Genomic DNA, 56,446 nt, shown 5'->3' with positions numbered 1-56,446 from the left:
TGCTCCTGCGGGGTCTCCCTTGATCCGCACTCCCGCAGGACTTTGAATAAGCTTCCTTGAGTAAACACCGCACGAAGAAAATGCGAATGCATTTTCGAGGAGCTCGTGCCTTCCGCTCCAATCAACAGGGTGCTAAAAAACAACATTAAGCTATAACAGAGCCTTTTCATTAAATAAGACGGAAGAAGGCCGGATATCATCCGGCACTCCATCACTAAGTATTACTTTGTATTCTTTTCAACAAAGCTATGCATACGCTCAACTGCTTTTTCAAGCAAATCAAGAGACGTTGCATAGGATAAACGGATATTTTCCGGAGATCCAAAGCCCGAGCCCGGAATAACAGCAACCATTGCTTCTTCCAGTAAAGCTTTTGCAAAGTCATCAACGTTATCAAAGCCTGTCAGTTTAGCCGCCTTTTGTACATTTGGAAATAAATAAAATGCTCCTTGAGGTTTAACACAATTAAATCCTGGAATCTTAATTAATTTATCATAAATGATATTTAAACGATGTTCAAAAGCTTCTCGCATCTCTGCAAGCATATCCTGTGGTCCGGCATATGCCGCAATGGATCCGTATTGTGCTGTTGTTGTAGGGTTGGATGTACTATGGCTGGCAAGATTGGTCATCGCTTTAATAATTTCTCTATTTCCTGCAGCATAGCCAATTCTCCAGCCCGTCATGGAATGCGACTTCGATACCCCATTAATAATAATGGTTTGCTCTTTCAATTCAGCTGAAAGCTCAGCAATGGAAGTATGCTTATGGCTGCCATAAACCAATTTCTCATATATTTCATCTGAAATAATTAAAACATTATGTTTTAGGCAAACATCTCCCAATACCTTTAATTCCTCTGCAGAATATAGCATTCCTGTTGGGTTGCTCGGCGAATTAATAATCACAGCTTTTGTTCGGTCTGTGATGCTTTCAGCCAGCTGTTCCGGTGTAATTTTATATTCATTCTCCTCTTTTCCCACTGCATAAACCGGTACTCCTCCAGCAAGTTTAACTTGCTCAGGGTAACTAACCCAGTATGGAATTGGGATAATTACTTCATCCCCTTCGTTAAGCAATACCTGAAAAAGAGTATATAAACCATGCTTTGCCCCGCTTGTAACGATAATCTCTGAAGCATCATAATCAAGTCCCTGGTCCCTTTTAAACTTGGCTGCAATTTCTTTTTTTAAAGCCGGAAGCCCTGCAGAAGGGGTATATTTTGTATGTCCTTCGTTCATGGATTGGACTGCAGCTTCAATGATATGCTGAGGTGTATTAAAATCAGGCTCCCCAGCTCCCAATCCGATAACATCATGTCCCTGGGATTTTAATTCCTTTGCTTTTGCAGTAATTGCCAAGGTTGTTGATGGTGTTAATGCTTTAACTCGTTGTGCCAGTTGAATCTCCATTGTGCTTCCTCCCATTTTTCCTGACGCCGCTCATGGCTTTTTTTAGCTTCGGCTTACAGGTTTTCGATTTTTTTCAGCCATTCTCCAGTTTTAAAATCTATATAATAATAATTTATTAAATCACCTTTGGAACGATAATGAATTTCCCATAATGGTATATTTTTCTCCATACCGAGGCGCACTGACATAATTTCAGCGGGTTTTTTTTCCTGCTTAAGCCTGTTAATGGCTTCCTGGCGGGATATTCCGTCAGATTGTTTTCGTGTAACTATTTTTCCTTTTTTCTCGGGAACCCACACAAAAATGTTAGTCCCTTCAGGATCTTTGCCTTCGACTACATAGTAGGTTTCAGTGCCATGATATAAATGGAAATCTTCAACCTCAGTAAGATCTGTTTCCTTTTTTGCAAGCTCCACAGCTTTTGATTCAGCCGCTCTTACGGGCTTCATGCTGCTGAAGTAAATCCAACTGCCTGCGCCAATGCCAATAACAAACAAAATAAGTATGGCTATTAAAGCTTTTTTCATTTTATAATCACTCTTTTTATGTACGATAAATGGTAAAAATCGCTTTATTTTGGTCTTCCTGATCAAGCGCCAAGCCGAACATCAGGTCTTTTTCCTTCAAGGTTCTATTTAATGCATCAACAATTTTATACAGATCCGGGCTTTGCTGGATCTTAACTGTAGATAATACCTCAATTTTGCTTTCCATTCTGGAATTCCTCCTCAGCCTCAACAATATTTGTAACTTATATACCTTATCCTTTAGGTTAAAATATACTTACAAAGAAATACACTCTATATCAGTATAACAGCAGAATATGTTTCCTTGTATCAAACAAACATAAATTTTCTTCTAGTCCACCACGTAATGCTGCGCCATAGGCGCAGCTTTTTTCAATACGGATTTTACCTTTTACAAAGAATCTCCAGGAAGAGCATTTCCTGGAGTCATATAAAACACGATCTGCACTATTTAAATTCCTCTTCCTGGAAAATTGTAATGACTTCATAGTTAATGTCGGTAAATTTGATCGTGACAGTTCCATGCTTCCTTGTATAATATACATCAACCCAAGCATCGTTTAATAGTGCGAACAAATCGGAATCCGGTTTTATTGATGATTTATGAAACAGGATGGCAATCTGCGGATCCATATGTTTAACCATATCTTCCGAAATAGATCCTTCCTTGCCAAACACCGGAAGTTTTACGATATTGACATTAGATAAGTCTTTCTTCATAAATACATCCTTGGCTTGGTCACTTGTTGAATTCATGAAAAGAATCCGATGTCTGGAGAAAATAAAGGAAACATCCATTCCATCGCCTGCTTCAATCCCTTCATAAAGAACTTCAGTTTGAAGCCCCGGAAGAAGCTGCTGTTTAGTATCTTGGCGCCAGACATGAATATTAATATCGCTTAACTCAGCATTTCCATCTTTTAATTGAGCAGCAACGGTTTCACCCGTTATAACCTGCTTAACATCATATTCTTTTATTAACCAGACAAGGCTCGATTCATTGTACAAATCCTCATCTGTCAGAATGATTGTCGAAATCTGATTTGTCCTATAAAGCTGCAAAAGCCTTTTTAATTCGTGCTCTGTCCCGGCCCCGCCAGTATTGATCAGGATATTTTGATCATTTCCATGGTGAATCAATGATGCTTCACCATCGGATAAAGAAAAAAAAGTAATAGCCAATTCATCGCTTTTAAGTTTAAGATCAATGCTTTCCACTTTAACTGGAACAGCAGGCGAGTCTTTCGGTATGTAGTACCAATTTGTAAACATCAGTAAAAAGGCGAACAACACTTTCATCTACTCATTCCTCCTACCCAATGAACAAAAGCGGAAGCGGGCATATACACCATAAGCATGAACCCTTCTGCAAAGTCAGTTCCACCATACTTATACTAAATACCCAACAAATATAGAATGTGTTATTCATGCGAATTTATCCTGCTCGGAAAAGTCTTTCCAAATGTTCATAAAAAGGATTTTAAATTTTCGATGTGTCGGGATTCCAGGACTACATCAACCCCCGCAGGCTATCTTCAATGAAGATTTTCCGATGCTTTCCCACAAGAGTTCAAGCCGCATCAGAATATATTTTATAGCCAAGTATAAATTAATTCTACAATTTCATCAATATTGCTTTTTTGAACTGGAATAGGCGGGATGGAATCCAAAAATGCCTTTCCGTATTTTGTGGTGACAATTCTGCGATCAAAAACAACGATAAATCCTCTATCAGAGCTTGTTCTAATCAGCCTTCCAACACCTTGTTTAAAGCGGATAACGGCTTCAGGCAATGAATAGGCGGAAAATGGGTTTCCTCCCTCACTTTTGATTTGTTCATTTTTGGCCTGTGCCATTGGTTCATCCGGCGGTGAAAAAGGCAGTCTGACAATAACAAGGCAGGAAAGATCCTCACCCGGGATATCCACTCCTTCCCAAAAGCTGCTTGTTCCCAAAAGGATGGCTTTATCAAATCTCTGGAAATTCCTAGTAAGTCTTGAACGGCTGCCGCTCGTAATACCCTGGGCAATAACAGCATAATCCTCCAGAAATCCTGATTCCTTTACAAGCTCATATGTTCTCCTAAGCATCTCATGAGAAGTAAACAGAATCAGCATCCGGCCTTTTGTTGCTTCAGCAATCGATATAATATGCTCCGATATGGAGGCAACATATTCCTCCAGCGGAACAGCATTTACTTCCGGCAAATCACCAGGGATAAGCAGCTTCACCTGTTCCTGATAATTAAATGGTGATGGAATTTGTTCCAATGTGCACTCTTTCTCTTCAAGTCCAAGTTCATTAAGGATAAAATGAAAGGAATTTTTTACAGACAAAGTAGCCGATGTAATGACAGCACTTTCCTTCTCACTGAAAAATTGTTCCTTAAGGTACTCTGAAACCGATACGGGCTGAGAATAAACTGTAGTGGCATTTTGGGCTGAGCGTGTATCTATTTCAATCCAAACAACAAATTCGGATTCATTCATCTGAAAAATATGCTTTATGTTTTCATTCAAATCTTCTAAGTCACCAAATATGGAGGCTACCTCCTCCATGAATGCTTTCTCCTCCAGTGTTAAGGAAGCCTTTATCTGAGCGACAATCATAACCCGTTTATCAATCGCTTCCATTAAGTCTCTCAGGAGAAATCCAAATCGCTCTGCGCAGGCTAGAACGGCCTTTGACTCCTTGTCACTGCCTTCGTTAATAAATCGGACAGTTAATCGGTTCATGCTTTTCTTTGCTTTTGAAAACTTTTTCGCATAAATCCCAATAACTTTAAACAGTTCATCCATTTCGTGAAGGAGATCAACTATAAGCTGATTCATTTCAAAGGAATGAACCAAATCCTCCGGGCTCCCTGCTTTCTCTTCAACCAATTTTTCAAGTTTATAAAAGAGCTGCTTTTGTTCAAACAATCCTATTTGGCTAAGCATCAACCGTACCGTTAAATAATCAAGCTTATGGCCAAAATGTTTACCGGATGCTTTCACAAAATGATGGCCCTCATCTATAACCACGTGGCTGAATTTAGGCAAAATCGCACTTTGGGCTACCAGATCGGTTAGAAGCAAGGAATGGTTGGTAATAATAATATCCGCATTTTGTGCTTCTTTTCTCGCTCTCAGATAGAAGTCCCTGGATAGCCACGATTTATCCTGTAAAAAAGCTGTCTCATCATTCTTGATTTTGCTCCAGTAAATCATGCCGCCACTCGAGAGGTTCAATTCGTCAATATCACCTGTATCTGTCTCCATCAGCCATACAAGAATCTGCATTTTACTCAGAATCGAATCATAATTATCTTCTTCATCATCCGTTAAGGTCTGAACAAATTTGGCCAGGCTGATATAATGGCTTCTTCCCTTCAGCAAAACAGCTTTAACAGGGAATGGAAGCATTTTTTGCAGCAGCGGGATGTCCTTAGTTAACAGTTGTTCCTGCAGCTGTGTTGTATATGTACTAATAATGACTGTTTTGCTGTTTTCCTTTCCGTAAATTGCTGATGGAACCAGGTAAGCCAACGATTTTCCAACGCCTGTACCAGCTTCAATTAATGCATGCTTTTTATCACGGAATGCTCCATAGACGGAGTCCATCATCTTAAACTGGCCTTCTCTTATTTCATAGGTAGGGAAAGCTTTCATGAAAATCTCATGCTTTTCTTCAATACCAAAGGGATACCTTGTACCTTCAAAATGATCAGGGTTTCGGAGGACTATCGCTTTTTTCATGGCGATTCCTCTATGTATTTCAAGAAAATCAGGCAAATACTCAATCTTGCTTTCCTTAATTAAAATGAGTTCGTCAAGCAAAATATCAAGGTCGCTTTTCAATCCGCCCGAAAGCTTATGGAGCTGTTCAATTGTTTTAAGCGGAAGGTTTTCAAGCTTTTTTAATAGGATCAATAGGAGCTCTGCAGTTACATAGGCATCGCTGTCTGCCTGATGCGGCCGTTCATGGTTCAGCCCTTCACGGTGTGCAAGATCGGATAACTTGAAGCTATCCGCGGTTGGAAAAAGAATCCTTGACATTTCTACTGTATCAAGAACAGGCCCGTAAAACCCGTTATATCCAGCCTCCAACAATTCTTCCTGCAAGAACGACAAATCAAAAAGTACATTGTGGGCAACAAAAAATGCGCCCTCCAGTAAAGTCAGAACTTTTGGGGCGATTTCAGAGAAAAGGGGTGCTTTCTCCACCATATCATCCGACAGTCCTGTCAATTCTTCAATAAAAGGGGGAATCGGCTGCTCAGGGTTTACATATGATGAATATTCCTCCGTAATTTTTCCGTTTTCGATCACCACAGCAGCAAATTGTATCATTTTATCACCCTTTTTCGGGGTGTTTCCGGTAGTTTCCAAGTCAACTACAACATATTTATTACCCATGACATACACCTCTACATTCAGTCATTCAAACGGTATCACAAAAACGGAAAAAGAAAAAGGCAAATAGCCTTCTGTTCATTACTTTTCTTCCACCCGAACCTCACCCTTATTCATTCATGACCTTAGCAAGTTAAATAAAAAGCACTGAACCGGCATTTCCGGGTCAGCACTTTTTTAAAAGATTTTTATAGAACTGTACTTTCCGGCTCGGCATGAATCAAATCGGCAATTCGATTATTACTGTCCATAATAGCCACTTTAGGTTCATGATAAGGCACTTGTTCATCAGGAACAAGGGCATAAGAGATGATAATCACAATATCCCCTTCCTGAACAAGACGGGCTGCTGCACCATTTACACAGATAACGCCGCTCCCTTTTTCACCAGGGATGATATAAGTTTCAAAGCGTGCTCCGTTATTATTATTGACGATTTGGACCTTTTCGTTAGGTGCCATTCCTACCGCCTCGATAATATCTGTATCAATGGTGATGCTTCCTACATAATTTAAATTCGCTTCCGTTACGGTTGCACGATGGATTTTTCCATTCATCATGGTGCGAAACATTCTGGTTCCCCCTTAACTCTCTTTATTTATCGTAATAATAGCGTTATCGATCAACCGAACTTTGGTGAATTTAACAGCGATGGCAATAATGATCTTTCCTTCTAGACGGTCAAGTACCTTAAGGTCCGGGTAGGAAAGAATTTCGACGTAATCAATATTGCCTGTTATATTTTTCTCAATATGTTCCCTGATTTGGGCAATTATCTTCCGAGGATCTTTTTCTCCCTCTATAATCTTGGATTCAGCGATTTTAAGGCTTTGATTAAGTGCAGTAGCCTCCAGTCGTTCTGGAGGAAGTAGATTGATGTTCCTGGAGCTCTTTGCCAATCCATCCTCTTCTCTAACTGTTTCTACAGGCACTATTTCAACGGGAATGTTAAAATCACTTACGAGCCCATCGACAACCGCAACCTGCTGGGCGTCCTTCATCCCAAAATATACTTTATCGGGCTGTACGATATTAAAAAGTTTTGTAAGAACTGTTGCGACGCCATCAAAATGTCCTGGGCGGGATTTGCCGCATAATACATCAGTCCGATCCTGCACTCTTGCAGTTACTGACATAGAACCGGGATACATTTCTTCAGGAGAAGGATAAAAAATAAAGTCATTCCCTTCCTGCTCCGCCAATTTGCTGTCTCGGCTAAAGTCTCTTGGATATGTGGCCAGATCTTCTTTAGGCCCGAATTGAAGCGGGTTCACAAAAATGCTTAGCACGGTCACGTCATTTTCTTTTCTGGCTGTTTTTAATAAAGACAGGTGACCTTCATGCAAATACCCCATTGTGGGGACGAATCCAATAGATTTCCCTTCACGTTTAAGCTGCAATGCTAACATTTGCATGTCTCTAACTGTTGTAATCGTTCTCATACTTTTCCTCCATACAAGCCAAGCAGTTCTTCTTCTTTCATCGTGAAAGAATGGCTATCATCAGGGAAAGATCCGTTCTTTACCTCAGCAGAATAAGCGGATAGACTGTTTTGAATAAAATGATTTAAGTTCTGATATTGTTTTACAAATTTAGGAACTCGATCTACACCGTATCCCAATACATCATGATAAACAAGAACCTGGCCATCAGTATCCGGGCCAGCGCCTATCCCAATTGTTGGTATTGTCAATTCTTGAGAAATCTGCTTTGCCAGCTGTTTTGGAACACACTCCAAAACAACAGCGAACGCACCGGCTCTTTCACATTCCTTAGCATCCTCCATTAACTTTCTGGCAGCTTCAGCATTTTTCCCCTGAACCTTATATCCGCCTAAAACCCCAACGGATTGCGGAGTTAAGCCCAGATGTGCAACTACAGGAATGCCCGCCTTTATTAATGACCTAATTTGTTCAATAACTTCATCTCCGCCTTCAAGCTTGACAGCATGTGCACCTGTTTCCTGAATGAGCCTTGCTCCATTTGAAAGTGTATCTTTAATGGACAAATGATAGCTCATGAATGGCATATCTATAACAATAAAGGTATCTTTTGCTCCCCTTTTGACAGCCTTGCCGTGATGGATCATGTCTTCCATTGTGACAGGAACCGTGGATTCATAGCCTAAAACGACCATTCCAAGCGAATCCCCCACAAGAATCATATCTACCTCAGCACTTTCTGCGTGTTTGGCAGCAGGATAGTCATAAGCTGTGAGCATTACAATTTTTTCTTCAAAATGTTTCATCCTTAAAAAATCAGTTGTTTGCTTCATCTTTCATCCTCCTTATTCAGGAAGAGGAGATAAAACTTTCCCAATGAGTCCGCAGCAAGATGCCGCTCCAACCACAAAAAAATCCTTCTGTGCGCAGAAGGATCCGTAATAGCTCATTATAGTCGTTCATCCCTCTGTCCCGGTCCATTTTGGATCTAGGCAGATATCTATTCGTTTAAGTTAGTACCTAAAAGGTGCAGTTCTTTAAAGGATACTGCCCATAAAAAAAGTATAGCAAAAAAAAGAAAGTATTGGCTATAAAAATTTTAATAATTAAAATCTATTAACTTGCTCCGAGGAGGGCCCACTAGCCTCTGAAGCGCTCTGCGCCCGCTGGATCACCCATTGACTCGCATCTTCCGCTCCAATCAAAAGGTATAATATCAACAATGAGATTCAACAAAGCCTTATAGTTAGGAATCCAGCTCAATGTCTGCAGAATATACATGATGGACTTTCCCAGTGCTATCTTCAATCATCAACACTCCATCATCGGTAATTCCGAGGGCCTTCCCATAAATGCTGCCCGTAATCGTCCTGGCAGTGAGGTTCTTTCCAATGCTGACAGCGTAGCTCTCCCATAATAGCTTGATTGGATAGAAGCCTTTATCTAAGTATAGTGTATAAAGGTTTTCCAATTTACCAAGAAAAATTTTGATCAGCTCAGCTCTTGAAAGCTTTTCTCCTTTTTCAATTGATAAGGAGGTTGCAATGTGCTTAATCTCTTCTGGATAATCATCCGATTGCTGGTTAACATTGATTCCAATTCCAATTATAATTGAAATAATCCTGTCCGCATCCGCCTGAAGCTCTGTCAGGATTCCCGTTACCTTCTTGCCGCTCATTAAAATATCATTAGGCCATTTAATTTGCGGTGTCAATCCAGTAAGCTCTTCTATAGCCTGCACGACAGCTACGGCCGCGATCAGTGTAAGCTGGGGAGCTTTTGGAGGCGGAATATTTGGCCTTAGTATGAGACTCATCCATACTCCTGTAGATTTTGGGGAATGCCATCTGCGATCCATTCTTCCTCTGCCTGAAAGCTGTTCTTCTGCAATGACCACCGTTCCTTCGGGAGCACCTTCATATGCCAGGCGATGGGCAATTTTCTGGGTGGAATCGACACTCTCTTCATGATGAATATTGCGGCCGAGTTTTTTTGTTTTTAACCCCAGCCTGATTTCATCCGCAGTCACCTTTTCAGGCGTTTTTGTAATACGATAGCCCTTTCTTCGTACAGCTTCCAGCTCAAAGCCTTCCTTTCTCAGTTCCTCTATATGCTTCCACACCGCAGTTCGTGAACAACCGACTAAATCTGCCAAATGCTGTCCTGATAGATATTCTTCTTTGCTGTTTGTAAAAGCATCAATCAATTTTTTCCTAAGTTCTGATTGCACTTCATGAGCCACTCCCTTATGGATTCATTGCTATTTTTTAATTCACCCTTTAACACGGCAGTTTCAGCTTTTTCCAGCTCCGCTCTAATCCATGCCCCAGGAGGTTTGCCAAACCAGTCCATCAGATCATACCCTGTAAGCTGCAGCTCGCTGCTTTGCTTGATCGGCAACGAATTATACAGTTCTATGAGGCTTTCTGTATTTCTTTTTAAATCCGTTTGCTGCAGTACATTGCGGATCCTCTCGGCGCTTAGAAAAGATTCCTTCCCAGCCTGATAAAGAGAATAGCCATCCCATTCATTTCCGGATCTAAACCGGATCCATTTTAAAATGGATCGTATCTTTCTTATCTTCTTTACTGGCAGTTTCCAGCCTTTTAAAAAGGACTCGGCGGCAGAATGATTAATACCAAAAAGACAAACAAGGAAGCCCCACATTTCTTCTACTGTCAGCATGTCTGCATGATAATCTGCTGAGCTGAAAAGCTGCCTCTGGAAAGCTGACATTTGAGGAAGATATCTATATAACCCGGTTTCTCCAATAATTTTAAGAGCCTTCATACGATTCTTGCCCGCCAAAAGCTTTTCGAATTCAGCCAGCTTGCGTTCCACTGCAATTTTTTGAAGCAAATGAGCCAGTGATGATAAAGCCTCATAGGTTGATTTTTCAATATCGAATGAAAGCTGGCTAAAAAAGCGGACTGCTCTCATCATTCTAAGGGCATCTTCCGTAAACCTTTCTTCAGGGTTTCCAACAGTTCTAATTACCCTGTCCTCAATAGCCTTCTTCCCCGCGAAGGGGTCTATCAGCTGCCCATTCCTATCCATCGCAATGGCATTCATGGTGAAATCCCTTCTTTTTAAATCCTCCTCCAGAGACCTGATAAATTGGACTTCAGACGGCCTTCTGAAGTCCAGGTACTCAGCTTCAGTCCTAAAGGTTGTAACTTCATATGGAATGCCATTAAATAGGACAACAACCGTTCCATGCTCGATACCTACATCAAGGGTCTTTGAAAATATCGATTTCATTTCCTCAGGAGTAGCCGAGGTGGCGATATCGACATCGGCAATTTCCTTGTCCAGCAAAAAATCCCTGACCGAACCGCCGACAAAATAGGCCTCATAACCGGCAGACTCAATTTTATTTAATACAGGAATTGCCTGGAGGAATGCTTCTTTCATAAACCATCACCATTCTTTAGCAGTTCGTAATAGAACTCTTCATATTGGGAAACTATTCGTCCAGCACTAAACACTTCTTTTGCAAGGGAAATAGATTGTGAAGAAAACTTGCGGTGAAGGTTTTCGTCCAGAAGGAGCATTGTAGCTTTTTGGGAGATTTCATCAATATCCCCGAGCGTACATACATACCCGGTTTCTCCATCATCAATTACTTCAGGAATGCCGCCAACATTTGTGCCAATACACGGAACTCCGCAAGCCATTGCTTCCAAGGCTACAAGTCCAAAGCTCTCTTTTTCGGACAGCAGCAGCATTAAATCGCTGATGCTATAAAGCTCCTCCAGATTATCCTGTTTGCCCAGAAACAAGACTTTGCCTTTAAGCTTTAATTCATTGACAAGCTGGCATATTACCGTCATCTCCGGACCGTCTCCGACAAGAAGCAGCTTTGCAGGGACTTCTTTTGTTATTTTTTCAAAAGCTTTAACGACATCAGGCACTCTTTTAACACTGCGGAAATTAGAAACATGGATGATAATTTTCTCTTCCGGCCTAATGCCATACTCATCTTTCAGATAAGCTGAATCCGTTTTCCGGTAAACTCTTTCATCTATGAAGTTATAAACCGTTTTAATTGGTTTATCAGGTTTAATTAAATCGTAAGTTTGAGATATTAAGGCATTGGAAACGGCAGTAACCCCATCAGACTTTTCAATGCCAAAACGGATGGCATCAGTGAGGGACGGGTCGTATCCAAGTACAGTAATATCTGTCCCATGTAGTGTGGTCACAATTTTAATATCCTTCCCGCTCATCTGCTTTGCTAATATGGCACAAACAGCATGCGGGATCGCATAATGGACGTGAACTAAATCAAGATCCTCTCTTTTTATTACTTCTGCCATTTTACTGGCAAGAGCAATATCGTAAGGAGCATATTGAAAAACGGAGTATTGGTTTACATCTACTTGATGATAAAAGATATTATGGTACATTCTTTTTAACCGAAAAGGGAGGCTCGATGAAATAAAGTGAATCTCATGCCCCTTTTCAGCAAGCATTTTACCCAATTCGGTTGCCACAACACCTGAACCGCCTACTGTCGGATAGCAGGTAATTCCTATTTTCAGTTTCTTTTTCATAAATCTTCACCCAATAAATCCTTATTTAAAAGCAGAGGCTTATTCACTTTAAAGCCTTCTGCAAATTGAACTCCAGCCATTTTTCCAAAAAGGCTTTCCCTGGCCTGGACGGTTTCAATATAACCGTTGACCAAAGGTGTTTCGTATGATCCAGGGCTTTTAACAAACTGGCTTTTATAAGCCTCAAGGCTGGCTGTTTTTTTATCCATGAAAGATGAAATGTCAACCAGGAAGTCTGGAGTATGGAAGCCATTAATCATGTAAAAATACAGACTTTTCACCTTATGAGGAGGGTAGGTGCCTTCTGTCACAAATTTTTTGATTCCCGCCGAAAAGATAGCTTCCTCAACCAGGCGGGCACAATGGCCATGATCCGGGTGCCTGTCTTCCATAAAGGGTGCAAAAACGAGAGATGGCCGATATTTACGGATCACTTCCGCAATTTTAGTTATGTATTCCTGATTATAATATAAGCCCCTGTCAGGCAGATTAAGAGTCTCTCTAATCTCAACTCCCAAAAAATCCGCTGCTTTCCTGGCTTCTTTTTTACGGATGTCGACCGTTCCGTTTGAGGATAGTTCAGCCCTTGTCAGATCGCATATCCCTATCTTTTTTCCGTTGGATACATACTTGGCAATCATGCCGCCCATGCCGATTTCAACATCATCAGCATGGGCGCCAAATGCCAGAATATCCAGATTAGCGTGGTCCATTCATGTCACCTTTTTCTTCGCTTACAATTTTCCGCCAGGATAAATCTCCCCGTTCAAGGCCTTTTATTAATATCTCTGCAGTACCCATATTGGTTGCCAATGGAACAGCGTATACATCGCACAGGCGGACAAGTGCGGAAACATCTGGCTCATGGGGCTGAACAGTAAGCGGGTCTCTAAAGAAAAACACAACATCCATTTTTTTATTGGCAATGAGCGCTCCGATCTCCTGGTCACCGCCAAGTGGTCCCGACTGGAAACGGTGGATGTCCAAGCCAGTTTCCTTCATGATCCGTGCACCGGTAGTTCCGGTTGCATAAAGGATATGCCCTGCAAGTATGGACTTATAGGCAATAGCAAAACGCACAATATCATCCTTTTTCTTATCATGGGCAATTAAGGCAATATTCATGTTGGCCCCCCTCACTATTCCATAATATTTTCAAGTCCGTATACGAGAGTATCTATTTTTAATACAGTGTCCACTGCCAGCTTAACTCCAGACATAAAAGAAGCACGGTTATAAGAATCGTGGCGAATGGTTAACGTTTGACCTTCCGATCCGAACATAACCTGCTGATGTGCAATCAGCCCAGGCAAACGAACGGAGTGGATGTGCATTCCATCAAAGCTGGCACCTCTGGCACCAGGGATGGTTTCTTTTTCGTTTGGATGGCCTTGCTGCTTTTGCTCTCTGACATCCGCAATCATTTCTGCCGTTTTAACAGCTGTGCCGGAAGGAGCATCCAATTTTTGGTCATGGTGCAATTCTATAATATCCACGTCGTTAAAATATCTGCCTGCCATTTGTGAGAATTTCATCATTAACACAGCCCCAAGAGCAAAATTAGGGGCAATAATGCAGCCAATCCCCTTGTCGTGGCAAAGCGCCTCAAGCTCTTGCAGGTTTTCTTTAGAAAAGCCTGTTGTTCCAACTACTGGTCTTACCCCATGCTCAAGTGCTGTTTTCGTATGATGCATTCCCACTTCTGGAGTTGTCAGGTCAATCAAAACATTTGGTTCGATCTCTTGAAAGCAGTCTGCTACATCTGAATATACAGGAATTTGGCCAAACTCTGAGAACCCATCAAAGTCGCCAAGATAGCCTCCTCCATTTTTATGATCAACTACCGCGGCCAATTCATAGTAATCTGTTCTTTTAACAAGCTGAACAGCTTCCCTTCCCATTCTTCCGCGCGGTCCGGCTATTACAACTTTGACTTTATCCATTTAAATCTCTCCCTCTATTCTTCGATTCTTGTCCAGCGGTCTTTATCACGTGTATTAAACTTCTTCATAACCCGGTCGTGTGCTTCTTCCAGATCAATGTTCAGCGAATTGGCAAAACATATTAGAACAAAAAGCATATCTCCAAGCTCTTCTTCGATTGCCTTTTCTTCTTCAGTGGTTTTTTTCGGTTTTTCACCGTAATGATGGTTCACTTCCCTAGATAGCTCACCAAGCTCTTCGGTCATCCTTGCCAGCATTGCCAGCGGACTAAAGTATCCTTCTTTGAACTGGCTTATGTATGTATCTACCTCTGTTTGAAGCTCTTTCATCGTTTTTCTTGTTTGCATTTATTTCACCTCAGCTTTATCTTGCACTTATAAACGGAGATTTCCACTTTTCATGTTAGCTAAAGCTTAGCCCTATTACAAATATTTTTAATTAAAAATATTCCCACTGCCTATAACTGAGTGCAGCTTCCAGCCTTATTGCTCTTATAATCAATATCTTATATAATTAGATACGCTTTGGATTTGAGATATTTAGGTAGTGGAGGGATAAAATGCTTTATGGATTAAAGTTTAAAAATATCTTTTTTATTTTGCTGGGAGCAGCCATTTTTTCATTTGGCCTCGTTCATTTTAATATGCAAAACAATTTGGCTGAAGGCGGGTTCACCGGTATTACCCTGCTGCTTTATTTTCTTTTCAAATGGGACCCTTCCTACACAAACCTGTTATTAAATATACCTCTCTTTTTTATCGGATGGAAGCTCCTTGGAAGGAATGTATTTCTATACACGATTATAGGAACAGTTGCTGTCTCTGTGTTTTTGTGGATTTTCCAGCGTTACCAAATTGTAATGCCATTAAAAGAGGACTTGACACTCGCTGCTCTATTTGCAGGTGTTTTTATTGGGATTGGGCTGGGTACTATTTTCAGGTACGGCGGTACAACAGGCGGAGTAGACATCATTGCCAGGCTCACCCATAAATACGCGGGAGTAAGCATGGGTAAAACGATGTTCATTTTTGACTTCTTTGTTATTGCCCTTTCGTTAATAACTTATTTAGACTATCGCGAAGCCATGTACACCCTAGTAGCTGTTTTTGTCGGTGCTAAAGTGATTGACTTTATGCAGGAGGGTGCTTATGCTGCAAGAGGTGCCATGATTATTTCCGAACTGAATGATGCGATTGCTGATAAAATAATGAAAGAAATGGACAGGGGTGTCACTGTTTTAAAAGGCCACGGCTCTTTTACAAAAAAAGATCGGGAAGTACTATATTGTGTTGTCGGGAGAAATGAAATTGTCAGGCTTAAAAATGTCATAACATCCGTTGATCCACATGCGTTTGTATCAGTCACAGCTGTTCATGATGTACTTGGCGAAGGCTTCACATTAGATGAAAATAAAAAGCCCGTTGAACGTTAAATTTTTACTAAATATGAGATGTCCATATAGGGCATCTTTTTTAAATGAAAAGGCTTTGTTATACCCGGCTGTTTATTTCCGCTCCGCAGCCGCTTTCCGCGGGCAGTCTGGGAGCCTGCCCGGCGCATGAAGCGCCAGTTTGGTCACCCTATGACTCACACTTCCCGCAGGACATTGGGTAAGCATCCTCGAATTAATACCCCACGAAGGAAATACGAATGCATTTTCGAGAATCTCATGCCTTCCGCTCCAATCAACAGGGTGCTAAAAACAACAATAAGCTTTTTATCAGAGCCAAAAATAAAAAGCCGGCTTACTGAAAGCCAGCTCCCTACTCAGATCTTGTCATTCCTGTGTATATAAGGATTAAACGAAGCAATTCAAGTACAGCTACCGCCGCTGCCGCAACATAAGTCAATGCAGCCGCGTTTAAAACCTTTTTAGTTTCCCTTTCTTCATCATTTTTGATAATTCCCAATGAAACAACCTGGTCCATCGCCCGATTTGAAGCATTATATTCCACCGGCAGCGTAATAACCTGGAAAACTACAGCTGCTGCCATGAAAATAATCCCCAATAAAACCATGCCGCTCATCCCTGCAAAAAATCCTATCATAATTAAAATCCAGGAAAAGTTTGACCCGAGATTTGCTACAGGCACCAATGCATGGCGAAAACGCAGAAACGCGTACTCCTGTTGATCCTGGATCGCATGCCCTACTTCATGTGCAGCTATGGCAGCTGCAGCCACAGAATGTCCATGATAATTTGTGGCTGAGAGCCTAACCGTCTTCGATCGCGGATCATAGTGATCTGTTAAGTGTCCGCGGGTTTCTTCAACTCCTACCTGATATAACTCATTAGAGTCCAATATCTTTCTTGCTACCTCAGCACCTCTCATTTGGGTGGATGATGGGACCTTCGAATACTTGCTATATGCTCCCTTTACTTTCATTTGCGCCCAGAGAGGGACAATAATGATAATCGCAAAATAAATGAGATATCCTCCCATTCTCTACCCTCCTATCAAGCTGATCATGGTGTCCGGCATCAGCACATTTTAAAACAGAAACAGGAAACAACAGAAATCTTTTCTAATCATTTCCCTTATTCCCTGTTTACAAAACTGCCACATTCCTAAAAACTTGGCTGAAGCTGTTAGAGTAAAAATATTGTATTTTGCGCGGTACTTCACAGTCAATCCTTCAGCTCTCTGGCCCCCGATTCTTCTGTCTTGCTTTATCTCCCTTGTATTTTCTCCAACCAACGTAAGATAATGTAAGGATGATTATACTTCCTGTCGAAATAATCACCCACCAAAGGGAAGGATCTGCTTCATCTTCTGTCATTTCATCAAAGATTGTCTGCAGATCACTCTCTAATGCCTCAAGCTCCTGCTGGCTGGCCTGCTGTGTTAGAACTTGCGGGCGATAATGATCAATAAAATTAATGCGTGCGTTTAATTTTTGAACCCGCTCTGCATCTACATCTATTTTCATGCTTGGATAAATTACCTCATATAATGATAAAAAGGAATTCAAATTCAAATGAAAGTTTTCATTATTTCCCCTATATGCTGCTTCCTTAACATCCGCAAAAACTGTCATAATGGGCTTTTCCATTTCAGTCCATAAAGGCTGATAATTAGATGAAATCGCGTCCATCACCAGCCTGAACTTTGTCACGTTATTCAACCTTTCATCATGACTCATGGATGCATTTACGGTAGCTTGTACAGCATCATTATGTGAAACCGTAACGATACGCAGTTCATCCATCGTAAAAGGCCTTTCTTTCCCGTTAACAGCCACGAATTTCTCGGAGAAATATTCAAGTAGCTTCTTTGCGTCCTCATACCGGTGAAGCTTAACCATTTGCAGTGCTTCATCGGATAATTGATCCAACTTATCTATGTGTGAGGTCTTATCTGCAAACCCTTGTCCAGGCAATAACATTAAAATAAAAACTAAGACTGCGATTAATTTCCGCCTCATTTACTTGTCCCCCCTCAAATTACTACTAGATATGTATGAAAAGGAGGACAAGGTTAGACCAGAATTATACATACAGTCCATCATAATTAATTATTAAATATAATTAGGCTAATTCGCTATTTCGAGGTTAAATCGATTTTTTCTTAATACTAAATAATAAGCTACACCTAAAGAAAAAATACTCAGCCAAAACGTAAAGTAGCCAATTTGGGGTGTGTACAAGTTCAAAATTGGATAACGTGGAAGCATAAAAAAGACATAATCGATTACATCATTATGAAGTGTCCAGACTCCTGTTAAAACAAGGTGCCATGTTTTAAACCTGTAGAAAGGAGCATATAATACGCCTTGAATGGCCATAGCCCCGTGTGAAAAGATTAGCATAAGCGCAGCTGGATCCATATCACCTGTCACCTGATAAACAAGCAAATTCATGACCACAGCCCATATTCCATACTTAACTAAAGTCACAATCGCCAATGCTTCAAGCAAAGGCCAATTCTTGCCTATCAAAAAAGCAATCAGGACAAACACAAAAAATAAGCTGGCAGTCGGGCTATCCGGAACAAACAGCAGAAAAATAGGAGGTGTATCAACAAGCTGCCACTTGTACCAAATATATCCGTAAATCGTACCCGCCGTATTTACAATCAACAGCAGCATTAACATTGCTCTACTGCCCAATAAAGGATAAATCCACTTCATTTTTGCTCTCCTTCTCTAACTATCATTTTATTTCATTATTTTACCATAGCACATTATATATAACTATCAACATAAAAAAGAAGCTGACATTTGCCAGCTTCTTTTTATTATTTACTTTCAAGGCCAGAAATGAATTCTGCCATTTTTTGAAGTTCTTCATCAGTGCCTTTGAACATACCGGCAGGCATTGCACCTTTACCGTTTTTAGCAATATCTGAAATTTCTTCAGGTGTTAACCCAGTGTCAACAAGGGCAGGTGAACCTGCACCACCCTGAAGGTCTCCACCATGGCAAGAAATACAGCCATTTGCTTCAAAAATCTTGTAGCCTTCGTCTTCTTTATCGAATTCCACTTCAGCTACAATTTTACCTTGTTCTGCTGCAGCTTCCCAGTCATGGTGAGCAACAGACTCCCAAGTCAAATAAGTAATACCCGCTAATGCCAACAGCATAAATCCAGTAGCTAATGGACGCTTAGATGGACGGCGTTCAGGTCCGCGGTCAATAAATGGAGCAAGCATTAAAGCTCCAAATGCCAGTCCGGGAATAATGAACGCACCAATAGCATTATAAGGTCCTGATGCATAGCTATACTTCAGCAGCTGGTATAGGAACAAGAAATACCAGTCAGGCAGCGGAATATAAGCTGTATCACTTGGATCAGCGATTTTTTCTAATGGCGGCTCATGCGCAATCGTCAAACTGAGGAAACCGATAAGGAAGACAGCTCCAACCATCCATTCCTTTAGCAGGAAGTTTGGCCAGAATGCTTCCGTTTTACCTGGATATTCCGAATAGTCTTTCGGGATATTCGGTTTGCGTTCAGCAGGAACACGAGAGTCACCTACGAATTTCATACCTTTACCACGATGCATTGGGCGATTTCCCCTCCTTTTTTATAAATAGGAAGTATTTCATTTTTGAACTTTTACGGCTGTCCAGCTGCGAGCCCTATTGGCTCGGGGGACTTGCCGCCGATAAGCGGGGTCTCTCCGCTCTTCGTTTATCTTATAACGGTCCAGAAATACCTTGTTTACGGATCATTATAAAGTGGGCAGCCATTAACCCGAATAATGCAGCCGGAAGGAAGAATACATGGATTGCAAAGAAACGGGTAATAGTTTGTGCGCCGACAATGTCAGAATGACCGGCAATAAGTATTTTCAGATATTCCCCAATTAACGGAGTAGATTCTACGATCTGGATTGTTACTTTTGTTGCAAAAAGGGCTTTCATATCCCAAGGCAATAAGTAACCAGTTAGTCCAAGTGCAAGCATAATAAAGAAAATTAGCACTCCGACGATCCAGTTCAATTCACGGGGCTTTTTGTAAGCTCCCTGGAAGAAAACACGTAACGTATGTAAGAACATCATTACGATTACCAAACTTGCTCCCCAGTGATGCATTCCGCGGACAATTTGTCCAAATGCAACATGGTTTTGAAGGTAATACACAGATTCCCATGCATTTTTAATATCCGGAACATAATACATTGTCAGGAACATACCGGATAAAATTTGAATTACTGTAACGAAGAACGTCAGACCGCCAAAACAGTATACAAACGCAGAGAAGTGATGCGCAGGGTTAACATGTTCAGGCACTTCATGGTCAGCAATATCCCGCCAGATCGGCGTAATATCTAAACGCTCATCTACCCAATCATAAATTTTGTTTAACAATTATTACGCCTCCTTTCGCGGTTCAGCCTTGCCTAAATACAAAAAGCCGTCTTTTTCTGTGTAAGGAAATACATCAAGTGCTGCAATCGGCGGTGTACCTGGAACGTTTGTCCCATCCTTTGTATAAAGGCCGCCATGGCAAGGGCAATAGAAATGATCAGGGTTTGATTTGTCAGTATTCCAGTCGACTACGCACCCTAAATGCTTACAAACTGGAGACAATGCAACAACTTCACCCTTTTCATCCTTATAAACCCACGCAGTGCCTGTAACTTCGGATGTGTACCAGGCATCCTGCTGTTCAAAAGTGTAATCAACCCTTGTTGGCGTTTCGGTAATTTCCGACACTTTTTGCTTTGTTGGAATATAATCACTTTCTCCAGCTGCCTGCAATACAGGATCGACCGCAAAACGGACCATCGGCATTAACATGCCAGCTGCCATGAAACCGCCTACACCAGTAAGTGTATAGTTTAGGAATTGACGTCTAGAAACTCGATTTTTGCTCATACTTTTCCCCCCTCTATTATGAAGTTAAGTCCAACGGACAAAATTCAACACAATATAAAACTAGGACATAACAATGATATATCAATCTTTATGTAAGGTCAATATAATCCTTTGGCGAAACATGTAAATGGGGTGACTTAAAATTCACACTATTCACCATTTTGCCATTTTTGCACAAACAAGTTAAGAAGCTGCTTCACTTGATCCTCCAAAATTGAATTTTTATAGTTTTCATCCATGTGCTCAAGAGGCAGAGATGGCAGCCATATTACCCCGCCCTCTAAACGATCTTCAAGCGCCTTCCACATGCTGTCCGAGGTTAAATGGAAAATATGCTTAAATCCTTGGGATTTCAACTCTGCTTCCCATTCACTTAAGCCGCTTACAAGCTTGTCCTCTGAAGCTGATTTTAAATAAGCATACCCAGGGAGCATAATGAGGCGGCCTCTAAATTGCCGTTCAAGCTGCACACTGAGGAGAGATATGAATTCAGTCATGGCGACTGACTGTTTTATATCATCGCCGAATGAAACCGGAAGCAGGGGCAGTACAGCAGTATCTACATATTGTTTTTCTTTCAGGAACATATCGATGTCCTGTGAAATCCACTTCATTTTATTCACTCCATTACAGTATTTTACCTATTTACTATATCATTATCCGCAGCTATGCAACAAACCAGAAACTCCGAGTGGGGATGGGGGATTACTATTCGATTTTATCAGGTAAAAAAGCTCTGTTGAACTTTTCTTTTAATTTCCTCTAAGAATCTGGTATTCCGCGGGAGATTCAGAACCCTCTCCGAGGTAATGACAGGTCTCCCTCTGTCCCGCGGTTCGCTGAACATCCTGGAGCTGAAATCAACCACTCCTCACTACTTGTTTAAAAAGCAACAAAGTTTACGAAATAACCATCAAAAAAGAGCAAAATAAGAGCCCTGCTTTTGAAAAAGCAAGGCTTAGGTTGTTTCCAATTTATTTAACTGCTGGGTTAAGATACTGAAAGCTTTTTTATCCTGTTTATCCAGCGCCTCATCAATTAACTCAAGAAGCTTTTCCCTTCTAAATTTCTCCAGGCTTTCAGTCAGGAATCTTTCAGCAATCAGCCGATCCTTTTCACTGATTTGCAGGCTTTTTGGCATAAAAGGATTTTCTTCCATAACTGCAGCATACTGATGAGCCTTATTGGAAGCGTGGAAATTAAGCTGGATGTAAATTTCCTCATCTCGATTTAACCTGATATCATGGAACGATTTTTCAGCATCTGTTGTCATTACATTCTCTTTGTAAAAACGGAAAGGGACTTCATCCACACAATGGGTGGACATGATCAATCCGCGCGGGCAGTACTGTGCCTGCTCCACAAAGTGCACTTTTTCCATCAGCTGGTCATGGCTCATCAAATAATTGAGGATCCAGACACATTCCCTTCTTTTCAGCTGATAATGATTTAAAAACCAGCGTATAAAGTCTTTCTTCTCGTTGACAGATACAGGGGTCGCCATTTTTGATTCCCTCCTCTGCTTACAAACAAATTTGGCAAAACTGAGTTTTCAATAAGTCAGCCCTCCAACGAGGAAAAACACTTCTTGTTGCCAAGCTTCCTTATTTAAGCAAGAAAATCATCCGTAAGTCTTTGCAGAACATCCTGATATTCTTCATTGCCCGGTTCCAGTTTGATTAATGTATTAAAAATTTCGGCAGCATCTTCCCTTTTTCCTTCCTCAATTAAAAAATATCCGTAATCGGAGAGAAAATCCGGCTGCTGTTTAAAGAAAGTATATGCAAGCTGGTATTTGTTTAATGCCTCTGAATATTCTTCAATATTTTGATAGGCAATAGCAGCATCCCACAAAAGCTGCGGTTCTTCTTCATTATGGTCATTCATCATATTTACAATTTCGATCACATCTTCAAATCTTTCCTGCTGAAGCAGGATTTTATTTAATGTAATGGCAGCCTGAATGTATTCAGGATCAAGCGCGAGAGCCTGCCTGAACATATCTTCAGCCTCTTTTTCATCACTATTCTTCAGAGACAATTTGCCTCCATAATAGAATAGCTCCTTATTGAATTCATCCTGCTTAATGCCTTCCTTAACAGCTTCCAGACCCTTAGCAGCCTCTTCTTCCCGCTCATGAGCCTGGGCAAGATATAAATACAGAGAATGATATTCAGGATCAAGCTCTTTTAGTTCAGTGAATTTTTCGATAGCTGTCCGGTTAAAGCCAGCCTGAAGTGCTGTGAAAGCATAACTGAACAGAGTATTGATTTCGAGTTTGTCCTCCAGCGCTTTTTCGTAGTACGGGAGTGCCTCTTCAAATGCTCCTCCAGCGCTAAGAACATCCCCCATTCTTTGGTTAACATTAATGCCAGCAATGTTTTCCTCTTTTTCCAGGACCTTTTCATAAACCCGGATGGCTTCAAGAAATTTTCCTTGTTCAGCATAAAGCTCTCCCAAGGCAAAATCTACAATAACCTCTTCCGGCAGGATATTTTTGGCTTTTAGCAGTTTTTGTTCACTAACCTCGAATAAGCCGTCCATTTGATAAAGATCGGCTAGCAAAAGCAGTGACTGCGGATAACTGGGATCTTGCTCATTTATTCTTTCTAGGACGAGGATTGCTTCCTCCTCATTTCCAAGATCTATATGTGTCTCCGCTAATAATACAAGCAGTTCCCCCTCTTCGGGATAAGCTTCAAGGAGCCGTTCATATAGTGCTTTTGCTTCTTCAAGGAAACCATACTGAAAGAGTTCTTCAGCCAGCAGGAACCTTTCCTCATGCGAACCGCCAAGCAGGATTTGCTGGTAGCTCTCCAATGCTTCTTCATGTTGACCGTTTTCTAATAGAGTAATGATTTTATTTACTTTATCCATACTAAATTCCTTTCGAATGCTAATCGTCTATTTTAAAGTAAGCGGGTGTATTAATTTTAATATGATCGCCAAATCCGGAACGAAAAACAACTTCTTGTCCCGCCCGGACCACTTTTCCTCTTTGGACAGTAACAGCAAGTGTATCTCTATGATAATGAAACAGCTCCGATTCTTCAATGGTAAGGCCTTCGCTGGGCTTCAAGTATAAATTATAGGTTGCCTCACCGCCCTGCTGAATATTGCCCTTTAACGGATAAATTCCAGCCTTAGAAAGGATCGTGCGGGAAAGAGGTTCATGCTCTTTCAGCTCGTCCGGCATGGAAGGAATTTTCTGTTCCTTCATCAATCTGTCCCATACTCTTTTAATTCTGCTTTTCTCCTTTTCATTCCTTCCTAAAAAAACAGGGGCAAGCGGGCAATTATAAGGAAACATGGACTCACGTATCCACCCCCAGGGAACTTGTTCCAGCTCCTGGGTATCCCTGACCTCAACGAACACAACAGGCACCCTCTCCCTCTTGCACTTTCTCATAAAAGAAGGAGTCAATAAACGAACTGGAATCCTTACTCCAATAATATAATCAATCGGACTGCTTAACAAACGTGCCCTAAGGCCTTTAATATCACTCTTCATCGAGTATTCATGTTTAACAGCAGCAGCAGTAAGGAAAGCCGTACATCCTTTAAGTATGAACTCCTTGATATAATAGTCCTTCAACTCTAAAAAAGGCTTTTCCAGAGGAATTTCTGTATCCAGGACAATAAAACCTGAAGTCATGATAAATGGGGCTGCATCCATTCTGGTAAATTGAAACCTTTTCAGTTCAGGCTGCATCAAAGAAAATTCATTAGTCTTGACTAGCAATGATACCTTCTTGAGCTTGTCTTCCTTTAAAATATTCGCATTCTCAATTATATAAGTCATAAAACCACCCTCTAAACGGTCTTATGACAAGCTATGTATTTTTCCAGAAAATATGACTATTCAATAGAAAAAGAGCTGCGGATGAACAGCCCTTTTTCTATGTTTTATAGTGCCATTTTTACTTTGGTTTGTTAAAGCCTATTTTTGAAAATGTTCTGTTGATTAGATCGGAAATCAACAGGCAAATAAGAAGGTCTTTTATTTTAAAAGGCTTTCGAAGTGCTCAAAAAAAGAAGGATAAGAAACGGATATAGCTTCTTTCTGATGCAAGTGGACTTCACCGCTGGAAATAGCTGCTGCTACTGCAAGCATCATCCCTATTCTATGGTCACCGTGGCTGGATACTGTCCCGCCTGATAACGGGGATTTCCCTTTGATGATCATTCCATCCTCAGTGGCAACAATATTGGCCCCAAGCTTTAACAGTTCATTTACAACCGTATCAATCCGATTGGTTTCCTTTACTTTGAGTTCCTCTGCATCTTTAATTACCGTATCTCCTTCTGCTTGTGTAGCCAGCAGCGCAATAACGGGAATTTCATCAATCAGGCGGGGTACAAGGTCTCCCTCAATAACTGTTCCGGTAAGGGAAGATGTTCTAATCGTTATGTCTCCGGCAGGCTCTGATGAACCATTTTCATATGGTTTTATACTGATGTCGGCGCCCATTTTTTGCATTACGTCAATAATGCCTGTCCTTGTTGGGTTTAAGCCGACGTTTTTCAATCTGATTTCACTTTCCGGTACGATAGCTCCTGCGACCAGGAAGAACGCAGCAGAAGATATGTCTCCTGGAACATGAATCTCTGTTCCTGTTAACGTTTGGCCGCCCTGAATTCGGATTGTGTGTCCGTCTGTCTCAATTTCCCCGCCAAACTGTCTAATCATTCTTTCTGTATGATCGCGGGTCTTTACGGGCTCGATTATAACCGTTTCTCCGCTTGCCTGCAAGCCTGCGAAGAGCAGCGATGATTTAACCTGTGCACTTGCAACAGGCAACTCGTAGGATACACCTGCTAATTGTCCGCCATTAACCGAAAGAGGCGTATACTCGCCATTCTTTCTGCCGTTAATTTCGGCACCGAATAAGCTTAACGGTTTGGTCACTCTTGTCATAGGCCTTTTCGCAATAGACTCGTCACCAACAAGCACAGAATGGAAAGGGCGGCCGGCAAGGATCCCCATCAGCAGCCGGATTGTCGTACCGGAATTGCCTACATCCAAAATATCTGCAGGTTCCTGCAGCCCTTCTAGCCCCCTGCCGCTAACTGTGACCTGATCGTCTTCCTGTTCGATATAGACGCCAAGCTTACGGAAGCAGGAAATGGTGCTTAAGCAATCCTCGCCCAATAAAAAATTGGTTATATTGGTCTTTCCTTTTGCTATCGCTCCAAACATAATGGAGCGATGGGATATCGATTTATCCCCGGGTACTGCTATTTCTCCTCTTAATCCTTGTAAATTTGTATTCAGCTTCGCTGGATTCATATTATCACCCTTTAAACTGGTTTAAAGAAGGCCATCCCCTGATCCTCTTTATAGTCCGATAGTTGTTTCATAGCTAGTATATTGCTCTATACATCCAATTGCACGTTCACGGTCCTCATCTGTTTGAAAACTGATTACCAGGACTCCATAAATCTCTTCCCTTGTCTCCAGGATTCTTATATTAGTAATGCTTATTTCTTCTTTCGCCAAGTATCCCGTAATCTCGGAAATGACACCAGGATAATCGGGGACATCTACAAAAAGATCATAAAATGCCGGAATTGCCCCTTTTTCTTTTTGCGGCAATTCATCCCTGAATCTTTTAGCCCGGGAAAAATATTCAAAAATGCCAGCACTATTTTCTTTGTTCAGCATTTTTTTCACCTTCTCCATCTCTTCCTGCCATTCCTCCATCAAGCCCAGAAGAACTTCTTTATTCTGAAGCAGGATATCTCTCCACATGGCAGGGCTGCTAGATGCAATTCTCGTAATATCCCTGAATCCGCCTGCTGCCAATCTTGGTATAAGTGTTTGGGTGTGGCTCGTTTTTTCTGCCTGATGGACAAGAGAAGCGGCAACCATGTGAGGAAAATGGCTGACTATTCCCGTAATATAATCATGTTCTTCCGGTGAGATGGTTAAAAACTTCGCTTTTGTACCTGAAAGCCATTCCTTTAGCTTGGCAATCTCAGTATCTGAAATATGCTCGTCTGGTGTTAACAGATAAAAGGCATTCTCAAATAACAAAGCTTTGGCTGCCGTTACACCGCTCTTATGAGATCCAGCCATTGGATGACCGCCAACAAATGTGATGCCCATTTCTTTTAGGACTTTGGCACAGCACACAATCTCCTTTTTGGTGCTGCCGGCATCCGATATGATAACAGTTTCCTTCAATTTGCATTCTTTTAACATATGTATGATTCTTTCTGTTTCCTGTACAGGTGCAGCTATTAAAATCAGGTCTGCTTCTGAAGCTCCCTCTTCAATCGTAAGTGCAATTTCGTCCACTACGCCAAGCATTTCGGCCAGACGGGACTGCTCTTTATTTACATCATGGCCAATGATGACTGATTCTCTGTGAGCTCTTTTTATGGACAACGCCAGAGAACCGCCAATTAACCCAAGGCCAATTACAAAGACTCTTCCTCTCATCCCCTCACCGCCTTTTTAAAAATAATTCAGAGGCATGAAGATGCCTCTGAATAAATGGGTTTTTCTATAAAATGGAGTAGATCCATTGCGGAAAATTTATATCATAACGCAGCAGCCTGTTTAGCCAGGTACTGTTCCATTGCTTTAAGGACACCTTCGTTTTGCTCCCGGGAACCAACAGTCACACGGACAGAATCCGGGAAACCAAGAGCTTTACCAGAACGGACGATATATCCCTTTTCAAGAAGGAACTGAAACACTTCGTTCGAATCAGCATTAAAATTAATTAAAATGAAGTTTCCTTGTGACGGGAAGTATTGAAGTCCGTGCTTCTTGCAAAAAGCATAAAATTGTTCAAGGCCTTCACGATTTTTTTGCCTGCAGCTTTCGATAAACTGCTGGTCGCCAATAGCTGCAGCTGCAGCTGCCTGAGCAAACTTATTTACGTTAAACGGCTCCCGTACAGGCTCCAAAGCTCTAATTGTTTCAGGATTTGCGATTCCATATCCCACCCGAAGGCTCGCTAATCCGTAAATTTTTGAAAAAGTGCGCAGCACAATCAAGTTTTTATATTGGCTGATTAAATCAAGTGCATGATAGTAGTCATCGGCTACTACATATTCATAGTAAGCCTCATCAAGAACAACCAAAATGTCTTCAGGCACTTTTTTCAGGAAAGATTGCAATGAAGATTCATTAACATAATTCCCTGTTGGATTATTAGGGCTGCAAACCCACAAGACAGCGGTATTTTCATCAATAGCAGCCAGCATTGCATCAAGGTCATGTTCGCCATTCACCAACGGAATCTCCCTGATTTCAGCACCTTCTATGACAGCATTATGCTTATATTGCGGGAAGGTCGGAGCAGCCATAACGGTGTTTGTATCCGGGCCAAGCAATGCTCTTGAGATCATTTGTATGATTTCATCGGAACCATTTCCAAAAATGATCTGCTCTTCTTCGACCGACAAGTGATTCGCCAAAACCGTACGCAATTCAGTAGCATATCCATCTGGATATAGCGCAAAAAATGAAGGGGACTGATTCATTGCGAAAAGAACTTTTTCCGAACATCCAATTGGATTTTCATTAGAAGCAAGTTTCACTATTTTTTCCAGCCCATATTCTTTTTTGACTTGATCAATTGATTTTCCCGGCTGGTAAGGAGTTAAATTCAGAAGCTGTTCCTTCCATTTCATACAATTCCACCTCTTAATATTTACTTTTACATATTATCGTATTAAAGTAAAAATGATATGCTCATATATCTGAAAAGCGCAAGGCGCCCGCCTTTCGGTGCAAAGCTTAAGGCGAGCGCTGGCAGGAGGCATTCTTTGCCTTCAGAAGCGATTGACTTAAGACCTCAAGCCGATGGCGCCTGGAGCTAGACAGTTATCAAAATTTCACAGTTAAACTTATTACCATTTAACTCTCCGGTAAGGAGAGTCCTATGTTGTGCTGATTGTTTTAAGATCGGGACGAAGCTGGACTGCCTCACGCAAATAAATATGGTGAATATTCTGCTGCGGAGAGTCTGAATTAACATGCATCATAACTCTAATACATTTCGGCAGAGACCCTTCAACTGGTATTTCCCTCATGCACATCACAGGAACATATGTCCATCCTTCTAATGACCGCATCGCCTTTGCCGGAAAGGCTGCTGTCAGTTCTTCTGTAACAGAGATGAATACGGACGCTACATCTTCTGCTTCTATTTTATTTTTCAGTATCATTTCCCTAACAAGCATCCCAGTTGCCTCAATAATCTCAGATTCATTATTTTCTTCAACGGTGACGGCTCCCCTCACTCCTCGAATCACTTGCAACACCTCCAAAAAACGGTATAGAGCGTCTCTATTCTGTCATCCCAAGCTCTTATTCTCAGCTCAAGGCAAAGTCAACCTTGCTGCTTCGAAAAATTTTCTAGTTCTTTTAGCAACAGTTCATCAGAAACTTCGTATAATACCGGCTTCCCTATATCCTGTAATAAAACAAACCGGACTTTTTGGCCTTCTGACTTTTTATCCTGCTTCATGCGTTCCAGAAGACTTTGATGTGATAGCTCTTGTGGTAAGGTAACCTGATACCCAAGAGCAGACAGCCAGTTTTTGAATTCATTAATTTCGAATGTTAAACCGAATATCTTTCTGCTTAATTCCAGAGCAAAGATCATCCCTACAGCAACGGATTCCCCATGTGTCCACTCTCCATAGCCTTTCTCTGCTTCAATGGCATGGCCGAGTGTATGCCCAAAGTTTAAAAAAGCGCGTACCCCTGACTCTTTTTCATCCTGAGCAACTATGGCGCCTTTTATTTCTATCCCCTTTGTAAGGATCAAGCTTAATTCCTCACTCGGTATTTTTTCAAGAGAATGAAACTGCTCCTTCAGATTTGAGTAGAATTGAATATCATGGATCAAGCTATGCTTGATCACCTCTGCAAATCCGGAACGTTTCTCTTTTGGAGGCAAGGTACTAAGAAAATCCAAATCATAAAACACTGCGGAAGGCTGATAAAAGGCCCCAACCATGTTTTTGCCTGACGGATGATTAATTGCCACTTTCCCACCTACCGCACTATCATGGGCCAGTATAGTAGTAGGGATTTGAATAAAAGGAATTCCTCTCATATATGTGGCTGCGACAAAACCACCCAAATCGCCGACAGCTCCACCGCCAAATGCCAAAATGAGTGATTTCCTGTCAAGCTTGTGTTCTAATGCAAAAGTTAAACAATTATAGTACACATCAAATGTTTTTGCCTTTTCCCCGCTTGGCACCGCGCAGATGCACGCATCAGTGCCCTTAAGTTCTAACTCTAGTGCGGGTAGGTGAAGATCCCGAACGGTTTCATCTGTTATGACCATTAAATTTGTCATAGACGGATAGGCCTCTTTAATAAATGTGCTTAATCTGCCAATTGCCCCAGAACCTATAAAAACAGGATAGGTTCTGGTATCTGTCTGGATGGAAACACTATTCATTAAAACTCCCTCACAAATTTTCTTTGTTCTTCAACTGATGCTTTTAATGTTTCAAATCTGTCTGAGTAAAATTGATCCACAAGTGCCGAAGCGAGTTCCCATGCAATCACATTTTCCGCTACCACTGCTGCTGCCGGAACAGCACAGCTGTCTGAACGCTCAATGCTTGCGGAAAACGGCTCTTTCGTTTCAATGTCTACGCTTTGGAGAGGCTTATATAGTGTAGGGATGGGCTTCATCACACCTCTGACAACGATTGGCATTCCGGTTGACATGCCTCCTTCAAAACCGCCAAGGCGATTTGTTTTGCGGTAATAGCCTCTTTCAGGATCCCACGCAATCTCATCATGGACCTCACTGCCAGGCTTTCTGGCTGCTTCAAATCCAATGCCGAATTCAACGCCTTTAAAAGCATTAATACTAACCATTGCACCTGCCAGCTTGGAATCAAGCTTGCGGTCATAGTGTACATAGCTTCCAACTCCAGGCGGCATTCCTTCAACAATCACTTCCACAACTCCGCCAATGGAGTCACCATTTTCTTTCGCAGTGTCAATCGCTTCCATCATCTTTTGCCCGGCATCCGGGTCAAGACAGCGAACCGGCGATTCTTCCGTAATTTGTTTTAATTCTTCTAATGTGGAATATTCTTTTACTGAGGAAGCAACTCCGCCTATTTCAATGACATGTGCTGCAACTTGAATCCCCAGCTCAGATAACAATTTTTTGGCAACCGATCCGGCTGCGACTCTTACTGTAGTTTCCCTTGCAGAAGATCGCTCAAGAACATTTCTCATATCCCTGTGCCCATATTTAAGGGCTCCGTTTAAATCTGCATGCCCTGGGCGCGGACGGGAGATCTTCCTTTTTACCTCTGTCTCATCTTCCGGATTTAGAGGTTCCTGGCCCATAATCTTGGTCCAGTGCTTCCAGTCATTATTCTCTACCACAAGGGCGACTGGCGACCCCAATGTATAGCCATGCCTGATGCCGCCAGTTATTTGGACGGTATCCTTTTCAATTTGCATCCTTCTGCCTCTGCCATAGCCTTTCTGGCGTCGGGCCAATTCTTCATTTATATCGGAATCAAGCAGCGGCATTCCGGCAGGCAACCCTTCTATTATAGTGGTCAGCTGCGGTCCGTGAGATTCACCAGATGTAAGATATCTCAAAACTCTTTCCCCCTTCAACTCATTAAAGGATTATGTACCAATATAACATAATGATAAATATAAGAATAGATAAAATTTGAAAATTCCTATAATATTTTATTTCTTCTTATGAATGGAGCCATTTTAACACGTAAAGGAACATACTACAAAAAATGGAGGGGCTTAGGTCCTCTGTGGGTAATTTGAGTGCCACTGGATTGTTTTAGAATGTAAGATGGAGTCCAAAAAAAAGTAAGATCAAAAAATTATTTTATAAATCAGCGAAAACTTCTATTATTTCAACGAAATTAAATAAGAGGATGACATCAAATCATCCTCCATACTCGGCTTTTCTATTAAAGCTTTCTGTAAAAGAAGGTTTCAGCAGACTCAAAATGATAACGCCCAGGATTGAAGATTTGTTCTGTGCTGCCAACAAAGAATATACCATCCTTCTTTAATGCACTGCTAAATTTATGATAGAGACCATCCTTTGCCTCTTCCGTAAAATAAATTAAGACATTCCTGCACACAATTAAATCATAGGGTCCTCCAAAATTATCAGCAAGCAGGTTTTGTTTTTTAAACATTACTGTCTTCTTGATGTCATCAGATATTTTATAAAAACTTCCTTCGCGTCTAAAGAATCTTTGTTTCATAGGTTCAGGGACTTCATTCAGAGATCTTTCAGGATAGATGCCCATCCTGGCCCGCGCAAGGGCATTTTCATCAATATCCGTTGCAGTTACCTTAATTTGTGATAATGGCAAAAATTTGGATAAAATCATCGCTATTGTATAAGGCTCTTCACCCGTCGAGCAAGCTGCACTCCAAATCCTGGGAGCCTTGTTTTGTTTAAGAATCCCTGGGAGAATATTTTTTTCCATCACCTCCCAGCGCTTGGCGTTTCGGTAAAATTCTGAAACATTAATGGTCATCCGATCTAAAAACTCGTTCAGTAATTCCCTGTCCCTATTCATTCCACTATAAAAATCTTCAAAGGTTTTAAAACCTTTTTTCTCGTAAAGAGAGGTCAGCCTTCTTTTCATTTGTGCTTCCTTATAAAGTGAAAGGTCAATCCCCGTTTTTCTTTTAATATTTATGATAAATTCCTGATAATCCCGCTCCATGGTTTTCTCCTCAAATTTAGCTCAATGAGCAGCGGTGCTGCACCGTCTTTTTCCCCTTGATGCTTTCCGGTCCTCTAAACGGATTTTTGTATTCGGTTACAAAAAAAGCACTTGTCAGCGACAAGTGCTTTTTTCACATTAGTTAATCCATTCATTCATTAATTTAGTATATTCCACTTTTTCCTCTTCTTTGAAGAATAGACCGATTTCACGTTCTGCACTTGCAGGTGAATCTGAACCATGGATAACATTTTTCCCTACAGTGATGCCGAAGTCTCCGCGGATTGTTCCAGGAGCCGCATCTTTCGGATTAGTTGAACCCATCATTTGGCGGGCTGTTGCAATAACATTTTCACCTTCCCAAACCATAGCAAAAACAGGGCCGGAAGTGATGAAGTCTACAAGTTCGCCGAAGAATGGACGCTCTTTGTGCTCTCCATAATGCTCTTCTGCAAGCTCTTTGCTAATGCTCATAAGCTTACCGCCAACAAGCTGGAAGCCTTTCTTTTCGAAACGGGAAACGATTTCACCGATTAAATTGCGCTGTACTCCATCAGGTTTAACCATCAAAAATGTTCTTTCCATTTAATTCCACTCCTAAAACATATGTATAGTGATTAATCATTCTCTGACAATCCACGAAAATATTAACATTGTTTCGACAATTTAGCAATAGAAATCTGGAAGCGCTTTAAAAAAAGGACATAAAAATGCATGATTCCCGTCTATCCAGCCGGATTTCAATGCAAGTGATACGGAACAGCTAAAAAACAATATACACGGTTGGGCACCATCGGAGGAGATAGGTGCCCTGGTCTGCTTTATTAGAATTTTCTCTTGCCAATAAACTTGGCAATATCCCGCAAAGCCTTCTTGGACTTGGATGGCGGAAGCTCTTCCAAAACCTCCAAAGCCTTTTGCAGATACATGTCACTTATATGAAGAGATTTTTCAATTGCACCTGAATCCTTAACCAGTTTAATGATTTCCTCAATATCCGAACGCTCAGTTCCATCGTGAACTTTGATGATTTCCTCGCGAACGGCCTTATCTTCCATAGCAAAAAGGACAGGAAGTGTTATATTCCCCTGGTGAAGATCTCCTCCCGCAGGTTTGCCGAGCTCCTTTTCCGTTCCGATAAAATCAAGGACATCATCAATAATTTGATAGGACATGCCGACAAAATAACCAAATTTGAAAAGCTTCTTATGTATATCATCTTCCACATTTGCTGCAATGGCACCCAATTGGCAGCTTACAGCTATCAGCATTGCCGTTTTTCTTTTTATTCTCCGAAAATAAGTCCTTACATTTTGGTCGTAATTATACTTATCTTTGATTTGCTCAATTTCACCGATACATAGCTCAACTAGTGTATGGGACAAAATTTTATGTGCATGCGGGTTTTCAACATTCGTTATTAATTCGAGAGCACGCGCGAAAATATAGTCGCCTGTATACATGGCGATCTTGTTGTCCCACTTCGCTTTGATAGTCGGCTTGCCGCGGCGTATCTCTGCATCATCAATGACATCATCATGGACAAGAGATGCCATATGGATAAGCTCCAGTGAAACGGCCACATTTTTAATTTTATTAATATCGTAATTTCCGAATTTTGCTGCAAGCAGGACAAAAACTGGGCGAATTCTTTTCCCCCCGGCCTGCAGTAAATGCAGTGATGCCTGATGCAATAGGGGAGACTCTGCTTTAATTGTCTCCTCCAACTCGTCCTCTATCACATTTAAATCTGAATTCAAAAATGAATACATCATTTTCAATTTCATTTTCCAACTCACCCAGCTTATCAATCCCGTCTGCTGTTTACTGCATTGTACAATGAGAAACATTCAGAACAAGTTATTATTTTTGTTTAGTTCCAATGTGTACAGCTGCCACTCCGCCGCTATATGGCTTATATGTGACATTCTTAAAACCTGTTTCCTGGAACATTTCCGCCAATTCTCTCATTCCAGGGAAATCTCTTGCAGATTCCTGCAGCCAAGAATATTCATTAAAGCTTTTGGCAAAAAGTTTGCCGAACATCGGCATAATAAAACGGAAGTAGAAATAATAGGCTTGTTTATAACCGAGCATAGTGGGCTGTGAGGTTTCCAGACACACTGCTATTCCGCCAGGTTTTACAACACGGTGCATTTCTTTTAATACCTGCATGTAGTCGGGGACATTCCTTAGCCCGAAGCCGATTGTCACATAATCAAATGAATTATCGGGAAAAGGCAGATCCATGGCATTTCCATGAACAAGTTCAACTTGTTCAAGCTTCCGTTCTTTAATTTTTTCCTCACCAATTTTCAGCATGTTTTTGCTAAAATCAAGCCCGACTACTTGACCATTGCCGCCAACAGCTTCAGCAAGTGCAATGGACCAATCAGCTGTGCCACAGCAAACATCGAGGGCTTTCGATCCTTTTTGGACATTCATTTTTTTCATGGTATCCTTGCGCCATCTGAGATGCTGCTGAAAACTAATAACTGAATTCATTTTATCGTAGTTGCCATAAATCTTTTCAAAAACACTATGAACTCGCTCTTCTTTTGATTGCTGCATACCTTACCCTTCTTCCACAAAAGTTTTAGCCACAGACTGACTATGATTAAAAATGAAATGAATACGCTGTTCTAACAATTCGTTTACAAAAGGGATTTTTATCAGATATTGATCAACCAGATTTCTGGAAAAGTCAATATATCTGTCACAAATCAGAAGCAGATAGTTTTGCTGTTCAGCAGACATCTCTTTCACTTTTGGGAATGTCAGCTTTTTCAGCGCTTCAAAAACAATTGAAGTGCCGTTGTTAATAAATTGCTCTTTCTCGGCAATTAACCGTTTAATAAATAGAAGATTGGAGGCAACTTCTTTCCAATCTGTCTTGGAATAAGCATCGGTCAGCTTTTCGAATAGGGCAGCCTCAATCTTCTTAACGGAATTCATTAAGTGATCAACTGCATCAGGGGCTTTCTGGTAAAGGGATATTTTATGCTCATTCACATCTTTAATCCCATCAGCCAGTGCACGAATCATGCTGATATCATCAAGTGCGGCAAGAATTTTATAATATAAGCCGCTGTAATATACGCCTGCAAGGACAGTAAGCTGTCTGTGTTTAAAGTCTTCGCCTTCAGACTCATCGTTCATTACAAGTTCATGGGTATCAAGGGCGATCTGGATAAGCATAGCCGTTACTGCATATTGCTCTGCCTTTGTTTCTGAAAGTTTTATTTCATCCAGGATAGAGATTAAGAGCAGAAGCTTATCTTCGTCTATAACGGGGGAATCAATATATCTGAGCAGATAAGGGTGGTGTACCTTTTTCTCAATCTGTTCTTTGATATCTGCCAATTTAATCTTCACGTCATGCATGTAATCACCCTTGTTTCCCCTAAGTTTTCTATTTCCCGCAGCAGCCTCCTTGCTCCCTGAGCATGTAAATCTAAAGGGAAAAGACAGGAGAAGCTTTATCAAAATTGTTAAACACATTTATCTTTGAGATTATATAGTCTATTTTTGACCTATTCATTGTTTACTATGAAATATATATACATCAGGCATAAAAAAAGCCCTTTTTACTGCTATCTTGTTATCATCTGCATTATTAATTAAGCAGAGACAATTATATCATAAATTACAGAAACATGTCAGGACATTATCTTGAAAAACAATTATGTCCGTTTTTACCATACGAATTTATTTTTTCGCATCGCTTTCAAGTTCACCATAACAGGTCATGATCCTCGCGTTTCCCCGCACCTTTATAGCCGATGTGTGTTCTGTAAATTGGGCAATCATAACTTCCCCCTGATCCAGCTTTTCCGAATGATGGAACCTTGTATCAGATCCCCGTGTTAAACCAATAACATTTACACCATCTTCTTTTGCTTTAATCACTATATAATCATTGCCCGCCGGACTTTTCTTTTCCATTTATAACTTCCTTTACTATATATTTTGGCAAGTATAATTTTTTACTAAAAAAGGCCAAAAGTTTTTATCTTTCAGCCTTTCCAAATTTATTCTTTCTGTAAAAATAAGAATGCATATTTTATATTCTCGCTGCCAAGATTATTGTTTGATTAATGATAGCACTTCTGCCCTTGCTCTTGCATCATTCGCAAACACACCTCTTACAGCTGAAGTAACTGTTTTGGAACCAGGCTTTTTAACTCCACGCATTGTCATGCACATATGTTCCGCTTCGACAACGACCATTACACCATGCGGCTCAAGCTTCTCGAGAATGGAGTTAGCAACTGTGGATGTAATGCGTTCTTGAAGCTGCGGCCTTTTTGCTACTGCCTCTACAGCCCTGGCAAGCTTACTTAATCCCGTTACCCTTCCGTTCCTTGGAATATAGGCGACATGGGCGACACCAAAAAATGGCACAAGGTGATGTTCGCACATGGAATAGAAAGGAATATCCTTGACCAAGACAAGCTCTTCGTGATCTTCGCCAAATACTGTCTCAAAATATTCTTTAGGATCCTGGTTTAATCCCATAAAAACTTCTTCATACATTTTTGCTACACGTTTCGGTGTATCAAGGAGCCCTTCCCGATTTGGGTCTTCACCGATTGCTTCTAATATTAAACGTACCGCATCTTCTATCTGGGCACGATTTACGTCTGCCATAATTGCTTCCTCCTATGCTATAACACTGTGTGTAATAATATGTTCATATTAGCATAACCCATTTGTTCTGCGCAAAGCTGAATCTGTATTTGCATAGAGCATAGGCAGTGATTATTTTATTTTAAGGCCCTGTTATATTTGCCTGTTGATTTCCGCTCCAGGCACTCCATTTCCGCGGGGGGTCCGCGGTCCCGACGCTCCTCGTTGCTTTGCTCCTGCGAGGGCTCCCTTTGACCCGCTTCTCTCGCGGGAAGTTGATTAAACATCCCCGAATGAAGACGCACGAAGAAAACGCAAATGCATTCTGGCAGGAAATTGCTCCTTCCTCCTATCAACAATGAGCTATAACAGACCCTAAAAAATAGAAAAAACCGCGAACGAATCGCGGTTTTTAGCTCAAGCATAAGCTTTAAGCACTTTTATGTACATTACTTAACTGCATCTTTAAGCGCTTTGCCTGGTTTGAAAGCAGGAACTTTGCTTGCAGCGATTTCGATTTCTTCGCCAGTTTGCGGGTTGCGTCCTTTACGGGCAGCACGCTCGCGAACCTCGAAGTTTCCAAAACCGATTAGTTGTACCTTATCACCATTTTTCAAAGCATCTAAGATTGTATCGAAAACAGCATCAACTGCTTTAGTTGCGTCTTTTTTAGAAAGTTCGCCAGCTTCAGCAACTGCGTTAATTAGTTCTGTCTTGTTCATGCCTTTCACCTCCTCCCAAATATCGATAAAACCCAGTAAAATAAGATTCCTTACATACATTTGTAAACAAAATTACTGAATTCTATACGTTATGGCGTGTTTTTGTTTAACAAGCCTAATAATAAATTATGAAAGGAAAAATTTCAATCCATAAATTATCAAAAATCCTTTAATAATAAGGGTTTTGGCCACCACAACGGTAATTCTGTTAAAAGATTATCACAATCATTTACTCTTATCAAGAATATTTCATGATTTAATGGGAATCTTTTCTTCTTTGCAACATATTTGTAATAAGTTGACCTTTATTTCTTACCCGAAAGTGGCTGTTATAAACATTTAAATACCTATCTCCTGAAGAAGGATTACTTTTTCATCGTAATAATTTTTTAAAATCCCTCTGTTGAATTGGGTGTTGATTTCCGCTGCAGGCGCTCGCTTTCCGCGGGCGGTCCGGGAGCCTCCTCGGTGCATTCGCACCTGCGGGGTCTCCCTTTGACTCGCTTCTCCCGCAGGAGTCTCGCACCTTCCGCTCCAATCAACACGGCGATATATAGACAAATAGCGTGTTCACAACCTAATATCCCCAATAACCCCTTTGATAACTTTCCTCTTGAGCTTTAGCACAGTCATAATAAAAAAAGACTCCAAACGGAGCCTTCAAGTTAAAGAATAATCGCTATTAATCCGCCAGAGCCTTCGTTGATAATTCTTTCCAAAGTTTCTTTAAGCTTATATCTTGCATTCTCAGGCATTAGGGACAGCTTTGCCTGGATGCCTTCCCTCACAATTGAGCTCAGGCTGCGGCCGAAGATATCGGAGTTCCAGATTGAAAGTGGATCGTCTTCAAAGTCCTGCATAAGGTAACGGACGAGTTCTTCACTTTGCTTTTCTGTTCCAATGATAGGAGAGAATTCAGATTCTACATCTACTTTTATCATATGAATAGATGGCGCTACAGCTTTAAGCCTTACTCCGAAGCGTGATCCATGGCGTGTAATCTCTGGTTCATCAAGGCTCATATCAGCGAGCGAAGGAGCAGCAATGCCGTAGCCTGTTTGCTTCACCATTCTTAATGCATCGGAAATTTGGTCATACTCTGCTTTTGCATGGGCAAATTCCTGCATCAGTTCAAGCAGATGGTCTTTTCCGCGGATTTCCACTCCGACAATTTCTTTTAGTACTTCATCATAAAGGTCATCCGGGGCATACAAGTCTATTTCTGCTACACCTTGCCCCATCTCAATGCCAGCAAGTCCTGCACGGTCAATAAACTCAAACTCGCTGAATTGATGGACCACACGGTCTACATCTCTAAGCCTCTTAATGTCTTTTACGGTTTCTTTCACTGCTTCCTGATAGCTTTCACGAAGCCAGTGATCCTCATGCAGCACCATCACCCAGCTTGGAAGATTTACATTGACTTCAAGCACTGGGAATTCATATAGAGCTTCACGCATTACATTCATAACATCCGATTCCCTCATGCCCTCAACACTCATGGCAAGGACAGGAATATCATACTTCTCGGAAAGTTCATTTCTAAGCGCATCTGTATTCGGATGGTGAGGCTGCACGCTATTGATGATCATGATAAACGGTTTGCCGACTTCCTTCAGTTCCTCAATAACCCTTTCTTCTGCCTCCAGATAATTGGCACGAGGGATCTCGCCAATCGTTCCATCAGTCGTAATCACAACGCCGATAGTTGAGTGCTCCTGAATAACTTTTCTCGTACCTATTTCTGCAGCTTCATGGAAAGGGATCGGCTCTTCATACCAAGGTGTATTGATCATTCTTGGGCCATTTTCATCTTCATATCCCTTAGCGCCGGGGACTGTATAGCCTACACAGTCAACCAGTCTTATGTTTACATCCAATCCTTCTGCCACATGGACCGTAGCAGCCTGGTTAGGCACGAATTTTGGTTCTGTGGTCATAATCGTTTTGCCGGCAGCGCTTTGCGGAAGTTCATCCTGTGTGCGAGCACGGTCTGCTTCATTGTCCATATTCGGCAATACAACAAGCTCCATAAATTTCTTTATAAATGTGGATTTGCCGGTGCGAACTGCGCCAACTACTCCAAAATATATATCGCCGCCAGTTCTTTCGGCAATATCTTTAAAAATATCAACCTTTTCCAAGTGATCCCCTCCCGAATCATAGAGTTAGTGGGATAATATTATCCTATCTATTATGTTTGGACATTATATGTGTATGATGTTGTCCTACATTGTTATGACAGTTTTTTAAAATTTTTACCCCCTTATCAGGAAAGTGCAGCGCACCCGCAGGCATGCAAGAAATCCCCAGCCTTCAGGCGATCTGGAATGGACAGCCAGCCATCCCAAATTTCCTTTTCTAAATTTAATAACTCCCTTTACGCTTTATTTCTTTTTCTTTATGCTATTGGTCAGGTTGAAGAGTGCAATTATGAAAAGATAATAAAAAAACCCTTCTCCTACAATATATTTTGCAGAAGAAAGGTTATGACTATTTCACCAAAAAGATTGGTTCATTTGTGTCAGCATCTATTGTATAAGGCAATGAATAGGCGGGAACAAAAGCAGAATCTTCAACAAGAATATCCCTGATATCATCTCCAGGCTTATACTTGCCTTCCTTTTCCTTCAGCGCCTGATACAGATCAATCCTATAATCAACATATACTTCAGCATTACCGGTGACAACAAACGGAAGGTTTTGCCCGCTATATGGGCTAAGCGCTTTCGGCTCTTCTTTAAATCCTAACTTTTTATAGTCCATTGTAAATACATTTTCAGCAATTTGTTCTTTGTAAGGCGGGAACCCATGTGCTTTAATTCTCAGGTTTATATCCCTGATTGTTTCTGCAACCCTCAAATCGAATATTTTCACTTTCGGTTCCGTTTCAGCATCAACAAGCACATATTGGAATACGCCTCCTGACTCAAATGCATTTCCAGGAGGCTCAGCCATATATTGAGGCGCAATCTTTTTAAAATCAATCGGATACTTTTGATAAATTGGGGTTGTTTGATCCTTCGTCTTAATCGGAAGAAGGCCGCCATTATCTTCTTTGTACTGTTCTATAGCCGATTGGACAGACTGCAATTGGTCCTTATAGGCTATCTGATTTTGGGATCGCTTCTCTTCAGGATACATACAGCCAGTCAGGGCCATTCCTGTAAGCAAAAGAAGCAAGAACGTGTTAAATGCTTTTTTCATCTAATCAACCCTTTATGTAATATAGCTAGCTGCTCGTCGGGCCGCTGAACACGACAAGTACAATAATAATTCCGCTTATGATCATCAAAATATAAGCAATAGTTGCCGTAATAACCTTCAGTATCCCAGCTTTCAATTTAAAGCGGCTAAGATAAATCAGAATTATAGATAGGAACATAAATCCCATAGAAGCCAGTGATACCCACATTTTCATTAAAGCCGGTGACATTTAATCAACTCCCTTTTCCGAAAAGTATTATAACATAACAGGAGGAAAAATCTAAAAGCTTTTCCTCATCAAAGTATTCAGGCATAAAAAAACTGAGGTAAAGAAGGGGCAATTCTTTACCTCAGCCAGTTGACTAAATAACCCAACACCCTGTTCATTTCACTAGTTTGCTTCGTTGCATTGTATGCAGGAACCTGCCATCTCGCATCATCTAATGCCTATATTTTTCAATTATTAAATATTTTCCTGTTTTTTACTTCCTGTTTGATCCTCCAGGACATTTGCAAGGTCTTCCATTTCGTGTGTTTTTCCTCGTCCCATCAACAGATCAACTGCATCCTTGGCATTAACATTATTAAAAAGGACATCGTAAAGAACATTTGTAATTGGCATTTTCACATCATATTTTTTAGCAAGCTGATGGGCTGCTTTCGTTGTTCTTACTCCTTCTACAACCATGCCCATATTATCCAGGACTTCCTGAAGGTTATGACCTTTTCCAAGAAGATTGCCAGCTCTCCAATTGCGCGAATGGACCGAGGTACATGTTACAATCAGGTCTCCTATACCAGCCAAGCCGGAGAAGGTAAGCGGACTGGCCCCCATCTTCATGCCAAGGCGGGCAATCTCTGCAAGGCCTCTTGTTATTAAGGCAGCCTTTGCATTGTCGCCATATCCCAAACCATCTGTAATTCCTGCAGCAAGCGCAATAATGTTTTTAAGTGCACCGCCAATTTCCACTCCAATGATATCCGGGTTTGTGTATACTCTAAAATTGTTATTAATAAACAAGTCCTGAATTTGCTCGGCAGCTTTCATATTTTTTGAAGAAACTGTAACTGTAGTTGGATGCCGCAGACTTACTTCTTCAGCATGACTTGGACCTGAAAGCACTACAACACTATCCAGAAGATTTTCGGGCATTTCTTCCTCAATCATTTCGGAAATCCGGAGAAGGGAGTCTGGCTCAATTCCCTTGCTGACATGCACAATTGTGATAGGCTCAGTTCTGATTTCTTTAATTTTCCCGAGAACTTCCCGAATCGCTTTTGTCGGTACAGCCAAAATGATGATTTCTGTTCCTGACAAAGCATCTTCAAGTGATGCATAGCCTCTTATATCCTCCGGCAGATGAATTTCTGACAAATATTTTGTATTGGTATGCTGCGTATTGATTTCTTCAATTTGTTCGGGATTATGGCCCCAGAGCCTAACATCATGCCCATTATCGGCCAGTACCATAGCCAAAGCTGTTCCCCAGCTGCCCGCTCCTACAACTGCAACACTTTCTCTATTCCGCTCCATTTGATCACTGCCTTTTAATTTATTTGGATGTTTCAAAACACCATCCAGGTCAGTCAGCAATACGGAGTATAATCCTATACCAGGTATCGATATACTCCTTAATGTTAAGCTTCACGTTTTACAAAGACTTTTGCTTCCCTGCTATTTTCTTTCCCTTGCAAATATCTTAATAGGTGTGCCTTCAAAGCCAAAAGCGTCTCTTATTCTGTTTTCAAGAAAACGTTCATAAGAGAAATGAAGAAGCTCAGGATCATTTACAAATACTACAAAAGTTGGCGGTTTCACGGCTACCTGTGTGGTGTAGTAAATTCTTAGGCGTTTTCCCTTATCTGTAGGTGTTGGATTCATGGCTACAGCATCCATGATGACATCATTCAGCACGCTTGTCTCAACACGAAGAGCATGATTTTCACTGGCTGTATTAATCATTGGGATAAGCGTATGAATGCGCTTCTTCGTTTTTGCAGATAGGAACACAATTGGAGCATAGTCAAGGAATTGAAAATGATCTCGAATATTTTGTTCAAAAGCTTTCATTGTTTTCTCATCTTTTTCAACAGCATCCCATTTGTTTACTACGATAACAACAGCTCTTCCTGCTTCGTGCGCATACCCTGCTATACGCTTATCCTGTTCAATAATGCCTTCTTCTCCATCAATCACTACAAGGACTACATCTGAACGCTCAATTGCCCGCAATGCCCGTAAAACACTATATTTTTCTGTTGTTTCATAAACTTTTCCTTTTTTACGCATTCCAGCAGTATCGATAATGACATATTCCTGGCCATCAACCTTCAACTGGGAGTCAATTGCATCCCTAGTGGTTCCAGCAATGTTGCTGACAATAACCCGTTCTTCCCCAAGGATGGCATTTACTAAAGAAGATTTACCGACATTTGGACGGCCGATTAATGAAAACTTAATTACTTCCTCACCATATTCACCCTGTCCATGTTTCGGAAAGTGTTTGGCTGCTTCATCCAGCAAGTCGCCAAGCCCAAGTCCGTGCGACCCTGAAATAGGGAATGGTTCCCCGAATCCAAGAGCATAAAAATCATAGATAAGATCTCTCATTTCAGGATTATCAATTTTATTTACGCCCAGCACAACAGGTTTTTTGGCTTTATATAAAATTTTTGCAACCTCTTCGTCTGCAGCTGTAACTCCTTCTCTCCCATTTACAAGAAAAATGATCACATCTGCTTCATCTATAGCAATCTCAGCCTGAAGCCTAATTTGTTCCAGAAACGGTTCATCACCAATATCAATTCCGCCTGTGTCGATAATATTAAAGTCATGTGTCAGCCACTCTGCTGAACTATAAATACGATCCCGTGTTACTCCAGGAATATCTTCGACAATCGATATCCGTTCTCCTACAATTCTGTTAAATATCGTTGATTTTCCAACGTTTGGACGCCCGACAATAGCCACAACCGGTTTTGCCATGAACATCACCCTTTCAATTCTTTATTCTTAATATGCTTCAACATCCTATTTTTTAGCTCGTTAAACTTGCCTGTTGATTGCCGCTCCAATCAACAGAGTGCTAAAATCAGCAAGTAGCTTTAACGCAGCTTCTGTTCTAGAAATGTCTATTCCTTTACTAAGCTAAGCGTTCAGATGGCTGTCCACCATAAGCTTTAAACTTTCCTGACAAGTTCATCTATTTCGCTATACATTTATAAAATAAACCCTTCTCGAAGATAGAAGGGTCTAACTTAGATATTTTAACAAAGAGAAACCTTCCTAGCAATGAAAAACTTGGAAACCGCCTCAATGCTTTACAATAACGTATAATTCTTCTGTTAAAGCATGGGCGATTCCATCAAGTATGGCTTCAAGATTGGCTGCTATGATCTCCATTTCCTTTTTATCTTCACAATGAAAAACAGCAGCTCCTGAAGGTACTTTGGAAGGATTGGTTGTAATAACAGCAAGTATATACTTTTCAAGTACCATTTCCCTCAACTTCCTTTCCCATTCGTTTGCCGCTCAGAAGGCATCCTTATTGCGTTTTCAAGTGTTGGAACTGCACCGATAATTTTTAAAGCTTTCCCGACATTCTTCTCCTGCGGCAATACAAAAACTCCTACACGCCCATCATCGAGGTCTCTTTTCGCCAGTGGTACAAGAGCAGGGGTTCCGGAATCACGATAAACTCCCAATGCTGTTGAAACATCATGCAAAATGGCCTGTCTTTGCCCAAGATTAGCTATGGTTGACCTGGCATTAAAATTTTGGGGCTTTAAAATGAATCCCATCCCATATCTCAATACTTCCTCCTGTCTTTCAGGGAGTCCGATATTCATGATATAAATGTTATCCACATACAAACCTGCACCATCAAAACGAGGCTCAACATATTCCACATCTACAATATCCTTTAGCCTTCCTCCTGACATAAGCATATTCGAAATAACGATGGCTATTATAGCTGCTGCAAGTCCGCCCAAAATATTAAAAAGCAGATAACCAAGCGTGCAAACTAAGGAGGTGAAAATAACAAGATAATTTCTGCTTTCAAAAGCAATTGCTATGCCCTCTATATACGTTTTCCCTCTTGGCACCAATTCATAGCCATCCAATTCAGTCAATGTATTTCTTTCCATATTTCTTACTTCCCTGAATTGGGAGGCAGCCAGCGTCAGAAAAGTTACTGCGGTAAATTGTTCTTCCATTATGGAAGGAATGGCAACAGTACCTAGTCCGGCAGCAATAAACCCCAAAGCCACGTGTATGATTTTTCCATGCAAATAGGTGGGGTATTGCCGGTAGTCTGTTCTTAGCATATAAACACGAGTCAAGGTACCTACTGCAAGTCCAAAAAGTATTGGGTATGTATATTCGCTCATGATAATTTTTGTTTCTCCCTTTCAAAATGTTTGAAGTTGGTCTCAAAATAAGAAGCCGTCCACTGCATCACACTCCAAGCAGCAATAATTGAAGCGGAAAGTACCATAATATCAAGGAATGCCAAGGAACCGATTATATAAGGGAAGGAATATTGCCTAAGAATAAGCGCATACAAAACCTCTCCCTGGATTCCCCCAAGCAGTATTAAAGGCATGCGCAGTACCCTTTTTTTCTGTAGGAGGGCAGCCAAATAAACGAGTAGAAATGCAAGCATCCACTTCCGAGAAAAAATTACCCAAACAGGATCAAATAATTCAAATAAGTGAAAGCTCACATATGCCATCATCATGATAAAAGTGCAAAAAAGGAAATAAACTCTTTTTAATCTCTCCAGCCTGCATGCCATTATGTATAAAGTCCCCATTAAAAAAACAGCAGCAGTGCTTGTTTCCACACTAAAAACTTTAAAAGTAAAAGGTGATAGAATGATTAACAGCAGAAGCCAGGCCGAAAATATTGTCCTATCCTTATTTTTTCGATCCAGAAAGAAAGTCGCCATAATCCAAAACATCCAGGAAACCCAATAAAAAATTATACCTTCCATCCTCTTCCTCCTATCATTTCCATTATGGCGTTTTGCTATGTACTTTAACCCTCCCAGTTGAAAAGGTTTCATGGGTTCCTATGAGGAATGCTTTTCTTCTGTATAAATCTTTAAAGCTGACTTCATCTTAAGAAGAGGGAGGTGTGTAACTATGGGCAAAGACCGCCAGGAAAGAAAATTGAAGGAAAGCAGAAGAGTGGAATCAGATCGCGATCAGGCGCTTCATTACCCGGGTGCTTCAAAACTGCAGAGTCCTGAAGAAGCAAGATCCTTAAATGATTCAAAATACAGCTAAGATTTATTTTTAGACAGAAAAAAGCTCCCGTCTTTGACGAGAGCTTTACTTTTGAATTATCCTCTGGCTGAATGCTTTTGTATTAATGCTCCGTTCATTTAACCAGTGGTGGGTCCTTCCCGATATGATTAAGGGAGCCTGCTGCAGCTGCCTGATAGTTGACGCACCAAGTGCAGTCATAATCATTTTTAATTCATTATGTATGATGTTAATTTCTTCTACCAGTGATTCAAGTCCTTCTTTAATAAGAATCTTTAAGAAATATCCGGCCATACCCGCAGCTTCGGCACCGAGCGCAAGGGCTTTGGCTATTTCAATGCTTGTTTGAATCCCTCCAGAAGCAATAACTGCGATATCATCTTCCTGTGAGGCAGCTTCTGCAATTGATACTGCGGTGGGAATTCCCCATTCATCAAAGAAACTTAAGAGTCTTTCTCTTCTCGCGTTTTCAATGCGCGAGAAATTTGTACCCCCATATCCTCCTACGTCAACAGCTGAAACGCCTATGGATGCCAGCATTGACAAAGTTTCTTTATTCATTCCAAAGCCTACTTCCTTGACTACAACGGGGACTTCAGAATGCAAAACTATTTTTTCAATCCTTTTTAACGCTCCCCGAAAATCCCTATCTCCTTCTGGCATGGTCAATTCTTGAACAACATTTAAATGGATTTGCAATGCGCTTGCTTCTATCATATCAACAGCTGCTTTTGCCTGATCCATTGTGGCTTCACTGCCTAAATTGCCGAAGATGATCCCTTTTGGATTTTCTTTCCTGACTACCCTATATGATTCAATCTCATTTGGATCTTTCAGGGCTGACATTTGTGACCCTACTGCCATTGCAAGGCCTGTTGTTCTGGCAGCAGATGCAAGGTCCCGGTTTATTTGGATTGTTCTATCTCCACCGCCGCCTGTCATCGCATTTATAAAAATTGGCGAACTTAATGAAAGTTCGCCAATTGAAGTGCCTAAATCAGCATGATCGAGAAAAGCATCAGGAAGACTTTGGTGGATAAATGCTATATCCTCAAAACCTGTAAGACTTTTCTGTCCTGTTGCCAAGGCATGCTGAATATGGTCCCATTTTCTTTTTGATCTAGACACAGTTTATCACCATTACTTTTTTAAATTCTTTAGCTGGTCGCCAATCATATCACCAAGCGAGAAGCCTTTATTTTCTTCAGGAAGTTCATAGTCAGTCACTTCTTCCTGTTCTTTTTCAAGAAGATCTTTGATGCTCAATGACAGGCGCTGGTCCTGTTCGTTCACATCAAGAACCTTTACTTTTACTTCCTGTCCTTCGCTCAATACTTCGTGAGGAGTGCCAATATGCTTATGCGCAATTTGAGAAATATGGACAAGGCCCTCTACTCCAGGGAACACTTCAACAAATGCTCCGTATGAAACAAGTCTCTTAACAGTCCCATCAAGCGTACTTCCTTTAGGTGCCTTTTCACTGATATCATCCCAAGGTCCTGGCAGCGTTTCCTTAATGGATAATGAAATGCGCTCATTATCGCGATCCACGCTTAATACTTTTACTTTAACCTTTTGTCCTTCTTCTACAACATCGGAAGGTTTTTCCACATGTTCATAGGATAGCTGGGAAATATGAACAAGGCCATCGATTCCGCCAATATCTACGAACGCGCCAAAGTCTGTGATTCTTTGTACTGTTCCATCCAGTACCTGCCCTGCCTGAAGAGATTCAAGCACTTGATGCTTTTGCTTGCCTTTTTCCTCCTCGATAACAGCTCGGTGGGAAAGAATCAGCCGATTCTTCTCTTTATCCAGCTCCACAATTTTAAACGTCATTGTTTTGCCTTTATAATCAGTAAAGTCTTCAACAAAATGAGCTTCTACAAGGGAAGCAGGAACAAATCCGCGAACACCCAAGTCTACAACTAATCCGCCTTTTACAACGTCTTTGATTTCTGCCTCAAAGACTTCGCCCTCATTGAATTTCCTCTCAAGTGTTTCCCATGACTTTTCTGCATCTACTTTTCGTTTAGAAAGAATAAGTGCTTCTTCCTCCACTTTTAACACTTCAAGCTCAAGCTCTTCCCCTTCAGAAACAGCATCACTTGCTTTTTCAATATGAAGGCTTGAAAGCTCACTGATCGGAATAATACCATCCAGCTTGCTGTCAGCAATGTCAATAATGACTTGCTTTTCTTCTACTTTGGTAACTTGGCCTTTTACCTTGTCACCAACCTCAAAATTTTTGACTTCTACTTGGTTCATTTCCTCTGACATATGTATTCCTCCTTAATCCAATGGCTGCTTTCAAATTTTTATCTGTATTCAACTGCCTGCCATCCAGGCAAGAACCCTGTGTCAGCAGCAGAAATACTCGAATGGCGTTTTAATGCAGGCTATTTTTCAACCGTGTTGAATGTCTCTTTTCTGCCCTAATTTGAGTATTGTCAGCAAAGGACAGCCTCTTTATTTTTCGAATATTCTCGCCTTTTTAAAAAATGCCTTTTTACTAACTTCTTACAAAAGAAGTTTTTTGTCAAGCAAGAAGGTTTAAGAATTCTCCTCAATTAACTTACGGATTTCTTCCATAATGAATTCGGTCGTTTCTTCCGCTGAAGCCTTCCGTTCCCGAAGTTCCTTCATCTCAATTGGCTTACCATAAACTACTTTAAGCTTGGAAAAGGCCTTATAAGGGCCAATGATGGCACATGGCATAACATGCGCTTCAGATCTTAAAGCAAAGAATCCAGCACCGGCAAGCCCCTTCCCCAATTGACCTGTCTTGCTTCTAGTACCCTCTGGAAATAGCCCTAAAACCTTTCCTTCTTTTAAGATTCCAAGACCTTTTCTTAGAGCTTCCCTGTCACTCATTCCCCTTTTGACTGGAAAAGCATTTAGATGAGGGAAAATTTTCCCAAGAACAGGCACATTAAAAAGCTCTTCTTTGGCCATAAAGTGCACAGGCCGCGGAGCATTAATGCCTACTACCGGGGGATCCAGATTATCAATATGGTTGGAACATAGCAGCACGCCGCCATCAGATGGAAAGTTTTCCCTGCCAATCACTTCGAATCTGTAAACTGGTTTTAAAGCACCATAAACAACTGCTTTGGCAAAAGAATAGAGGTTCACTTTGATTCGATCCTTTCATTGGCCAGGTCCATTATTTTTTCTACTACCTGCTCAATTGATAATGAGGTCGTATCAATTTCTACAGCATCTTCAGCTTTTTTTAATGGAGCAACTTCGCGCTCTGAATCTAGCTTATCCCTCAGAGAAATTTCTTCCTTTAGCTTTTCAAGGTCCGATGGAAAACCCTTTTGGACATTCTCAGTATGGCGGCGAATCGCTCTTTCATCGACTGAAGCCAAAAGGAATACTTTTACTTCCGCTCCGGGCAGGACATGTGTACCGATATCCCGGCCGTCCATTACTACTCCTCCATTTTGTGCGAAGCTTTGCTGTCTTATTACCATTTCCTCTCTTACAAGCTTGTGCATTGAAACAATTGAAACAGAATTTGTAACTTCCGATGACCTGATTTCATTGGTCACATCCTGACCATCCAAATAAATTAATTGCCCTTCTGTGCCGGGCTGCAAATCAATAGTGGTACTGTTCAGTATTTCAATCAATGCTGCTTCGTCTTCAAGTCTCGCATGCTGTTGAATGGCTTTATATGTCAGGGCCCGATACATGGCTCCAGTATCAATGTATATGTATGATAATTTCTCTGCTACAATCTTGGCTACTGTACTTTTGCCAGCAGCAGCAGGCCCATCTATTGCGATCGATATTTGTCTGTTCATAGTTCCTCCTGTACTGCCTGACCATGTTCTTTCAGGCCAGGTTCCTTCAGCTTTATTTTAACATAATAAGTGGTATTCAGGTTATATTATACAGCTTTTTTACCATGGCTCTTTTCTTAAATCTGTTTTTCTGAAAGATTGTTGTTTTTAATTAAATCTGTAAAAAACATTGATAAATAAGATTGGTTGATTGGAGCCAAGGTACGATTGCATCCGAGGATCCTGTGCCTTCCAATTCCAATCTACAGAGTGCTTAAATTAGCAATGGCTTTAACATTGTCTAAAACAAAGGCTCTTTTCGTATAGATTGTTGTTTTTGGACTCTAAAGATTGCCCGTTGATTTCCGCTCCAGTCACTTGCTTTCCGCGGGGAGGAACGGGAGCCTCCTCGGCGTTTCACGCCTGCGGGGTCTCCCGCTCCCTCTCTTCCCGCAGGACATTGAATAAGCTTCCTCGAATAAGCACCGCACGAAGAAAATGCGAATGCATTTTCGAGGATCAAGCGCCTTCCACTCCAATCAACTCAGTAATTAAAAATAGTTTGTAAGCAACGAACTTTGCGAAAACAGCCAAAATAAAAAATAAGCAGGCGGCTGCCTGCTAGTATTTTTCCTTGAACGTTTCCAGCAGCTCAGTGAAGTTCTGGTCTGTAACACCCTCATATTGTGTCAGCTGCTTTAATTCAGGAAATGCATTCATATGATGAAAGAATAATTGAGTCATCAGCAAAAAAACAAACTGCACGATGATTAATTTTAGAAGAATCCTCTCGACCGCTTTCATCATCCACATCTCTCCATAGTTTAAAATAAGTCTAAGCCATTTGACTTCTTTATCTATTATGAGAGCTGCACATTAAAAATATCCCCGTCCCTTTAAATTTCGAGACCTTTTTTCTTCATGGCCAATTGTCTGTCAAAACAAAAACGAAGCAGCAATTGTCGGTCTTGCGGGCTAATCTCCATAAACTGAACAGAAATAATGGACTTTCCATTACTTCTTTCCGAAATTCTTATTACTTTGCTTCTCAGTTTCAAATAATGAGATTCCCCATTTTGCATAGGTAAAACAAAATAAGTATGTAATTGCATATTCGCTTTTAACGAACAGGATTTGTCTGCAATAATTGCTGCCCCTCCTGCGCTGATATCATCTGTAACAGACACAAACGGTGCACATTCGTCTCTAACAGGGTGGACTGCCACATCAACTGACGTTTCAATCCTGACAAACTGGCGGCGCTGAACCTTCATTAAATGTTCATTCCCTGGATAAGAAATGATCATCATAGGGATTTTAAGTTTTACCCTCCCGAGGACTTCGCTTTCAAAAAAGTAAACAGAGCCATCAGCTGCAACAAATGTTGCTCTTAGCTGAGTTCCGTCTAGCAGAAAAGCGGTCTTTTTCGTTTCCTGATTTATTGGATAATCGATATAGAGGTTATTTCCTTCTCTCTCGACAAGCTTGCATTTGTATTTCTCTGACTTTTCAGAGTATTTAATCTCCAATATTAGTGCTTCTCCAATTTTCAACATGCTTGCTACACTTCCCTATTCAAAAGGATAATCTTGTCATTTAATTATGACATGCTTTAAAACTTTCGTGCAACAGCATTTTATAAGAAAATAAGCAAAAAGTCCTACATCTGTCATTCCGCATCATTTTTAAATCAGATATTTTTTCTTGATGCTTTGATAGCCGTTTGGATCAGCTTCAACTGCAGGATTTCACATTGACACGCTCCTCCCACAACAGTCTCGTTCATTCTCTTCTATCAAGGGTTCCATAAATAAAAAAGAAAGCCTTTCGGCTTTCTTTAAACAACATCCTCGTATACAGGTTCAGCATTTTTGAGTTTTTCTACTTTCTCTTCTTGTCCTGTTTCAGCATTAATATAAATCCTATAGGTATCTTCCCCCATCGTGCCAAGGAATTCATAACAGGAAACCTCCTGATTCAAATCATTCATGATAACTGCCCGCCTGTCTTCCATGATTTTTACCTGTGGATTAATTTTTGTTCTTGCCTCTTCCTTGGTTATCACAGGTTCAGGTATTTCCCGCTGATGATGGGACTTTAAATAATCATTTGCAGAAAAGGCGGCGATTCTGCCATTGTCCAGTGCCACTTTCACACGAATTGCATCCGGATAGATTCTTACACCATTTTGATTGGAAACAAAAGTAAACACCCCAAGATTGTCATATTGTGCGCTTTCAAACAAATCAAGATCTTGGAATCCATTTTGCTTAAGGAATTTTATTGCATTGTTGCTTGCTTCATTCAAGCTGATCTTTTGCTGCCCGACTTCCCGGTTCAATATTAACCAAATCGGATATCCTCCTTTTTTAGTGATATCCATATCTGCTTCTTCCTTTGTTTCTTTATTTTGTATGCTCACACTGAAAAATCCGTAATCTGAACCTTTACCGTTTTCGGTAACCTTAATATTTACATTATTTCCAAGGGCAGCGTACTTCTTCGCTATTCGGACAGCTTGGTCTTCCGTAATTTCTTTGCCCTTTAAATATTTAAAATTCTCATCCTTTTTCTGCATATTTACAAAGGCAGGGCCAAAGTCTGTTTCTCCATAGCCTTCAACAGTTTTTTCCACGGTCTTAAAGCCATCGATAATGGTATTGTCAGCAGCTTCCTGATTAGAAGCCAGTGCCATTTCAACATCCATCCAGCGAAGATTCTTTTCCAAAACCATATGCTGGACTTTTCGAAGATCCTGCTGGACATCAGCAGACTGTTTATAGAGCTCTTTAAGTGTTTGATATTCTTTATCGGTTAATGGTTCCTTTTCTAAATCTCTTACGGCAGTACGATAGCTGAAATCACCAATATTGGACAGAAACTCCTCTGTTTTATTAAATGGAAGAAGTGACAGCGGCAGCTGGCCTACATCCGAATGGGCTTCAGAAGTTAACCTCCACACCTCCGCCAATTCTGGTGATAAAGAGGCCCTGGAATTCATCGCCAAAGTAGTTCCAATTTTATCGTGTAAAAGATCAACCTGATAAGTTAAGTCATGAAATGCTCTTTGATAATTATTTTCAGCATTAATAAGGATTGCATTTTTCTCTCGGTGTTCCTGATATCCCCAAAACGCTGTACCGGCGACACCCAACGCTAGTACCCCAATGAGAATTCCTCTAAGCATAGTTCTTCACCCCTCTATTTACAGAATATGTGCTTGCCAATTCGCTTAATCTGCGGACGAGTCCAAATCCATCCGCTTGTAGCAGTATCAGGATTGAAATAATAAAGAGCCTCTCCTGTTGGGTCCCAGCCATTGATCGCATCAAGGACCGCTTCCTTTGCTGTTTCATTTGGAGTCAGCCAGATTTGTCCATCGGCAACGGCCGTGAAAGCACGAGGTTCAAAAATAACTCCTGAAACTGTGTTCGGAAAGGATGCACTGTTTACACGGTTTAGAATAACCGCGGCTACTGCCACTTGGCCAGTATATGGTTCCCCCCTTGACTCTCCATAAACAGCGTTGGCCATAAGCTGAATATCATTTTCTGAAAAACCGTTAGGCATGTTTGCAGCTGTTGGCTGCTTCGGCTTTTCCTGCTGCTGAGGAGCAGCGGTTCCTCCTTCAGGCTTTTTCTGCTGTTCCAGATTTACACCGCCATAGTGGGTAAATTTATTGCCTTTATTAATCTGTTCTTTAACATATTGTTCATTATACTGTGATGCCTTTACGAGCTTATTCTTTGTTTCCTGGCCTGCAAGCCCGTCAACCGGAAGTCCAAACTCATACTGGAAGTTTCTTAAAGCCCAATAGGTCCCCCATCCAAAGACTCCATCGATCTTTCCATTGTAAAAACCCAAATACTGCAGGCGGGATTGAAGTTCGATCACATCATCTCCTACCGCTCCGTGCTGGATAACCTGATTGGAAAATGCGCTTGCTTTATCAACACTTCCACTCATGGGAATTCCCAGGACACAAAGGGAGATTATGAGTAAAACCTTTGCTGCCAAAAAGTTCTTTTTCATGGATTATAACCTCCAAAAGTCAATCTTTTATCATTGACCCTATTTTTTGTAGTCTCTGGTTTTTTATTCAATAACTTCAGGTTTTTAAAAACTTATCCAGTAAAAGAGCGGATAAAAAAACTCTCCATCATGAATGGAGAGTTTTCTGAAAGTCCAATTGATTATCAATATGATTGACACTGTGTGCCCTTGCTTTCTTAGCCTTTCTTAGACCAAGCCACCAAAGGAAGATCATAAACGGAAACATGATATAAATCCAATGTTCAAGAGAAATTAAGATATAATCGTAAATGCCATGAAGCAGGAAGGGTACAAAGAGTGAAAGGGCTATCCATTTTTTTGTAGCAGTTGCCGTAAATTTTCCTTTTCCTATATAATAACCCATGATGACACCAAAAAGAGCATGGCTGGAAACTGGAAGCAGAGCCCTCCCAATTGCATGTTCGACTCCCAGGGCAAGCAGATAAAAGATATTTTCCGCAGTGGCAAAGCCAAGTGAAACAGAAGCGCCATATACAATGCCATCATAAGGCTCATCAAAGGTTATATGCTGATAGATCGTATAGAATAGTATGAACCACTTAAAAAATTCCTCTAGAAGGCTGGAAGATAGAAAAGCATCCAGCAGGCTGGATTGAAGCACACTTTCCGTTTCAAGAACATATTGGATAAACATGATGGGGAACACGAGCAAAGCACCAAACAAAAAGGTTTTAAATACCATTGAGATAGGCTCGGACTCATATTGATCTTTTAAATAAAAATAGCTTAATAACGCCAATCCAGGAGCGATGCCCGCAGATAATATTCCCAGCATGAGCTGTCCTCTTTTCAATCTGTTTTCTTAATCGTATCATGATATAGTGAGAATTTAAATGATTATTCAAATTTTGGAAAAAGAAATACCAATGAATTACCTGTTAATATTTCAGGCTGCTAGAAAGAAAAATTCAATTATTCGGGGGATTAATTATGGAGAAGAAAAAGATTCTTGTAATACATACCGGCGGCACCATTTCCATGAGCGAGGATTCCGTAACTGGCTCTGTAAAGCCAACCGATTACAACCCTTTAACTGAGAAGACAAAGGAACTATTATCACTGGCCGAATTATTAATTGAAGAGCCATTCCATCTCCCTTCACCGCATATAACACCGAAGGAAATGCTTAAATTAAAAGAGATTATTGAAGGATACATCGAAAAAGAAGAGATATGCGGAGTCGTCATTACACATGGAACAGATACCCTGGAAGAAACGGCTTACTTTTTGGATTTAACTGTCAAAACGGCTCTGCCAATTGTCGTTACCGGCGCAATGAGGTCCAGCAACGAAATTGGTTCTGATGGTCTGTATAATCTAATCTCTTCCATCAGAGTTGCTGTTTGTGAAGAAGCTAAAGACAAGGGTGTTCTCGTGGTGTTAAATGACGAAATCCATACCGCTGAAAATGTCACCAAGACTCACACCAGCAATGTTTCAACATTCCAAAGCCCGCAATACGGCCCTATAGGCATCGTCACTAAACGTGGTGTATTATTTCACCATGCACCAACAAAAAAAGAATATTATCCCATAAAAGATGTAGCCAAACGAGTTACTCTTATAAAGGCCCATGCCGGGATGGATTCCTCTTTGCTTTTGGCAATTAGAGATTTGGACTTTGACGGTGTAGTCATTGAGGCACTTGGACAAGGCAACCTCCCTCCTGCTACCATTCAGGGTATTAAAGCACTTACCGAGAAAAAGATCCCTATTATCCTCGTATCCAGATCCTTTAACGGAATTGCCCAGGATGTTTACGGTTACGACGGAGGCGGGAAGCACCTTAAAGAAATGGGCGTAATCTTTTCCAATGGCCTTAACGGACAAAAAGCGAGGATAAAGCTTTTGATTGGCCTCGAAAGCCAGCAAAGCATTGAAAAGATTTTTCAACTTTAAGCCGAAGGAAAAATGACCTGTTTCGTGTCTGTTCAGTTAAACTGGTTTTATTAATTTTTGCTCTTATCAGCAAGTGCCAAAATCAAATTCGCATTAACATATCCTAATAAAAAAGGCTGATTTTCCAAAGATTAAGTAGTTCGGTTTTGAAGTACAAAATTAGAACTAACCTTGCTATTCAAACGGTAATTCACACTTAAATTAACAGGCAATTTGATAAGCAAAAATGCTTGGAACATTGTGTCTCCAAGCATTTTTTATATTATCTCGCACTCTATAGTTGAACAAAATAATAGAGTATTGATTTCACTAAGTTTGAAAAATAAACGGAAAAACTCCGTTTATTTTGGGAAATACCAACATTTCTCGCAAAATAAGCGGAGTTTTTCCGCTTATATGAACCTAATCTTTAGAGTTAGTTATATATATAGAAGTTAATCGGAATATATCCGCTTATATCTGCTTCTTGTACCCCTACTATACACATTAACCGGAATTTCTCCGCCTATGAATTCCTATACCTCCGCAAAAAAGTCAACA

Annotated in this window: 59 protein-coding genes; 3 read left to right on the top strand and 56 right to left on the bottom strand. The window is 40.9% G+C overall.

Annotated elements, in window-relative coordinates:
* Nucleotides 1–221: 221 nt before the first annotated feature.
* The 15 genes from J7I93_RS17915 to J7I93_RS17845 form a co-directional block, all read right to left on the bottom strand.
* Complete coding sequence (locus J7I93_RS17915; protein ID WP_214727344.1) at nt 222–1,406, bottom strand: pyridoxal phosphate-dependent aminotransferase; 1,185 nt, start codon at nt 1,404–1,406, stop codon at nt 222–224.
* A gap of 59 nt (nt 1,407–1,465) precedes the next feature.
* Nucleotides 1,466–1,939: a cell wall elongation regulator TseB-like domain-containing protein gene (locus J7I93_RS17910; protein WP_214727273.1), complete on the bottom strand. Its 474-nt coding sequence runs from the start codon at nt 1,937–1,939 to the stop codon at nt 1,466–1,468.
* Between the two features lie 16 nt (nt 1,940–1,955).
* Nucleotides 1,956–2,126 carry a YpmA family protein gene (locus J7I93_RS17905; RefSeq protein WP_009332715.1) on the bottom strand — a complete coding sequence of 57 codons (171 nt, stop codon included), beginning with the start codon at nt 2,124–2,126 and terminating at the stop codon, nt 1,956–1,958.
* Between the two features lie 260 nt (nt 2,127–2,386).
* Nucleotides 2,387–3,238, bottom strand: a complete 852-nt coding sequence (locus J7I93_RS17900; RefSeq protein ID WP_214727271.1) for a ComEC/Rec2 family competence protein — start codon at nt 3,236–3,238, stop codon at nt 2,387–2,389.
* 293 nt (nt 3,239–3,531) lie between these two features.
* Entirely contained in the window at nt 3,532–6,336 is a 2,805-nt protein-coding gene (gene dinG / locus J7I93_RS17895) for an ATP-dependent DNA helicase DinG (protein ID WP_214727270.1), read from the bottom strand.
* Between the two features lie 185 nt (nt 6,337–6,521).
* Nucleotides 6,522–6,905 (bottom strand): aspartate 1-decarboxylase, encoded by a 384-nt coding sequence (gene panD, locus J7I93_RS17890; RefSeq protein WP_214727269.1) that lies wholly within the window; start codon nt 6,903–6,905, stop codon nt 6,522–6,524.
* A 12-nt stretch (nt 6,906–6,917) separates the two neighbouring features.
* Nucleotides 6,918–7,775, bottom strand: coding sequence for a pantoate--beta-alanine ligase (panC, locus tag J7I93_RS17885; RefSeq protein WP_214727268.1), 858 nt, complete (start codon nt 7,773–7,775; stop codon nt 6,918–6,920).
* Complete coding sequence (gene panB / locus J7I93_RS17880) at nt 7,772–8,608, bottom strand: 3-methyl-2-oxobutanoate hydroxymethyltransferase (protein ID WP_214727267.1); 837 nt, start codon at nt 8,606–8,608, stop codon at nt 7,772–7,774. Before panB ends, panC begins: the two co-directional genes overlap by 4 nt.
* A 413-nt stretch (nt 8,609–9,021) precedes the next feature.
* Nucleotides 9,022–10,005 carry a biotin--[acetyl-CoA-carboxylase] ligase gene (locus J7I93_RS17875; protein WP_214727266.1) on the bottom strand — a complete coding sequence of 328 codons (984 nt, stop codon included), beginning with the start codon at nt 10,003–10,005 and terminating at the stop codon, nt 9,022–9,024.
* Complete coding sequence (locus J7I93_RS17870; RefSeq protein WP_214727265.1) at nt 9,978–11,189, bottom strand: CCA tRNA nucleotidyltransferase; 1,212 nt, start codon at nt 11,187–11,189, stop codon at nt 9,978–9,980. Before J7I93_RS17870 ends, J7I93_RS17875 begins: the two co-directional genes overlap by 28 nt.
* Nucleotides 11,186–12,331, bottom strand: coding sequence for an N-acetyl-alpha-D-glucosaminyl L-malate synthase BshA (gene bshA, locus J7I93_RS17865; protein ID WP_214727263.1), 1,146 nt, complete (start codon nt 12,329–12,331; stop codon nt 11,186–11,188). The genes J7I93_RS17870 and bshA overlap by 4 nt, the downstream gene beginning before the upstream one ends.
* Entirely contained in the window at nt 12,328–13,044 is a 717-nt protein-coding gene (gene bshB1 / locus J7I93_RS17860) for a bacillithiol biosynthesis deacetylase BshB1 (protein WP_214727261.1), read from the bottom strand. The genes bshA and bshB1 overlap by 4 nt, the downstream gene beginning before the upstream one ends.
* Nucleotides 13,031–13,456, bottom strand: a complete 426-nt coding sequence (gene mgsA / locus J7I93_RS17855) for a methylglyoxal synthase (RefSeq protein WP_214727259.1) — start codon at nt 13,454–13,456, stop codon at nt 13,031–13,033. The genes bshB1 and mgsA overlap by 14 nt, the downstream gene beginning before the upstream one ends.
* Nucleotides 13,457–13,470: 14 nt before the next feature.
* The gene (gene dapB / locus J7I93_RS17850) at nt 13,471–14,274 is read right to left on the bottom strand and encodes a 4-hydroxy-tetrahydrodipicolinate reductase (protein ID WP_214727258.1); all 804 of its coding nucleotides are present in this window, start codon (nt 14,272–14,274) and stop codon (nt 13,471–13,473) included.
* 14 nt (nt 14,275–14,288) lie between these two features.
* Entirely contained in the window at nt 14,289–14,621 is a 333-nt protein-coding gene (locus tag J7I93_RS17845) for a nucleotide pyrophosphohydrolase (protein ID WP_214727257.1), read from the bottom strand.
* Between the two features lie 212 nt (nt 14,622–14,833).
* On the opposite strand from J7I93_RS17845, the gene J7I93_RS17840 reads away from it, so the two are divergent.
* Nucleotides 14,834–15,706, top strand: coding sequence for a YitT family protein (locus J7I93_RS17840; protein ID WP_214727256.1), 873 nt, complete (start codon nt 14,834–14,836; stop codon nt 15,704–15,706).
* Nucleotides 15,707–16,037: 331 nt separating this feature from the next.
* Here the strand turns inward: J7I93_RS17840 and J7I93_RS17835 are convergent, their stop codons facing one another.
* The 32 genes from J7I93_RS17835 to J7I93_RS17680 form a co-directional block, all read right to left on the bottom strand.
* The gene (locus J7I93_RS17835) at nt 16,038–16,718 is read right to left on the bottom strand and encodes a zinc metallopeptidase (protein WP_214727255.1); all 681 of its coding nucleotides are present in this window, start codon (nt 16,716–16,718) and stop codon (nt 16,038–16,040) included.
* A 193-nt stretch (nt 16,719–16,911) separates the two neighbouring features.
* A complete protein-coding gene (ypjB, locus tag J7I93_RS17830; RefSeq protein ID WP_214727254.1) occupies nt 16,912–17,700 on the bottom strand; it encodes a sporulation protein YpjB in 789 nt (262 codons plus the stop codon).
* Between the two features lie 108 nt (nt 17,701–17,808).
* The gene (lhaT, locus tag J7I93_RS17825; protein WP_214727253.1) at nt 17,809–18,405 is read right to left on the bottom strand and encodes a lipoprotein heptaprenylglyceryl N-acetyltransferase LhaT; all 597 of its coding nucleotides are present in this window, start codon (nt 18,403–18,405) and stop codon (nt 17,809–17,811) included.
* Nucleotides 18,406–18,512: 107 nt separating this feature from the next.
* Nucleotides 18,513–19,280, bottom strand: a complete 768-nt coding sequence (locus J7I93_RS17820) for a menaquinol-cytochrome c reductase cytochrome b/c subunit (RefSeq protein ID WP_214727252.1) — start codon at nt 19,278–19,280, stop codon at nt 18,513–18,515.
* Nucleotides 19,281–19,413: 133 nt separating this feature from the next.
* Nucleotides 19,414–20,088 (bottom strand): menaquinol-cytochrome c reductase cytochrome b subunit, encoded by a 675-nt coding sequence (qcrB, locus tag J7I93_RS17815; RefSeq protein WP_009332736.1) that lies wholly within the window; start codon nt 20,086–20,088, stop codon nt 19,414–19,416.
* A 3-nt stretch (nt 20,089–20,091) separates the two neighbouring features.
* Nucleotides 20,092–20,598, bottom strand: coding sequence for a Rieske (2Fe-2S) protein (locus tag J7I93_RS17810; RefSeq protein WP_214727251.1), 507 nt, complete (start codon nt 20,596–20,598; stop codon nt 20,092–20,094).
* A gap of 149 nt (nt 20,599–20,747) precedes the next feature.
* A complete protein-coding gene (locus J7I93_RS17805) occupies nt 20,748–21,212 on the bottom strand; it encodes a YpiF family protein (RefSeq protein ID WP_214727250.1) in 465 nt (154 codons plus the stop codon).
* 344 nt (nt 21,213–21,556) lie between these two features.
* A complete protein-coding gene (locus J7I93_RS17800; RefSeq protein WP_214727249.1) occupies nt 21,557–22,102 on the bottom strand; it encodes a ReoY family proteolytic degradation factor in 546 nt (181 codons plus the stop codon).
* Between the two features lie 104 nt (nt 22,103–22,206).
* A complete protein-coding gene (locus J7I93_RS17795) occupies nt 22,207–23,475 on the bottom strand; it encodes a tetratricopeptide repeat protein (RefSeq protein WP_214727248.1) in 1,269 nt (422 codons plus the stop codon).
* A gap of 19 nt (nt 23,476–23,494) precedes the next feature.
* Nucleotides 23,495–24,400, bottom strand: coding sequence for a hypothetical protein (locus J7I93_RS17790; RefSeq protein WP_214727247.1), 906 nt, complete (start codon nt 24,398–24,400; stop codon nt 23,495–23,497).
* 198 nt (nt 24,401–24,598) lie between these two features.
* Nucleotides 24,599–25,888, bottom strand: coding sequence for a 3-phosphoshikimate 1-carboxyvinyltransferase (aroA, locus tag J7I93_RS17785; RefSeq protein WP_214727246.1), 1,290 nt, complete (start codon nt 25,886–25,888; stop codon nt 24,599–24,601).
* Nucleotides 25,889–25,936: 48 nt separating this feature from the next.
* Nucleotides 25,937–27,043, bottom strand: a complete 1,107-nt coding sequence (locus tag J7I93_RS17780) for a prephenate dehydrogenase (protein WP_214727245.1) — start codon at nt 27,041–27,043, stop codon at nt 25,937–25,939.
* A 101-nt stretch (nt 27,044–27,144) separates the two neighbouring features.
* Entirely contained in the window at nt 27,145–28,245 is a 1,101-nt protein-coding gene (hisC, locus tag J7I93_RS17775) for a histidinol-phosphate transaminase (protein WP_214727244.1), read from the bottom strand.
* A gap of 249 nt (nt 28,246–28,494) precedes the next feature.
* Nucleotides 28,495–28,869, bottom strand: coding sequence for a chorismate mutase (gene aroH / locus J7I93_RS17770; protein ID WP_214727243.1), 375 nt, complete (start codon nt 28,867–28,869; stop codon nt 28,495–28,497).
* A 77-nt stretch (nt 28,870–28,946) separates the two neighbouring features.
* Nucleotides 28,947–30,032 (bottom strand): 3-dehydroquinate synthase, encoded by a 1,086-nt coding sequence (gene aroB / locus J7I93_RS17765; protein WP_214727242.1) that lies wholly within the window; start codon nt 30,030–30,032, stop codon nt 28,947–28,949.
* Nucleotides 30,032–31,204, bottom strand: coding sequence for a chorismate synthase (aroC, locus tag J7I93_RS17760; protein ID WP_214727241.1), 1,173 nt, complete (start codon nt 31,202–31,204; stop codon nt 30,032–30,034). Before aroC ends, aroB begins: the two co-directional genes overlap by 1 nt.
* Nucleotides 31,205–31,539: 335 nt before the next feature.
* Nucleotides 31,540–32,313, bottom strand: a complete 774-nt coding sequence (locus tag J7I93_RS17755) for a CheR family methyltransferase (protein ID WP_214727240.1) — start codon at nt 32,311–32,313, stop codon at nt 31,540–31,542.
* A 138-nt stretch (nt 32,314–32,451) separates the two neighbouring features.
* On the bottom strand, nt 32,452–32,898 hold the full coding sequence (gene ndk, locus J7I93_RS17750; RefSeq protein WP_110064231.1) for a nucleoside-diphosphate kinase: 447 nt from the start codon (nt 32,896–32,898) through the stop codon (nt 32,452–32,454).
* Between the two features lie 239 nt (nt 32,899–33,137).
* Complete coding sequence (gene hepT, locus J7I93_RS17745; protein ID WP_214727239.1) at nt 33,138–34,100, bottom strand: heptaprenyl diphosphate synthase component II; 963 nt, start codon at nt 34,098–34,100, stop codon at nt 33,138–33,140.
* Between the two features lie 76 nt (nt 34,101–34,176).
* A complete protein-coding gene (gene menG / locus J7I93_RS17740) occupies nt 34,177–34,884 on the bottom strand; it encodes a demethylmenaquinone methyltransferase (RefSeq protein WP_214727238.1) in 708 nt (235 codons plus the stop codon).
* 3 nt (nt 34,885–34,887) lie between these two features.
* The gene (locus J7I93_RS17735; protein WP_214727237.1) at nt 34,888–35,697 is read right to left on the bottom strand and encodes a heptaprenyl diphosphate synthase component 1; all 810 of its coding nucleotides are present in this window, start codon (nt 35,695–35,697) and stop codon (nt 34,888–34,890) included.
* Nucleotides 35,698–36,021: 324 nt separating this feature from the next.
* On the bottom strand, nt 36,022–36,258 hold the full coding sequence (gene mtrB, locus J7I93_RS17730) for a trp RNA-binding attenuation protein MtrB (protein WP_214727236.1): 237 nt from the start codon (nt 36,256–36,258) through the stop codon (nt 36,022–36,024).
* A gap of 138 nt (nt 36,259–36,396) precedes the next feature.
* The gene (folE, locus tag J7I93_RS17725) at nt 36,397–36,963 is read right to left on the bottom strand and encodes a GTP cyclohydrolase I FolE (protein ID WP_110064235.1); all 567 of its coding nucleotides are present in this window, start codon (nt 36,961–36,963) and stop codon (nt 36,397–36,399) included.
* A gap of 428 nt (nt 36,964–37,391) precedes the next feature.
* Nucleotides 37,392–37,664 (bottom strand): non-specific DNA-binding protein Hbs, encoded by a 273-nt coding sequence (gene hbs / locus J7I93_RS17720; protein WP_009332755.1) that lies wholly within the window; start codon nt 37,662–37,664, stop codon nt 37,392–37,394.
* A 665-nt stretch (nt 37,665–38,329) separates the two neighbouring features.
* Complete coding sequence (gene spoIVA / locus J7I93_RS17715; protein ID WP_214727234.1) at nt 38,330–39,808, bottom strand: stage IV sporulation protein A; 1,479 nt, start codon at nt 39,806–39,808, stop codon at nt 38,330–38,332.
* A 349-nt stretch (nt 39,809–40,157) separates the two neighbouring features.
* Nucleotides 40,158–40,871, bottom strand: a complete 714-nt coding sequence (locus J7I93_RS17710; RefSeq protein ID WP_214727232.1) for a hypothetical protein — start codon at nt 40,869–40,871, stop codon at nt 40,158–40,160.
* 25 nt (nt 40,872–40,896) lie between these two features.
* Nucleotides 40,897–41,100, bottom strand: a complete 204-nt coding sequence (locus J7I93_RS17705) for a DUF2768 domain-containing protein (RefSeq protein WP_214727230.1) — start codon at nt 41,098–41,100, stop codon at nt 40,897–40,899.
* 234 nt (nt 41,101–41,334) lie between these two features.
* Nucleotides 41,335–42,405 (bottom strand): NAD(P)H-dependent glycerol-3-phosphate dehydrogenase, encoded by a 1,071-nt coding sequence (locus J7I93_RS17700; RefSeq protein WP_214727343.1) that lies wholly within the window; start codon nt 42,403–42,405, stop codon nt 41,335–41,337.
* Nucleotides 42,406–42,546: 141 nt separating this feature from the next.
* Nucleotides 42,547–43,857, bottom strand: coding sequence for a ribosome biogenesis GTPase Der (der, locus tag J7I93_RS17695; RefSeq protein ID WP_214727228.1), 1,311 nt, complete (start codon nt 43,855–43,857; stop codon nt 42,547–42,549).
* Between the two features lie 327 nt (nt 43,858–44,184).
* Nucleotides 44,185–44,370 carry a capping complex subunit for YIEGIA gene (locus J7I93_RS17690; protein ID WP_144541540.1) on the bottom strand — a complete coding sequence of 62 codons (186 nt, stop codon included), beginning with the start codon at nt 44,368–44,370 and terminating at the stop codon, nt 44,185–44,187.
* Between the two features lie 5 nt (nt 44,371–44,375).
* On the bottom strand, nt 44,376–45,263 hold the full coding sequence (locus tag J7I93_RS17685) for a YIEGIA family protein (protein ID WP_214727226.1): 888 nt from the start codon (nt 45,261–45,263) through the stop codon (nt 44,376–44,378).
* A complete protein-coding gene (locus tag J7I93_RS17680; protein ID WP_214727225.1) occupies nt 45,260–45,868 on the bottom strand; it encodes a YphA family membrane protein in 609 nt (202 codons plus the stop codon). The genes J7I93_RS17685 and J7I93_RS17680 overlap by 4 nt, the downstream gene beginning before the upstream one ends.
* Nucleotides 45,869–46,019: 151 nt before the next feature.
* On the opposite strand from J7I93_RS17680, the gene J7I93_RS17675 reads away from it, so the two are divergent.
* Entirely contained in the window at nt 46,020–46,163 is a 144-nt protein-coding gene (locus tag J7I93_RS17675; protein ID WP_110064244.1) for a YpzI family protein, read from the top strand.
* A 45-nt stretch (nt 46,164–46,208) separates the two neighbouring features.
* Here the strand turns inward: J7I93_RS17675 and fni are convergent, their stop codons facing one another.
* The 9 genes from fni to prsW form a co-directional block, all read right to left on the bottom strand.
* A complete protein-coding gene (fni, locus tag J7I93_RS17670) occupies nt 46,209–47,270 on the bottom strand; it encodes a type 2 isopentenyl-diphosphate Delta-isomerase (protein WP_214727224.1) in 1,062 nt (353 codons plus the stop codon).
* Nucleotides 47,271–47,282: 12 nt separating this feature from the next.
* On the bottom strand, nt 47,283–48,422 hold the full coding sequence (gene rpsA, locus J7I93_RS17665) for a 30S ribosomal protein S1 (protein WP_214727223.1): 1,140 nt from the start codon (nt 48,420–48,422) through the stop codon (nt 47,283–47,285).
* Between the two features lie 273 nt (nt 48,423–48,695).
* Nucleotides 48,696–49,277, bottom strand: a complete 582-nt coding sequence (locus J7I93_RS17660) for a lysophospholipid acyltransferase family protein (RefSeq protein ID WP_214727222.1) — start codon at nt 49,275–49,277, stop codon at nt 48,696–48,698.
* The gene (cmk, locus tag J7I93_RS17655) at nt 49,274–49,954 is read right to left on the bottom strand and encodes a (d)CMP kinase (protein WP_214727221.1); all 681 of its coding nucleotides are present in this window, start codon (nt 49,952–49,954) and stop codon (nt 49,274–49,276) included. The genes J7I93_RS17660 and cmk overlap by 4 nt, the downstream gene beginning before the upstream one ends.
* 600 nt (nt 49,955–50,554) lie before the next feature.
* On the bottom strand, nt 50,555–50,740 hold the full coding sequence (locus J7I93_RS17650; RefSeq protein ID WP_214987872.1) for a YpfB family protein: 186 nt from the start codon (nt 50,738–50,740) through the stop codon (nt 50,555–50,557).
* An 89-nt stretch (nt 50,741–50,829) separates the two neighbouring features.
* Nucleotides 50,830–51,489: a flagellar brake protein gene (locus J7I93_RS17645; protein ID WP_214727220.1), complete on the bottom strand. Its 660-nt coding sequence runs from the start codon at nt 51,487–51,489 to the stop codon at nt 50,830–50,832.
* Nucleotides 51,490–51,770: 281 nt separating this feature from the next.
* On the bottom strand, nt 51,771–53,120 hold the full coding sequence (ypeB, locus tag J7I93_RS17640) for a germination protein YpeB (protein WP_214727218.1): 1,350 nt from the start codon (nt 53,118–53,120) through the stop codon (nt 51,771–51,773).
* 14 nt (nt 53,121–53,134) lie between these two features.
* Nucleotides 53,135–53,965 carry a spore cortex-lytic enzyme gene (gene sleB, locus J7I93_RS17635; RefSeq protein WP_214727216.1) on the bottom strand — a complete coding sequence of 277 codons (831 nt, stop codon included), beginning with the start codon at nt 53,963–53,965 and terminating at the stop codon, nt 53,135–53,137.
* Nucleotides 53,966–54,092: 127 nt separating this feature from the next.
* A complete protein-coding gene (gene prsW / locus J7I93_RS17630; RefSeq protein WP_214727215.1) occupies nt 54,093–54,782 on the bottom strand; it encodes a glutamic-type intramembrane protease PrsW in 690 nt (229 codons plus the stop codon).
* Nucleotides 54,783–54,937: 155 nt separating this feature from the next.
* Here prsW and J7I93_RS17625 point away from each other — a divergent pair, with 155 nt between their 5' ends.
* Nucleotides 54,938–55,906 carry an asparaginase gene (locus tag J7I93_RS17625; protein ID WP_214727214.1) on the top strand — a complete coding sequence of 323 codons (969 nt, stop codon included), beginning with the start codon at nt 54,938–54,940 and terminating at the stop codon, nt 55,904–55,906.
* Nucleotides 55,907–56,446 lie beyond the last annotated feature (540 nt).

It is taken from the genome of Bacillus sp. ISL-47 (assembly GCF_018613175.1).
Taxonomy (GTDB): Bacteria; Bacillota; Bacilli; order Bacillales; family Cytobacillaceae; genus Cytobacillus.
The sequence above is the reverse complement of the archived record's forward strand: the minus strand, read 5'-3'. Positions and strand labels throughout refer to the sequence as shown.

Coding starts and splice junctions, on each gene's coding strand:
- mgsA (WP_214727259.1), bottom strand. CDS start 13,456: ATGAATATTGCCTTAATTGCCCATGATAAGAAAAAGGATGATATTGTG.
- cmk (WP_214727221.1), bottom strand. CDS start 49,954: ATGAACAGACAAATATCGATCGCAATAGATGGGCCTGCTGCTGCTGGC.
- mtrB (WP_214727236.1), bottom strand. CDS start 36,258: ATGGAAAAGAAAAGTCCGGCGGGCAATGATTATATAGTGATTAAAGCA.
- J7I93_RS17810 (WP_214727251.1), bottom strand. CDS start 20,598: ATGAGCAAAAATCGAGTTTCTAGACGTCAATTCCTAAACTATACACTT.
- J7I93_RS17755 (WP_214727240.1), bottom strand. CDS start 32,313: ATGGAGCGGGATTATCAGGAATTTATCATAAATATTAAAAGAAAAACG.
- panB (WP_214727267.1), bottom strand. CDS start 8,608: ATGAAGCAAACAACTGATTTTTTAAGGATGAAACATTTTGAAGAAAAA.
- J7I93_RS17735 (WP_214727237.1), bottom strand. CDS start 35,697: ATGCATGACGTGAAGATTAAATTGGCAGATATCAAAGAACAGATTGAG.
- J7I93_RS17780 (WP_214727245.1), bottom strand. CDS start 27,043: ATGAGAGGAAGAGTCTTTGTAATTGGCCTTGGGTTAATTGGCGGTTCT.
- J7I93_RS17840 (WP_214727256.1), top strand. CDS start 14,834: ATGCTTTATGGATTAAAGTTTAAAAATATCTTTTTTATTTTGCTGGGA.
- J7I93_RS17700 (WP_214727343.1), bottom strand. CDS start 42,405: ATGGAGCGGAATAGAGAAAGTGTTGCAGTTGTAGGAGCGGGCAGCTGG.
- hisC (WP_214727244.1), bottom strand. CDS start 28,245: ATGAAATGGAAGGAACAGCTTCTGAATTTAACTCCTTACCAGCCGGGA.
- J7I93_RS17690 (WP_144541540.1), bottom strand. CDS start 44,370: ATGGTACTTGAAAAGTATATACTTGCTGTTATTACAACCAATCCTTCC.
- J7I93_RS17805 (WP_214727250.1), bottom strand. CDS start 21,212: ATGAAGTGGATTTCACAGGACATCGATATGTTCCTGAAAGAAAAACAA.
- rpsA (WP_214727223.1), bottom strand. CDS start 48,422: ATGTCAGAGGAAATGAACCAAGTAGAAGTCAAAAATTTTGAGGTTGGT.
- J7I93_RS17625 (WP_214727214.1), top strand. CDS start 54,938: ATGGAGAAGAAAAAGATTCTTGTAATACATACCGGCGGCACCATTTCC.
- dapB (WP_214727258.1), bottom strand. CDS start 14,274: ATGGATAAAGTCAAAGTTGTAATAGCCGGACCGCGCGGAAGAATGGGA.
- J7I93_RS17800 (WP_214727249.1), bottom strand. CDS start 22,102: ATGGCGACCCCTGTATCTGTCAACGAGAAGAAAGACTTTATACGCTGG.
- ypeB (WP_214727218.1), bottom strand. CDS start 53,120: ATGCTTAGAGGAATTCTCATTGGGGTACTAGCGTTGGGTGTCGCCGGT.
- J7I93_RS17680 (WP_214727225.1), bottom strand. CDS start 45,868: ATGGAAGGTATAATTTTTTATTGGGTTTCCTGGATGTTTTGGATTATG.
- J7I93_RS17870 (WP_214727265.1), bottom strand. CDS start 11,189: ATGAAAGAAGCATTCCTCCAGGCAATTCCTGTATTAAATAAAATTGAG.
- bshA (WP_214727263.1), bottom strand. CDS start 12,331: ATGAAAAAGAAACTGAAAATAGGAATTACCTGCTATCCGACAGTAGGC.
- J7I93_RS17845 (WP_214727257.1), bottom strand. CDS start 14,621: ATGCAAACAAGAAAAACGATGAAAGAGCTTCAAACAGAGGTAGATACA.
- hbs (WP_009332755.1), bottom strand. CDS start 37,664: ATGAACAAGACAGAACTAATTAACGCAGTTGCTGAAGCTGGCGAACTT.
- panC (WP_214727268.1), bottom strand. CDS start 7,775: ATGAGAACGATTACAACAGTTAGAGACATGCAAATGTTAGCATTGCAG.
- ndk (WP_110064231.1), bottom strand. CDS start 32,898: ATGGAAAGAACATTTTTGATGGTTAAACCTGATGGAGTACAGCGCAAT.
- bshB1 (WP_214727261.1), bottom strand. CDS start 13,044: ATGGACCACGCTAATCTGGATATTCTGGCATTTGGCGCCCATGCTGAT.
- J7I93_RS17650 (WP_214987872.1), bottom strand. CDS start 50,740: ATGATGAAAGCGGTCGAGAGGATTCTTCTAAAATTAATCATCGTGCAG.
- dinG (WP_214727270.1), bottom strand. CDS start 6,336: ATGGGTAATAAATATGTTGTAGTTGACTTGGAAACTACCGGAAACACC.
- J7I93_RS17795 (WP_214727248.1), bottom strand. CDS start 23,475: ATGGATAAAGTAAATAAAATCATTACTCTATTAGAAAACGGTCAACAT.
- J7I93_RS17790 (WP_214727247.1), bottom strand. CDS start 24,400: ATGACTTATATAATTGAGAATGCGAATATTTTAAAGGAAGACAAGCTC.
- panD (WP_214727269.1), bottom strand. CDS start 6,905: ATGTTTCGCACCATGATGAATGGAAAAATCCATCGTGCAACCGTAACG.
- J7I93_RS17910 (WP_214727273.1), bottom strand. CDS start 1,939: ATGAAAAAAGCTTTAATAGCCATACTTATTTTGTTTGTTATTGGCATT.
- J7I93_RS17645 (WP_214727220.1), bottom strand. CDS start 51,489: ATGTTGAAAATTGGAGAAGCACTAATATTGGAGATTAAATACTCTGAA.
- ypjB (WP_214727254.1), bottom strand. CDS start 17,700: ATGAGGCGGAAATTAATCGCAGTCTTAGTTTTTATTTTAATGTTATTG.
- J7I93_RS17835 (WP_214727255.1), bottom strand. CDS start 16,718: ATGGGAGGATATCTCATTTATTTTGCGATTATCATTATTGTCCCTCTC.
- J7I93_RS17705 (WP_214727230.1), bottom strand. CDS start 41,100: ATGTCACCGGCTTTAATGAAAATGTGGGTATCACTGGCTTCTATGGGA.
- J7I93_RS17710 (WP_214727232.1), bottom strand. CDS start 40,871: ATGAAAAAAGCATTTAACACGTTCTTGCTTCTTTTGCTTACAGGAATG.
- menG (WP_214727238.1), bottom strand. CDS start 34,884: ATGCAGCAATCAAAAGAAGAGCGAGTTCATAGTGTTTTTGAAAAGATT.
- folE (WP_110064235.1), bottom strand. CDS start 36,963: ATGGCAGACGTAAATCGTGCCCAGATAGAAGATGCGGTACGTTTAATA.
- J7I93_RS17905 (WP_009332715.1), bottom strand. CDS start 2,126: ATGGAAAGCAAAATTGAGGTATTATCTACAGTTAAGATCCAGCAAAGC.
- prsW (WP_214727215.1), bottom strand. CDS start 54,782: ATGCTGGGAATATTATCTGCGGGCATCGCTCCTGGATTGGCGTTATTA.
- sleB (WP_214727216.1), bottom strand. CDS start 53,965: ATGAAAAAGAACTTTTTGGCAGCAAAGGTTTTACTCATAATCTCCCTT.
- aroB (WP_214727242.1), bottom strand. CDS start 30,032: ATGAATAGTGTTTCCATCCAGACAGATACCAGAACCTATCCTGTTTTT.
- J7I93_RS17900 (WP_214727271.1), bottom strand. CDS start 3,238: ATGAAAGTGTTGTTCGCCTTTTTACTGATGTTTACAAATTGGTACTAC.
- aroA (WP_214727246.1), bottom strand. CDS start 25,888: ATGAATCCAGCGAAGCTGAATACAAATTTACAAGGATTAAGAGGAGAA.
- J7I93_RS17685 (WP_214727226.1), bottom strand. CDS start 45,263: ATGAGCGAATATACATACCCAATACTTTTTGGACTTGCAGTAGGTACC.
- J7I93_RS17675 (WP_110064244.1), top strand. CDS start 46,020: ATGGGCAAAGACCGCCAGGAAAGAAAATTGAAGGAAAGCAGAAGAGTG.
- lhaT (WP_214727253.1), bottom strand. CDS start 18,405: ATGAAGTGGATTTATCCTTTATTGGGCAGTAGAGCAATGTTAATGCTG.
- hepT (WP_214727239.1), bottom strand. CDS start 34,100: ATGAAATTGAAAATGATGTATTCATTTTTGAATTCAGATTTAAATGTG.
- J7I93_RS17820 (WP_214727252.1), bottom strand. CDS start 19,280: ATGCATCGTGGTAAAGGTATGAAATTCGTAGGTGACTCTCGTGTTCCT.
- der (WP_214727228.1), bottom strand. CDS start 43,857: ATGGCAAAACCGGTTGTGGCTATTGTCGGGCGTCCAAACGTTGGAAAA.